Here is a 57671-nt window from a genome sequence, read left to right as displayed (position 1 = left end):
CACGATCGAGATCGCCGTTCGCCACGACACGGCACACGACCCCGCGATCGCCGCTTGCCTCACCGCGCTGCGCACGCTCCTGCGAGGATCAGCGTGAGTGGAGCCAGGGGTCGCGCCAACGCGGGTGGCCGACGAGCAGCTCGTCCGCGCCGGCCGGCCCCCAGGATCCCGGCTCGTACGGCTCCACCGGGGGCGGGGCGTCCAGCAGCGGCTGGACGATGCGCCATGTCTCCTCGACGCTGTCCTCCCGGGTGAAGAGGCTGGAATCCCCTTCCATGGCGTCGCCGAGCAGCCGCTCGTACGGCTCCGGTGCCTCTCCGAGCTCCTCGGAGAAGATCAGCGACAGGTCCACCGTCCGGGTCGCCTGGGCGCCGGGCTGCTTGGCCTGCACGATCAGGTCGATACCCGGGTCGGGATCGATCCGCAGGACGAGCTCGTTCGGGTCGGGCGCGAACGTCGGCGCGAACCCGAGCCCGGGGGGCCGCTTGAAGACGGCCCGTATCTCGGTGACCCGCTCCGGGAGGGCCTTGCCGGCCCGGATGAAGATCGGGACGCCCGACCAGCGCCAGTTGTCGATCTCCAACCGCAGCGCGGCGTAGGTTTCGGTCCGCGAGTCCGGGCTCACCCCCGGCACGTCCAGGTACCCGTCGTACTGGCCGCGGACGTAGTGCCCCGGGTCCGCCGACGGGATGGCCCGGAACACCTCCACGCGCTTGTCGCGCAGTCCGTCGGCGGAGGCGCTCGGCGGCTCGGCGGCGAACAGCCCGATGAGCTGGAGCAGGTGGTTCTGCACGACGTCGCGGAGCGCCCCGACCGGGTCGTAGAAGCTGCCCCGGTCCGCCACGCCGAACTCCTCGGCCATGGTGATCTGCACGCACTGGATCCGGTCGCGGTTCCACAGCGGCTCCCAGATGGAGTTGGCGAACCGGAGGAACAGGATGTCCAGCGACGGCTCCTTGCCGAGGAAGTGGTCGATGCGGAGGATCTGCCGCTCCTCCAGGAGCCTGCGCAGCTGGGCGTTCAGCGCCCGGGCCGACGCCAGGTCGTGGCCGAACGGCTTCTCCACGACGACCCGGGCCCGACCGGTGAGGTGGGCACCGGCCAGGCCCTCGACGACGCGGCCGAACAGCGACGGCGGGATCTCCAGGTAGAAGACCGGAGTCTGCCGGCCCTCGGTCGCCCGGGCGACGCGGTCATAGGTCCCCGGGTCCCCGAAATCGCCGGAGACCATCGACAGGCGCTCCGCGAACCGCTGGAACACGTCCTCGGTGATCGTCTCGCCGGCGTCCTCGATGGCGCGGCGCGCGTGCTCCCGCAGGGTCGCGGCGGACCACTCCTGGCGGGCCACGCCGACGATCGGGCACCGGAGCAGCCGGCGGCGCTCCAGGCGGTACAGGGACCGGAAGGTCATCTTCCTGGCCAGATCTCCGGTGATGCCGAAGATCACCAGGACATCAGCGGCGGTGCTCGCCGGTGCAGTCATGGCACTCCTCGTCGTCGGCCTCGGCAGCGTCGGGGTCACGGCAGGACGAACCGCTCCACCGCGTCAAGCCGTCAGGCCCTCGATCGCCACCGGAAGGTGGCGCGGGCCGCGCAGGACGGCGTTGGTGCGGTAGGGCGGCGGGTCCTCGAGCAGCCGGGAGAACCTGACCCGGCGGAACAGTTCGGGCAGAGCGAGCTGTGCTTCGATGCGGGCGAGCGGCGCACCGAAGCAGTAGTGGATGCCGGTGTAGAAGCCCAGGTGCTCGTTGTCCTTGCGGTCGGGATCGAACCGGTCGGGGTCCTTGAAGCGTCTGGGGTCGCGGTTGGCGGCGGCCAGCATGAGCCAGACCGGCGAGCCCTGGGGGATCGTGGTGCCGGCGATGTCGATGTCGGCCAGGGCGGTGGTCCAGGTGACGAACTGGACCGGGGGCTCGTACCGCAGCACTTCCTCGATGAGCGGGACGACCAGGCCCGGCTCCTTCCGGAACCGCTTGAGGACGTCCGGGTGGCGCAGCAGCGTGAGGGTGGTGTTGGTGATCAGGTTGACGGTGGTCTCGTGGCCGGCGACCAGGAGCAGCACCGCGGTGGCCTCCAGGTCCGCCGGCGTCATGCTGCCTCCGGGACCGGTTTCGGGGGCGAGCGCGCTGAGCATCCCGGGGCCGGGGTGGCGGCGTTTGGTCTCGATCAGGTCGGACAGGTAGGCGCCCAGGTCCACGCGCGCCTGCTCCGCCTTTCCCCGGCCGGCGTCGCCGCCGGGGTGGGGATCGAGTTCGGACGTCAGGGCGTCGGCCCAGCCGTGGAAGCGCCGTTCGTCCTCGCGCGGTACGCCCAGGACCTTGCAGATGGCCGTGACGGGGAGGGGGTAGGAGAAGTCCTCGACGATGTCGGCCTGGTCCTTGCCGTCGAAGGCGTCGAGCAACTCGGTGACGACATTGGCCAGTTCTCCGCGCAGGCCGTCGAGGAACCTGGGGCTGTGCGGGGGGCCGAACGGCCGGTTGATGGTGTCGCGCAGCCGGTCGTGCACGGGCGGGTCCGTGAAGATGAAGCCGGGCGGCAGGCCGGTCTCCTGCGCCGGTTGCCCGATCCGGGCGTAGCCGGCCGGACGGTTGCTCGTGTCGTTGCTCAGCCGCGGGTCGTTGGCCAGGCTCCGCACCTCGTAGTAGGTGCTGACCAGGTAGGTGCCGTCGTCCTCCCGCCTGACCGGTGTCCTGCGCAGTTCCGCGTAGAGCGGGTACGGATCGGCTCGATTGGCGTAGTCGGCGATCTGCGCGGAGATGCTACCGGGCGTCATGGTGTCTCCTGAGGGCTCCGGGCGGCACAGGGCCGTTGATCAGGCATGCGGCGGAACGAACTCGACACGCCGCTCGCTCGGGGAATGGCCCGTCAGCGTGACGGTGGGCCCGTGGGTGGGCAGGTGGGGGTCGGGGAACGCGGGGTCGACCGGCCGGGGTGCAACGGTGCGGCGGTCGACCACGCGGTACTCCGGCGGGAACGGCGCGGCGGCCTCGATCTGCTGCTGGTAGAACCCCAGCCACTTGGCTCCGTCGAAGGACGCCGCGGCGATGACCCGGCCGCGATAGCCGTACACCGCGACGAACCGCTCCTCGGCGAGCGCCCCCTGGGCGACGAGCAGTTGGTCGCCCAGCGAGGGCACACCCACGGACTTGATGTTCACGCCGAACTGGGAGGACCAGAACATCGGCAGCCACAGGTGGGGACGGCGCTCGGGGCCCGCACAGATCATGTTGTGGGCGGCGGTCCCGGCCTGCTCGACCGCGTTGCCCCAGTGCTCCAGCGACAGGAACTGGTAGTCGAACAGCGGGTGCGGGCTGCGCGCGACGTCACCGGCGGCGTAGATGTCGTCGGTGACGATGCCGTTGACGTCGAAGACCCGGCACCCGGCGTCGCACGCGATCCCCCGGGGGCCCGCGGCCACCCCGGAACCGGCGAGCCAATCGGTGTTCCGGATGGCTCCGAGCGAGACGACCGCCACCTCCACCTCGATCGCCGAGCCGTCGGACAGATGGGCGCGCCTGAGCCGTCCGACGTAGTCGCCCTCCAGGGCGGTGACGCTGATGCCACAGCGCAGATCGACTCCCTTCCCGCGCTGCAGCCGGCTCGCGGCCTCGCCGACCACCCCGCCCAGTGCGCCCACCAGCGGTGCGGGGCCGCGTTCGGCGACCGTGACTTCGAGGCCCAACTCCCGGCAGGCGGAGGCGACTTCGGAGCCCGTGAAACCGGCGCCGATCACCAGCACCCGGGACACGCCCCCGGTCAGCCTCCGGTACAGGCGCGCGGAGTCGTCGCGCGTACGCAGCGCGAAGACCCCGTCGAGAGCCGCCTGTTCCGGGTGGAACCAGGGCCGCGCCCTGGTCCCGGTGGTGATCAGCAGACGGTCGTAGGCCACGGTGTCCCCGTTCGCCAGGCGTACCTGCTTGGCGTTCCGGTCCAAGCCCTCGGCGGCGACGCCCAGACGCCATTCGGCATCGATCCGGCGCCGCCGCGGCAGTGCGGTGTCCTCGGCCCGCGCCCGCCCGAGCAGCGCCTGCTTGGACAGCGGCGGCCGGTCGTAGGGCTCGTACGGCTCGTCACCGATCATCGTCAACGATCCGGTGAAACCCTCCTCCCGCAAGGTCTCCGCCGCACGCAGACCGGCCAGCGAGGCACCGACGACGACAATGCGGCCCTCCCGCCGCAGAACCTCGACGTCCGTGTCAGCCGACATGGGGCTCCACACCCTTCGTCGGCTCGTCCGAGTAGTCGGCGAGGATGGCCTGGACCGGGCAGGCGGCAGCGGCCTGCTCCACCCGGTCGCGCCGCGCCTCGTCGAAGCGGGGGGAGAACAGCAGCGCCTCGTCGCCGTGCAGGGCGAAGACGTCCGGGGCGAGGAAGACGCACTGCGCGAATCCCTGGCACCGGTTGAGATCGACGACAAGCCTCATCTGGAACCCGCTCCCTGCACGGGCCGCGGTGGCCGAGCCCCGCAGCCGTCTGCGGTCGGTCCGTGTGGTCGGTGGGCATGCCTCACTTTCAGGATCGAGCCTGCGCGGAGGTCGCGCAAGGTGAGGGCGGTCGGGGGTGGTCCGTCAGCCCACCGCGGCCGGTGCGAGGGAGCGGATGTGCCGGGTGAAGCGGGCTTGGTGGTCGGCGAGATCGAGATCGATCCGGGGCGGCTGCGCCGCCCGGCTCTCCCCGAACAGTGGAGGTGACGGTGGGTCAGTGGACGTCGTGCAGTCGGACGCGATGCTCGGGATCACCGACGTGAAGCCGACCGGGCAGCCGTTCGACCCTCCGGCGTACGGCGTCCTGCCCACCCTCTGGAAGCCCGCCGTCCAGAGAACCGTCTCCCGCCCGTGCGCCGGTGGTCGTACGCGCCGTGCGCATCGGGTTCACGGACGGTGCGGCTCGTGGCCGCTCAGGAGCACTCGGTGCGGGACGTCCCCTCAGCGGTCGGCTCAGCTCTTCTTGACGGTGATCGCGTGAGTGACGGCCGTTCCCACCGCGAGCAGCAGTGCGGCGGCGGCGACCAGGACGCTCGTGGAGCCCAGGACGTCCGCCGAGTTCGACGCGTGCTGGAGGTCGGTCAGCATGACGTTGACCGGGGACACGTCCTTGCCGAGCATGACGGCCAGCAGGAGTACCAGGGCGACGACGAGCGCGTAGCCCTGCCGCCGGAACACCAGCCGGGAGCAGACCAGCCCGACGGCCATGCCGGCGAAGGCGCCGATGAGCTGGGCCTCCGTACCGAGGGCCAGGTCGGCGGGGCCGACGGTGTGCGTCCCGAACAGCAGCGGCAGCCCCAGGCCGGCCACCGTCAGCAGCAGGCACCAGGTGGCGGCGGTCGCGACCGATCCGAGCAGGACCCTCAGGTGGCTGCCCGCGCTGACGACCACGATCGAGCGGTGCGGCGGGTCCTCCAGGCCGATCAGCGCCATGGTGAGCCAGGCGGAGCACAGCAGCATGGAGGCGGCCACCGCGGAGTAGGTGGCGGCGAGCGGACCGGTGTCGCTGCTGGTCAGCACGGCGGCCAAGCCGACGAACAGGAGCAGCGGCGCGAGGTAGCGCTGGGAGAGCAGCAGAACCGTGAACATGTAGCGGACCAGGGAGATCACAGGGCGACACTCCTGGCGTCGGTCCGGGAGCCGTGGTCGTGCGCGGCCCTGGCCACTGCGTGCACCGACCAGAGGTGCTGCAGCGCCGTCATCAGTACGGTGTCCGAGTGCTCCCGGGCCACCCGCAGGACGATGCCCCGGCCCCGGCGGGCGGCGTCCACCACGCCCGGGAGCGAGTACCAGTCCAGCTCGGCCGGAACGGCGCCGGTGGCCGGCGGGGTCAGGACCAGCTCCACCATCGGGGCGGGGTCCCCGGACTGCGTGGCGCCCCGCCAGGTGACCCTGCCGTCGGTGATGGCGTAGGCGCCGTTGGCGTGCGTCCCGGTGATCGCTTCGCGGTGGTCGGTGAAGACCACCGCGCCGCCGTGGTCGGCCACCTCGTCGATGAACTCGCCCAGGACGCCGTGGGCCGAGGCGTCCAGGCCCGACCAGGGCTCGTCGAGGACGAGCAGGTCGGGCGGGACGAGCAGGGCCTGGACCAGTGCGACCTTCTGCGCGTTGCCCTTGGAGAGCGTGCGCAGGGACGCGGTCGGGCCGCCGACGAGGGCCAGCCGCTCCAGCAGGTCGCCTCCCCGGGCGCGGGCGGCGGAGGTCGACATGCCTCGGATGCGCCCCATGTGGGTGAGGTAGGAGATCGCCGAGATGCGTTCGTGCGCCGTGAATCGGTCCGGTACGTACCCGATGGCCGGTGGTCGGGTCGAGACCGTGCCGGACGTGGGTTGCGACAGCCCGGCCAGGATCTTCAACAGGGTCGACTTCCCGGAACCGTTGGCGCCCACCACCGCGACCACGTCGCCGGCGGAGACCTTCATGTCCACATCGCTGAGGATCCACCGGCCTGCGCCGTAACGCTTGCAGAGGGCTTCGCAGCGTAACAATTCAACTCCCGAATGTCATCGTCGCGCGCACGCTACTACAGTCAGGCATCGAGCCGGCGTCCCTGTCAACGGACTCCAGCGGGCGCCGAACTCCCGACCGGAGCGTTCGGGCACTTCGTCGGCGACGGTGAACGGCGCATCGGCGACGGCGGAGGACCCGCCGTGCGGCGCCGGGTCGCGGTTACGCCGCGCGGGCGTGACGGCCGCTGGCAGGATGGTGGCGTGCCGGAGGTGCGGGGTTGCATGAAGCTGCCAGGGATCTGAGGCGGGCCGGGGGCCGCCGCCTAGGGTGGCGAGCGACCTAGCGTGGGGGTGGCTCCGTGACCGATCTGATGGCTGGTGTCTCGGCGGGGGACGCGTCGGTGGCCTTGTACATGGTCCCGGTGGCCGCGGCGATTCTGGGGGTCGTGGTCTTCGGGATCGCGGCGGCCTCGCGGCGGTTGCTGGGGATACGGGTCGGGCCGTCGCGGGCGATGGCGGCCGGGTTGGTGGGGCTCGCGGCGCAGTTCGTGTTCGGGCAGATGGTCCACGGGGCCGAGAACCGTGGGGTGCTGTCCTCGATCCAGTTGCTGCTGTCCCTGCTGGCAGCGATGGCGACCCTGGTGCTGGCAGAGGTCTTCCTGCCGTACGGCAGTTGGGCGCTGCCGCTGCAGATGCTGCGCGGGCTGAGCGGGCGGCTGAACCGGGCCCGCCGGTACTCGCAGATCAGCCGGATCTTCGTCCGGCACGGGCTGGGCCGGCTGGTGAGCGGCCGGATGGCCTGGGAACGGCTGGTGACGCCGGGGGAGGAGGGGGAGCGGGTCGCGCGCTCGCTGCGACTGGTGCTGGAGGAGTGCGGGGGTGCGTGGATCAAGCTCGGCCAGGTGCTGTCCACCCGACGGGACCTGCTGCCGCCGCACTTCATCGAGGAGCTGAGCCGCCTGCAGAGCGAGGTGCCGCCGGCGCCGTGGGACGAGGTGGCGGCGGTGCTGCGGCAGGAGCTGGAGGTGCCGATCGAGGAGGCCTTCGAGTGGTTCGAGCGGGAGCCGCTCGCCGCCGCCTCGATCGCCCAGGTGCACCGGGCCCGGTTGCACGGCGGGCCGACCGTCGCGGTCAAGGTGCAGCGCCCCGGGATCCGCGAGTCGGTCGAGCGCGACCTGGAGATCGTGCTGACGCTCTGCCGCAGTGTGCAGGCCCGGGCGCGGTCCGCGCAGGTGCTCGGGCTGGTGGACCTGGGCGAGGGCTTCGCCGAATCGGTGCGCGAGGAACTGGACTTCAGGATCGAGGCGCGCAACTCGGACGCGGTCGCGCAGGCCGGCGGCCGGGAGCCGGACGCCCGGGTGCGGATCCCGGAGGTCTACTACGAGTACTCCTCGGCGCGGGTGCTGGTGCAGGAGTGGCTGGAGGGGGTCACCTTCGACCGGGCCGGGCCGGTCGCCGACGAGGCCGGCCACGACCGGCAGGAGGTGGCCCGCGAGGTGCTGCGGGCGATGCTCCGCAAGATCCTGCGGGTCGGCGTCTTCCACGCCGACCCGCACCCCGGGAACCTGCTGCTGCTCGCGGACGGGCGGATCGGGCTGCTCGACTTCGGCTCGGTGGGTCGGATCGACCCCTCGGTGCGGCTCGCCGTCCAGGAGCTGCTGGTCGCGGTGGACCGCCACGACCCGGCCGCGATGCACGACGCCCTGATCAGCCTGCTCGGCACCAGGGCGCTGACCGACGACGAGCTGATGCCCGACTCGCTGCTGCTGGAGCGGGAGTTGGGCCGGTTCATGGCCCGGCACCTGGGCGCGGGCGCGCACGCGGACCTGGAGCTGTTCAGCGCGCTGTTCCGGATGATCACCCGGTTCGGGCTGGCCGTCCCGCCCGAGGTCGCGGCGCTCTTCCGCGCGCTCGCGACGGTCGAGGGCACCCTCACCCAGTTCGCGCCCGGCTTCAACCTGCTGGAGGAGGCCCGCACCTTCGCCGTGGAGACGCTCACCGAACGGCTCGGGTTCAAGCACACCAAGGCCGGCGGCGGGATCGGCTCCGCCGCCACCTCGCTGGCGTACGGGGCGGCGCAGGAGTTCCTCTCGGTGCTGCCCATGCTGCGCCGACTGCCCCGGCGGGCCGAGCGGATCAGCACCGCCCTGGAGGAGGGCCGGCTCAGCGTCCGGGTCCGGGTGCTCGCGGACGAGCGGGAGCGGCGCTTCATCTCGGGGCTGATCCACCAGGTGACCATCACCCTGCTCGCCGCCTGCACCGGCCTGATGGGCGTGCTGCTGGTGGTGTTCGGCACCGGGAAGGGGCCCAGGGTCACCGCGGAGCTGGGGCTGTTCCCGCTGCTCGGCTACCACGCGCTGGTGGCCAGCGCGATCCTGATGCTCCGGGCCCTGTTCGCCGCCATGCGGAGGACCTGACGCGGACGGTGACGGTGCGTCAGCCATGCAGTTGGACCGGCAGCTCCTCCAGCGGGCGGACCACCGGGCTGCGCTGGTAGCGGAGTCGGTCCGGGGTCACGGCGAGCGTGAGGTCCGGGAAGCGCTCGAAGAGGCGGCGGGCGCCGATCTCGGTGATCAGCTTGGCCAGGTGCGCGCCCGAGCAGTAGTGGATGCCGAAGCCGAAGCTCAGGTGCGCCGGCTTGTCCCGGTCGAGGTCCAACTCCTCCGGGGCGTCCGGGAACTGGGAGGTGTCCCGGTTGGTGGACATCACGCAGATGATCACCACCTCGCCCGCCGGGATGGTAACGCCGCCGAGCTCCACCGGCTCGGTGGAGACCCGCTGCAGGGCGTTGCTGATCGGGCTGACGTAACGGATCAGCTCGTCCATCGACTTGCCCCAGCGGCCCGGCTCCTCCAACAGCCGGGCGCGCTCCACCGGGTGGGTGAGCAGGGCGGCGATGACCCCGCCGACCAGGCTCGCGGTGGTGTCGTTGCCACCGGTCATCAGGGCGAAGCCGGTGGAGAGGATCTCGGTGGGGGTGAGCCGGCGCTCCGGATCGGCGTGGATCAGGGCGGACAGCAGGTCCTCGCCCGGCTCCCGCTCCTTGCTGGCGATCAACTCGCGCATGAACCCCGAGAGTTCCTGGATGTTGCGGTCCAGCTCGCCGGAACCCTCGGTGGGGGAGTGGGTGCGCAGCGCGGTCGACCAGCGCAGGAAGTCCGGCCAGGCGTCGGAGGGGACGCCCATCAGCTCGGCGATGACGATCACCGGCAGTGGGTCGGCGTACCCGGCGATCAGGTCCGGGACGGGCCGGTCGGCCAGCCGGTCGAGCAGCCCGTCGGCGATCCGCTCGATCCGCGGCCGCAGCGCCTCGGCCCGGCGGGGGGTGAAGGCGAAGCTGATGGCCTTGCGCAGCGGGGTGTGCCGCGGGGGTTCCAGGTTGGCCAGGTGGTTGGCCTCCTCCGGCGGCGGGGTCAGCGCGCGGCCGATCCGCTCGGACATCAGCCGGTACTGCACGTGGATGTCACGGCTGAGCCGGGGGTCGGCGAGCGCGGCCTTGGCGTCGTCGTACCGGGTCACCACCCAGGCACGGCCGCCGTCCGGGAAGGCCAGTTCCCGCACCGGGCTCTCCCGCCGCAGGTGTTCCAGGACCGGGAAGGGGTTCTGGGTGAAGTCGTTGGTCAGCATCCAGAACTTGGAGAGGTTCCGTGTCCCCGCCACCATCTCTGTCCTCCGTACGTCACCCAAGGGGCTTTCCATGTGCCGGGAACGCTAGGCGCTCTCCTCCTTTCGGCATAGGGCGGATTCAAAAGGTCTATCTGTCCTGGGCGCCGGCGGCCGGAAGTGGGGAGGATCTCTCCCGTTCGGCGGATTCGGTTTCCCTCGGTTCGTTTCTAGGCTCTTTCCCGAATCCCGGGTGTGCGGCGTGGACGAAGCGCGCCGCGGTCGGAGCCCGGGCCACGACCGACCGTGGTTCGACCAGGTGGGAAAGGGTGAGTCGGATGGGGACGGCCGTTTCCACGGGACGACAGATCGCGGCCCGTGCCGTCGGCGTGACGAAACTGCACGGCCACGGCGAGACCCGGGTCGCCGCCCTGCGCGGCATCGACCTGGAGATCCCCGCCGGGGAGTTCGTCGCGGTGATGGGCCCCTCCGGCTCCGGGAAGTCGACTCTGCTGCACACCCTGGCCGGGCTGGACACCGTCACCGACGGCGAGGTCTTCCTCGGCGAGGCCCGGCTGCGCGGGATGTCCGACCGGGAGCTGACCCGGCTGCGCCGCCATCGGGTCGGCTTCGTCTTCCAGCAGTTCAGCCTGCTGCCGGCGCTGACGGCGGAGGAGAACATCCTGCTGCCGTTGCGGATCGCCGGCCGCCGGGCCTCCGCGGAGTGGTTCGACCGGGTGGTCGGCATCGCGGGGCTCGCCGGGCGACTGCACCACCGGCCGGCCCAGCTGTCCGGCGGGCAGCAGCAGCGGGTGGCCTGCGCCCGCGCGCTGGTGTCCCGGCCGGAGGTGATCTTCGCGGACGAGCCGACCGGCAACCTGGACTCCGTGGCGGGCGCCGAGGTGCTCGGATTCCTCCGGTACTCGGTTCGCACCCTGGGCCAGACCGTCGTGATGGTCACCCACGACCCTGCCGCCGCCTGCTACGCGGGCCGGGTGGTCTTCCTGGCCGACGGCCGGATCGTCGACGAGCTGCGCAACCCGACCCTGGAGGCCGTCCTGGAGACGATGCACACCCTCGACGCCGAACGGACGGCGGGCCTCGGCCCGCTGGTGCCCGAGCGGACGGCGCCGTGCTGACCGCGGCCCTGCGGAGTCTGCCCGCCACGCTGACGGCAGCCCTCAGGAGCCTGCCCGCCGGGCGGCCGCGGCTGCTGTCGGCCGGTCTGGCCGTGGCGCCGGCGGTGATGTCGGCCTCCGGCGCGCTGATACTGCGGGACATCCTCGACCGTTCGGCCAGGGCCCGCTTCGGCGGCGGGTACGACGACCTGACCCCGGTACGCGGGGTGCTGGAGCTGAGCGACCACGTCCTGCTGGGCTTCACGGCGGTGGCGATGCTGGCCGGAGTCCTGCTGACGGTGCACACCTGCTCCGTCGCGGTCACCCGCCGGATGCGCGACCTGGCCCTGTTGCGGGCGATCGGCGCCGGACGGGCGCAGCTGCTCGGCTCGGTGCTCGCGGAGTCCCTGCTGGCCGGACTGGCCGCCTCCGGCGTCGGGCTGGCGGCCGGCACCGGGGTCGGCGCGCTGGGCGCCCGGCTGCTGACCGGGGCCGGCAGCGGGATGCCGGGGGTGCCGTTCGCGGTGCCCGCGAGCGCGGTGGCCGGCGCCCTCGCGCTCGGGGCGCCGGTGACCGCGGTGGCCGCGCTGGTCCCGGCGCTGCGGGCCGCCGCGGTCCCGGCGCTCGCGGTGGTTCGCCCGGCGGTCGTCCCGTCGGGTACCGGCCGACGGCAGACCTGGACCGGTGTCGCGCTGCTCGGGGTCGGGGCCGACCTGCTGGCACTCGGGCTGCTCGGCTCCGGAGGCCTCGGCGTCGTCCTGGCCGGGGCCCTGCCGGCCCTGCTGGGCCTCGCGCTGCTCACCCCGCTGATCAGCCGGTCCGCCGGGTGGGCGCTGTCCGCGCTGTTCGCCCGGTCGCTGCCCGGGTTGCTGGGCCGGGGCAACCCCGCCCGGGACACCCGCCGGACGGCCGTCACGGTCGCGGCGCTGATGATCGGGGTGGCCCTGGTCACCGCGCTCGGCGCGGTGGCCGCCTCGGTCCGCGACGGTGCCGCCGCGGACCTCGACCGCGACCTCCGGGCGGAGCTGGTGGCCACCGGCGGCGGTTCGGCGGCCCCGGCCGCGATCGACCCGGCGGCGCTCGCCGTGGCCGCGCGGGTGCCGGGGGTGCGCGGCGTCGCCGCCGCGGCCGTCGACACCGCCACCGTCGGCGGGAGCCGGGTGAAGGCGGTCGGCTGGCAGGATTGGGCCACCGCGCGGGCGCTGCTCGGGGTGCGCGGGAGCGCCGGGGCCGTCGACCGGCTGCCCGCCGGGGAGGTGCTGATGGGCGCTGCCACCGCCGAGGAGCAGGGGGTGCGGGTCGGGGACCGGATCGCCGTCCAGTACCGGCGCGGGGCCGCGCACAGCTACCGGGTCGCCGGGATCTTCCGGGACTCCTCCCTGGTCGAGGGCGTGGTCGTGCCCTGGGCCGACGCCCGGGCCGGGTTCCACACCACCCTTGCCTCCCAGGCCTTCTTCGGGCTGGACGCCGGGGCCCGGGCCGAGGAGGTCCGGGCGCGGATCGCGCCGCTGCTCGGGGACGGCCCGCGGGTCTCGCTGCTGACCAGGGAACAGGTGGTCGACGGCGTCCACGACGGGTTCGCGCTGCTGTTCGCGCTCGTCCGGCTGCTGCTCGCGCTGGCGCTGCTGGTCGCGCTGCTCGGCGTGGTCAACACCCTGGCGCTGTCCACCCCGGTACGGCCCCGCGAGCTGGACATGCTGCGCGCGCTCGGGCTCAGCCGGGGGCAGACGATCCGCATGATCACCGTGGAGTCGGTGCTGAACTCCCTGCTCGGGGCGGTGCTGGGGATCGCCGTCGGCGCCGTGCTGGGGCTGGCCGCGGCCCGGGCGCTGCGCGGCGACGCGGGCGGCGGGCTGTCGCTGCCCTGGTCGCAGCCGGCCGGCTGCCTGCTCGCCGCGGTGGTGGTCGGTGTGGCCGCCTCGATCGTCCCCGCCCGGTACGCGGCCCGGCGCACCGGCCGGGCCGCCCTCGGGTAGGGCGCCGGCGGCTCACCGGCCGTGTGCCACCGCCGGACGAACCGGACTCCACGACCGGACGGGGCGGATCCGGTCGGGCAAGGTCCGCCCGGCCGCGCGGCAGCTTCCTGCACGAGCCATTGCTCCCGCCTTCCGACTCGGCTGGTATGGAGGGGCATTCAGTCGAGAACAGGGGGCGACATGCACGAGCGTGAGTTCCGCGCTTTCGTGTCCGTGGCGGAGATCGGGCGCATGGATCAGGCCGCGAAGGCACTCGGATATTCGCAGCCCGCCATCAGTTACCAGATCAAATGTCTTGAACAGATGCTGGGCGCCAAACTCTTCGACCGGGACTCCACCGGGGCGCGACTCACCCGGGAAGGCCGGATGATACTTCCGTCGGCCAAGGCCGTACTGACACTGATCGACAATATGAAGGGCGTCTGTACGGTGTGAGGTCCCGCGCGGCCTGGCGCGGGGCGTGTCTTGCGGGTTTTGTCGCGACCCCGGCAAGGACCTGCAAGACACGCCCCTAGTCCGTCAGGCCGCTGTCCCACACCCAGGCCGCGATGCCGACCCGGTTGCGGACGTCGAGCTTGCGCTGGATCTTGGCGACGTGGGTCTTCACCGTGCCCGCCGAGATGAACAGCTTGGTACCGATCTCCGCGTTGGTCAGCCCCTCCGCGACGAGTCGGGCGATCTCCACCTCGCGCTCCGTCAGATCCGTGGTCTGCTCGGCCGGTTGACGCGGCGGCCGGGCGGCCTGCAGGTGCTGCAGCAGGCGCACCGTGATGGACGGGCTGATCAGGGTGTCGCCCGCCATCGCCGCCCGCACCGCCTCGACCAGCAGGGCCGGGCCGGAGCGCTTGAGCAGGAAGCCGCAGGCGCCGTTGCGCAGCGCGGTGTGCACGTACTCGTCGAGGCCGAAGGTGGTCACCACGACCACGCGCAGCGGGTGTTGGACGTCCGGACCGGCCAGCCGGCGGGTGACCTCCAGGCCGTCCAGGCCGGGCATCCGGATGTCGGCGAGCACCACGTCGGGGTTCAACTCCCGGGCGAGCTCGACGGCTTGCACACCGTCCGAGGCCTCGCCGACCACTTCCATGTCGGGCTGGGAATCCAGAATCAGGCGGAATCCGATCCGGACGGATTCCTGGTCGTCGGCGAGAAGTATGCGGATGGTCACGCAGAGCAGCGTATCCCGGCGTCCGGGCGAACGGCCACCGAATGCGTATTCAAAGATTCTCTGTGGGCTTCGGCCATGATTGCGCCGCTGGCAGCATCTGGGCACACGGAACTCGACTGCCGTGTGCGGTGTCTCCCCCCAGGTTTTGGAGTGATGAGTGGTCATGGCTCACTCTGGCAGGCTCAGAACGACGACGGCGGCCGCGGTGGCGGCGGCGCTGTCCGGCACCTTGTTCGGTGCGATTTCCCCCCTACCGGCCGCCGCCGCCGGCGGCGACCCGTCGAAGGTCGCGCTGCTGCCGGCCGACGCGGGTTCCCCGACCCGGCCGGCCTGGCCGGAGGGGACCTTCGACCAGACCGGTGCCGCCCGGCCCGACGGCGCCCCCGTTCTCGCCGGGCCGGACGACGGCGCGACGCTGGCCGATGCCGCCCCCCAGCTCACGGCCGCCACCCAACCTGGCGCCCAGGCCTACGAGTTCGTGATCGGCACCGGCACCGCCCCGGGGGCCGGACAGGTCACCTCCTCCGGCTGGCTCGGCGCGCCGCGCTGGCAGCCGCCGACGGGCCTGCTGAAGGACGGCGGGCAGTACTGGTGGACCGTCCACACCAAGGACGCCTCCGGCCGACCGGGCGCGGACGCCCCGGCCCGGACCTTCACCGTGAACCAGCGGCTCGGCGCCCAGACCGCGGGCGGCCCGGTGGCCGCCGACACCCTGGGCCCGGTCGGCGTCAGCCTCGCCAACGGCAATGTCGCGCTGTCCGTCAACACCCCGCAGGTGTCCACCGGTTCGGGACCGCTGGGCGCCACCTTCAGCTACAACTCGCAGGCCGTGGCCGGCTCCGCCGGACTGTCCGGCTCCTACTACGCGGGTGACGCGGACACCGGGATCGACGCGGGCGAGAAGCCCGCCGCCGTCCGTACCGACGCCCGGGTCGACTTCCGCTGGTCCGCCCAGCAGGCCGCCTACCCCGGCGCCGCGCCCGACGCCGCGTTCCGGGCGCGCTGGTCCGGGACGCTGCGCGTCCCGTCGAACGGGACGTACAAGCTCGGCGGCGACTACGCGGGCGGGATGCGCATCCTGGTCGACGGCAAGGCCGTACTGGACGACTGGCAGGGCACCGCCGGCAAGGGCGGGACGGCCTACGGCACGGCGCTGCAGCTCGCGGCCGGCCGCGACTACACCATCGTCGTCGAGTACCGGCACCGGCCGGGCGACGCCAAGGCGGCGGTGTGGGTCAGCGGCGACGGGCACAGCGCGCCGCTGCCCGCGTCCTGGCTGCAGCCCTCGGGGGCCGTGCTGCCCGCGGGGTGGAGCGTGACGCCCGCCGCGACCGGCCCGGACACCACGGCCGCCGCCAACGCGCCCGCCGCGCCGTCCGCCCCGGCCGGCTCCGGCGCCTCGACGGCGCCCGCCGACCAGGGCACCGGCGGGGCCGCGCCGAACGCCGCGCCGAACGCCGCGCCCCGGGCCAACGGCCAGAACTCCCAGGGCGGGAACGCCAAGGACGCCAAGGACCCCAAGGCCAAGGCCGCCCACCCCAACGCCCAGGCCGCCGAGACCGTCACCACGCGGATCGCCGCCGCCGAGGACGCCGGGCTCCACTTCCTCTACTCCGGCGCCCCGGAGTGCAAGGACAGCGCCGCCCCGGCCGGCTACGTGTGCGCGGTCAGCGTGCCCGGCGCGGGCCTCACCCGCCTGCTCTACCGCAACGGCAAGCTGGTCCGGCTGGTCAACCCCGGCGGCGAGACCACCGACCTGGGCTTCGCGGCCGACCACCGGCTCACCGCCGTTCGGACCCCGCTCATCGTCGACTGGATCGCCGTCGACCCGGGTCGCCGGGACTCCGCCGAGGCCCGGTTCGCGATCGACTACCAGGGCGACTCCGCCGCCGCCTCCCGCGTCACCGCCCCGGACCCGCAGGGCCAGAGCGGCCGCCAGGACCGCCGGGCGCAGCACGGCTACCGCTTCGCCGCCGGTTCGGCCGAGGTCACCGTGGCGGGCCTGAACGGCTCGCAGGGCTGGAGCCGCAAGGTCGGCACCGACGCCGCCGGCCGGGTGCTCAGCGACACCGACGGCACCGGCCGCACCGTCAGGACCACCTGGACGCCGGCCGACCAGCCGGCCTCCCGGACCGACGCGGCCGGGCGGGTGACCACCACGGTCTACAACGAGATGGGCCTGCCCGCCGGCAGCTACGGCCCGGGCCCGGCCGCCTGCTTCGGCCCGGACCTGCGTCCGGTCAGCCCGGCGTCCGCGGACTGCGCCAAGGTTCCGGCCAGCACCACGAGTTACGGCCCGACCGGTTCGAGCACCGAGCGCGCGGACAGCGACGGCGTGCCCGCGCAGGTCGTGGAGAGCCGGCTCAACGAACTGGGCATCCCGGCCACCACCGTGGTCGACCCCAAGGGCCTCGCCCTGGCCACCGGCTACGAGTTCGACGCCTCCTTCCGCCCGGCCGCCAAGGTGAACCCGGACGGCACCCGGCAGACCTTCGGCTACTACGGCCAGACCGAGACCGCGGCCAACCCGTGCGACCCCGGCAGCGCGCCGGCCCCGCAGCGCGGTCTGCCGAAGTCGATCAGCCTGCCCGCCTCCGCCAACGGCACCGCGCGGGTGGAGAAGTTCGTCTACAACGGCCGGGGCCTGCCGGCCGCGGTCAACTTCGGCGGGGCCGACTGGGCCTGCGTCCAGTACGACGCCCGCGGCCGGATCGCCAAGATGGCCATGCCGGGCAACGCCAACCTGCCCGCCTGGACGGTCGTCTACGACAGCGCCTACCACGGTGACCCGCTGACCGTCCGGGCCTCCCGGGGCGGCGCGTCCATCACCACCGTCACCGACCTGCTCGGCCGCACCGTGAGCTACACCGACGAGCTGGGCACCCGCACCGACACCACCTACGACCGCGCCGGGCGCGCGGTGTTCGAGTGGCTCACCCCGCCGTCCGACGACGACTGGCCGCAGTTCAAGCAGGTCGAGTACGACGCGGCCGGCCGGATCCTCACCGTCACCCTGAACGGCCGGCGACTCGCCGCCGCCCAGTACGACGCGGCCGGGGCCGTCCAGAAGGTCGACTACGGCAACTCCACCTCGCTGGCCGTCCGCCGGGACGGCTCCGGGCGGATCACCGCCAAGACCACGACGCTCGCCGACGGCAGCGCCCTGCCGGCCGAGGTGACCCGCTCGCAGTCCGGCACCATCGTCAACGAGACGGTCGCCGGGGACCCGACCGGGCGCACCGGACCGGACTTCCGCTACGACGCGGCCGGCCGGCTCACCTACGCCCGGATCGGCGGGCGCGAGTACCAGCGTGACTTCACCTCGCCGGCCGCCGCCCAGTGCCCGACCGGCACCCGGGCCAACGCCGGGGCCAACGGCAACGTGGTCCGCGACACCGAGACCACCGCCGCCGGGACGGCCGTCACCGGCTCCTGCTACGACGACGCCGACCGGCTGCTGGCGACCACCGGGGACCACCCCGTCACCGGCACCACCTACGGCCTCAACGGCCACCTCACCGGCTACTCCGTCGACGGCCGCCAGGTCACCCAGCAGCAGGACGCGGCGGAGCGCTACCGGGGCACCGCGATCACCGGCGACAACGCCGCCGCCGTCACGTACGACGAGGACATCGCCGACCACCTGACCACCCGCACCGTCACCACCGCCCAGGGCACCAGCACGCTGTACTACGGCCACACCAGCAACTCCACCGCGGCCGTCGACCTGGTGCTCGACGCGGACAAGCACCTGCTCACCCGGGTGGTCGGCCTGCCCGGCGGGGTGATCGCCTCGGTCTCCGGCCAGCCCTTCCGCGGCGACGGCACCACCTGGAGCTACCCGACCGTGCGCGGCGACATCTACCTGCTCGCCGACGACAACGGCAACCGGAAGGGCGACCTGTACCGCTACGGCCTGTACGGCGAGCCGCTCGCCCCGAACGGCGCCGTCGACCCCCAGCGGGTGCCCGACAACATGCCCGGCGACTTCGACTACGGCTGGCTCGGCCGCTACCGCGTGGGCACCGAGCACCAAGGCGCACTGTACAGCGTGGTGCTCCAGACCCGGGTCTACAACCCGGCCCTCGGACGGTTCTCGGCCCCGGTCTCCGGCGGCCCCTTCCTCAACCCCTACGAGTACGCGGCCGGCGACCCGGTCAACCACACGAGCATCAACGGCTACGACCTGGACGTGGAGCAGGACTGATGACGACTTCCCAACTCGACCTCACCGTGGCGTTCACCGACGCCGACACCGAGATCCTGGAGCGCGCCGGCACCCGGCTCGTCTCCGTCCGCCCCCACCACGGCGGCGACCACCGCGCCTGGTTCACCGCCAACACCGGGGCGCTGCGCTCGGCGATGTACCAGCACGCCGCGGTCATGGTGCGCGGCAGCGGACTGCGCGAGCAGGCCGAACTCGCCGAGCTGGCCGAGGAGATCGGCGGGAAGACGCTCGACTACAACGAGCGCTCCACCCCGCGCAGCAAGGTCGTCGGCAAGGTGTACACCTCCACGGAGTACCCGGCCGACCAGAGCATCCCGCAGCACAACGAGAGCGCCTACTCGGAGAACTGGCCGCACAACCTGTTCTTCTTCTGCGCCCAGGCCTCGCTGACCGGCGGCGAGACGCCGGTCGCCGACAGCGCCGCCGTGCTGGCCGGCCTGCCGGCCGACCTGGTGAGCCGCTTCGAGGACAAGGGCGTGCTCTACACCCGCACCTACCGCACCGGCATGGGCCTGTCCTGGCAGGAGGGCTTCCAGACCGAGGACAAGGCGTACGTGGACGGCTACTGCGCCGACCACGGCATCGAGACCGCCTGGGACGGCGACGTGCTGCGCACCCGGCAGAAGCGGCCCGCCACCATCGTCCACCCGGTCACCGGCCAGAAGACCTGGTACAACCAGGCGCACCTGTTCAACGTCCTCGCGCTGCCGGAGGCCGTCCGCGAGGGGCTGCTGGAGATCTGCGGCGAGGACGGCCTGCCGCGCAACGCCTACTACGGTGACGGCACGCCGATCACCGAGGACGAGATGAGCACCATCCAGGGCGTCTACGCCGAGCGGACGCTCGCCGAGCCCTGGGCCACCGGCGACCTGCTGATGATCGACAACCTGCTCACCTCGCACGGCCGCCGCCCGTTCACCGGGGACCGCAAGGTCCTGGTGTCGATGACCCAGCGCACGGACCGGCCGTGACCGCGACCACCCCGGAGCTGGTCGGCACGGACCTCACCGACCCGTGGACCTTCCTCGGGCCGCGGGAGGACCTGTGGGCGATGTGGCGGCGGCTGCGCACCGACAGCCCCGTGCACTGGCACCCGGTCGAGGGCCGGGCGGTGCCCGGCTTCTGGGTCGTCTCCCGCTACCACGACGTCATGTCCGTCTACCGGGACGCCCGCAACTTCACCTCCGAGCGCGGCAACGTGCTCGCCACCCTCCTGGAGGGCGGGGACTCGGCGGCCGGGAAGATGCTGGCCGTCACCGACGGCGCCCGCCACCGGGAGCTGCGCAACCTGATGCTCAAGGCCTTCGCGCCCAGGGTGCTGGAGCCGGTGGTGGACGGGGTTCGGGCGCGGGCCGACCGGCTGATCCGGGAGGGCGTGGCCCTGGGCGAGGACTGCGACTTCGCGCGGGACGTCGCCGAGCACATCCCGATGGCCACCATCGCCGACCTGCTCGGCGTGCCGGAGTCCGACCAGCCGTACCTGCTGTCGCTGACCAAGCAGGCACTCAGCGCCGAGGAGGCCGGCCAGACCGACGAGGACGCGGTGCTCGCCCGCAACGAGCTGCTGCTGTACTTCTCCGAGCTGGCCGAGGACCGCCGCGAGGACCCGCGCGACGACGTGGTCAGCGTGCTGGCCACCGCCCGGATCGACGGCGAGCCGCTCAGCGAGCAGGAGATCGTGCTCAACTGCTACAGCGTCATCATCGGCGGCGACGAGACCAGTCGGCTGTCGATGATCTGCGCGGTCAAGGAGCTGATCGAGCACCCGGAGCAGTGGCGTCGGCTCAAGGCGGGCGAGGTCGCGGTGGAGAGCGCCGTCGAGGAGGTGCTGCGCTGGGTCACCCCGGGCATGCACTTCGGGCGGCGGGCGCTGGCGGACGTGGAGCTGGCCGGGCGGACCGTCCGGGCCGGTGACGTGGTCACCCTGTGGAACAGCTCCGCCAACTTCGACGAGGAGGTGTTCGAGCGGCCGGAGGTGTTCGACCTCGGCCGGACCCCGAACAAGCACGTCTCCTTCGGCTACGGTCCGCACTTCTGCCTCGGCGCCTACCTGGGCCGGGCGGAGATCCACGCGATGCTGACCGCGCTGCGCACGCACGTCGAGCGGGTGGAGCCGACCGGGCAGGCCCGGCCGATCCACTCCAACTTCCTGCACGGGTACAGCAGTCTGCCCGTCTCCCTGCATCCGGCCCGATAACGGCCCCCGTCCCTTCGAGGCCGGATGAACCGAGTGCCCCGCCCTTCCCCCGGCGGGGCACTCGGCGTTTTTCGGCGGCACCCCGGAACCCCGCCGCTGTCCAGGGCGATGAGAAATCTTCGAACCGTTCCTCGCGGCGCATCGAAGTTTTCCATGAGCTCGTGGCCGTAAGGGAGTTGATTCATAGTCTGGTCCGGTCGCCCCGAGCCCCGGCGGCGTGGGAATTCCCGGGTCCTGATGCGTCTACTCAAGCGGAGTGAATGACAATGGCCGACCGAAACGAACTCCGGCTTTCGCTGACGGCCGCGCAATACGGAATGTGGCTGGCCCAGCAGGTCGATCCCGAGAATCCGATGTACAGCATCGCCGAGTGCGTCGAGATGTCCGGCCGGATCGACCCGGTGCTCTTCGAGGAGGCGCTGCGCCGGGTGGTCCAGGAGGCCGAGGCGCTGCGCATCCGCTTCCTGCCGGGCCCGGACGGGCCGGAGCAGACCGTGGTGGCCGGCCTCGACTGGACCCTGCACACCCCGGACGTCAGCGGCCGGCCGGATCCGCGCGCCGCCGCCGAGGACTGGATGCTGGCCCGGGTGCGCACCCCCGTGGACCTCGCCGAGGGGCCGCTGTTCACCTTCGCCCTGATCAGGGTCGCCGAGGACCGGTACACCTGGTTCAGCAAGGTGCACCACGCGATCGTCGACGGCTACAGCTGGTCGCTGATCGTCTCCCGGGTCGCCGCGCTGTACTCGGCCCTCGCGGCCGGCACCGAGCCCGCCGCGCACCGCTTCGGGACCCTGCGCGAACTGGTCGACCAGGACGCCGAGTACCGGGCCTCCGAGCGCTTCGCCGAGGACGGGCGGTACTGGGCGCAGCGCCTGGCCGGCCTCGGCGAGACCGTCAGCCTGGCCGAGCGGGCCCAGCGGGTGCCCACCGACCACATCCGGCTCACCGGCCACGTGACCGAGCGGGACGCCGAGGCGCTGCACGCCCTGGCCCGGGAACTGCGGGTCAGCTGGCCGGCCCTGGTGATCGCGGGCGTGGCCGGCTACCTCCAGCGGCTGACCGGCGCCGAGGACGTCGTGCTGGGCCTGGCCGCCGCCGCGCGCGAGGGGGCCGTCGCCAAGCGCACCCCGGGCATGGTGTCCAACGCCCTGCCCGTCCGGGTCGGCGGCGGGGCCGGCACCTCGGTCGCGGACCACGTGCGCGCGGTGAGCGACGAGCTGCACCAGGCGCTGCGCCACCAGCGCTACCGCCAGGAGGACATCCACCGCGACCTGGGTCTGATCGGCGGCCGCCGCCGGCTCTGGGGCCCCGAGATCAACCTGATCATGTACGGGGAGCGGCTGGAGTTCGCCGGGAACGGCGCGACCGTGCGCGGCTTCTCCATCGGCCCGGAGGAGGACCTCTCCCTGGTCATCGACAGCCGTGGCCCGGGCGCCGGCTTCCTGATCGACTTCCACGCCAATGCCGACCTCTACGGCGGCGGGCTGCTGGCCGCCCACCAGGCCTCGCTGACCGGCTACCTGGCCGCGCTGGCCGCCGCCGCCCCGGACGCCCCGCTGGAGACCGTCGCGCTCTCCGTGCCCGAGGGCTGGACCCCGCCGACCGTCGGGCAGGACGCCGAGCCCGGCCCCGGCGCGTCCTACCGGGCCCCGGCCACGCCCCGCGAGGAGGCGCTGTGCGCGCTGGTCGGCGAGGTGCTCAAGGTGGGCCGGGTCGGCGTGGACGACAACTTCTTCGCCCTGGGCGGCCAGTCGCTCACCGCCATCCGGCTGCTCGGCCGGGTGCGCGAGGAACTGGGCGCCGAACTCTCCATCCGCGCCGTCTTCGAGAATCCCACCGTGGCCGGCCTGGTCGCGCTGATGGACGGCAGCGCCGGCGAGCGCCGGGCGCTGGCCCCGGTCGCCCGCCCCGCCGAACTCCCGCTCTCCCTCGCCCAGCAGCGGCTCTGGCTGGTCAACCGGCTGCAGGGGCCGAGCGGCGCCTACAACATGGGCCTGGCCCTGCGGCTCACCGGCCGGCTCGACCGGGCGGCGCTGGCCGCGGCCGTCCAGGACGTCCTGGCCCGGCACGAGAGCCTGCGCACCGTCTTCCCCGAGACCGACGGACGCCCCCGGCAGGAGGTCCTCAGCCCGGCCGAGGCCGCCGCCCGGGCCGCGCTCACCGAGCAGGCGGCCGAGCCGGCCGGGCTGGACGCGGCGATCGCCGCGGTGGTCGCCGAGGGCTTCGACCTGACCACCCAACTCGCCGTCCGGCCGCGCCTGCTGGTGCTCGGCCCGGAGGAGCACGTGCTGCTGGTGGTGCTCCACCACATCGTCGCCGACGGGCTCTCGCTGGCGCCGCTGGCCCGCGACCTCGGCCTCGCCTACACCGCCCGGCAGTCCGGTGCCGCACCCGCCTTCGCCGAACTGCCGGTGCAGTACGCCGACTTCACCCTCTGGCAGCAGTCGGTGCTCGGCGACGACGCCGACCCGGACAGCCCGCTCGGCCGGCAACTCGCCTACTGGAAGGACGCGCTGGCCGGCCTGCCGGGCGAGCTGGTGCTGCCGGTGGACCGGCCGCGCCCCAAGGAGCTCAGCCAGCGCGGCGAGATCGTCCGCTTCGAGCTGGGCGCCGGGCTGCACCGGCGGCTGACCGACCTCGGCCGCGCCCACCGGGCCAGCCTGTTCATGGTGCTGGACAGCGCCGTCGCGCTGCTGCTGAGCCGCCTCGGCGCCGGGACGGACATCCCGCTGGGCAGCGCGGTGGCCGGCCGCGCCGAGCCCGGGACGGAGGAGCTGATCGGCTGCTTCGTCAACACCGTGGTGTTCCGCAACGACCTCTCCGGCAACCCCACCGTCGGCGAACTCCTCGACCGGGCCCGGGAGATGTCGCTGTCCGCGCACGCCCACCAGGACATCCCGTTCGAGCGGCTGGTCGAGGCGCTCAACCCGGAGCGCTCACTGGCCCGCAATCCGCTGTTCCAGGTCATGATGGACGTCCAGACCCCGGCCGAGGCCACCCTGGAGCTGCCCGGGCTGACCACCACGCCCCAGCAGGTGGACCCGGGCGTGACCAAGATCGACCTGCTCTTCGGCTTCGACGAGCGCTCCGGCGGCCACGAGGCCGCCGCCGGGATCGGCGGCCGGCTGGAGTTCAGCACCGACCTCTTCGACCGGGCCACCGTCGAGGTGATGAGCGAGCGCCTGGTGCGCATCCTGGAGGCCTTCACCGCCGGACCCGGGCAGCGGATCGACGACATCGAGGTCCTCACCGAGGCCGAACGGCGGCTGGTACTGGCCGAGTTCGGCCGGGGCGAGGAGATCGCGGCCGGGCCGCTGCTGCCCGAGCTGTTCCAGGCCCAGGTGGCCCGCACCCCGGACGCCACCGCCCTGACCGAGGGCGGGCGCAGCCTCACGTACGCGGAGCTCAACGCCCGCGCCAACGAGCTGGCCCACACCCTGCTGGCCCGCGGCGCCGGCCCCGAGCAGCGGATCGCCGTCCTGCTGCCCAGCTCGGCCGAGCTCGTCGTGGCGCTGCTCGCGGTGGTCAAGTCCGGTGCGGCGTACGTCCCGGTGGACCCGAAGTACCCGGTCGAGCGGATCGCCTACATGCTCCAGGACTCGGCCCCCGCGCTGGTCCTGGCCGCCCCCGACACCCTGGCCGCGGTGCCCGCCGGCGTCCCCGTCCTGGACGTCACGGCCGGCCACCGGGCCACTGCCGCCGACCCGGTGGACGCCGACCGCCCGGTGCCCCTCGACCCCGCGCACCCGGTGTACGTCATCTACACCTCCGGCTCGACCGGCCGCCCCAAGGGCGTCGTGGTGACCCACCGCTCGGTGGCCGCCTACCTGGGCTACGCCCGTGAGCGCTACCCCTCGGTGGCCGGCGGCACCCTGCTGCACTCGCCGGTCTCCTTCGACCTGACCGTCACCTCGCTGTACGCCCCGCTGATCACCGGCGGCCGGGTGCGGGTCACCGCGCTGGAGGGCCCGGGCACCGGGGCCGAGCGCCCCGCCTTCCTCAAGACCGCCCCCGCCCACCTGGCGCTGCTCGGCGTGCTGCCCGAGGAGTTCACGCCCACCGGCGAACTGGTCGTCGGCGGCGAGATGCTGCTCGGCGAGGCCGTCGCCGAACTGCGCCGCCAGCGGCCCGGGGTGACCGTGGTCAACGAGTACGGGCCGACCGAGGCGACCGTCGGCTGCGTGGAGTACCGGATCGGCCCCGACCAGGAGGTGCCGGCCGGCCCGGTGCCGATCGGCAGGCCGATGTGGAACTCCGCGATCCGGCTGCTGGACGCCGGGCTGCGCCCGGTGCCGGTCGGCGTCCCCGGCGAGATCTACATCGGCGGCGGCCAGCTCGCCCGCGGCTACCTCGGCCGCCCCGCGCTGACCGCCGAGCGCTTCGTCGCCGACCCGTACGGCCCGGCCGGTGCCCGCATGTACCGCACCGGCGACGTGGGCCGCTGGCGGGCCGACGGCGAGCTGGAGTACCTCGGCCGGGTCGACGACCAGATCAAGCTGAACGGCTTCCGGATCGAACTCGGTGAGATCGAGTCGGTGATCGCCCGCCACCCGCGGATCGCCCGGGGTGCCGCCACCGTCCGCGAGGACCAGCCCGGCCACCGTCGGCTGGTCGGCTACGCGGTGCCGCGCGAGGGCGCGGCGGTGGAGCGGGACGAGGTGCTGGCGCACCTCCAGCGCACGCTGCCCGCCCACATGGTGCCCGCCGCCGTCGTCCTGGTCGACGACCTGCCGCTGACCCCCAACGGCAAGCTCGACCGCGCCGAGCTGCCCGCCCCCGAGTTCACCGCCACCACCGAGGCCGCCGCACCGCGCACCCCGCTGGAGGAGGATCTGGCCGGCCTGTTCGCCGAGGTGCTGGGCCGGGAGACGGTCGGGCTGCACGACAGCTTCTTCGAACTGGGCGGCGACAGCATCGTCTCCATCCAGCTGGTGGCCCGGGCCCGCCGACGGGGCCTGGCCATCTCGCCCAAGGACGTCTTCGAGCTGAAGACGGTGGCGGCCCTGGCCGCCGCCGCCGAAGCCGCCGGGACGGCCGCTCCGCAGGCCGAGGCCGTCCCCGGCACCGGCCCGCTGCCGGCCACCCCGATCCAGCGCTGGCTGGAGGAGCGCGGCGGACCGGTGGACGCCTTCCACCAGAGCGCCCTGGTCCAGGTGCCGGCCGGCCTCGGCGAGGACGAGCTCGGCCGAGCCCTCCAGGCCGTCCTGGACCGGCACGACGCGCTGCGCACCCGGCTCGACCGCGACGGCGCCGACGGCCGCTGGGCGTTCGAGATCACCGCCCCCGGCAGCCGGCCGGCCGCCGAGGCGGTCCGCCGGGTGGACGCCGCCGGGCTGACCGGGCAGGCGCTCACCGAACTGATCGCCGCCCACGCCCGGCAGGCCTGGGACCGGCTCGCCCCCGAAGCCGGTGCCAACGTCCAACTGGTCTGGTTCGACGCCGGACCGGACACTCCCGGCCGACTGCTGGTCGCCGTCCACCACCTGGTCGTCGACGGAGTCTCCTGGCAGATCCTGCTGCCCGACCTGCGCGCCGCCTGGGAGGACGTCAGCTCCGGCAAGCAGCCCGAACTCGCCCCGGTGGGCACCCCGTTGCGCCGCTGGGCCGAACTGCTCACGGAGGAGTCGGGCCGCCGCTCCGGCGAACTGGCGCTGTGGACCGATGCCCTGCGGCTGCCCGCCCCCTCCCTGACCGACCAGCCGCTCGACCCGGTCCGCGACACCGCGGCCCGCGCCGCGAGCCTGACCCACCGCCTCCCGGCCGCCACCACCGAAGCGCTGCACCAGCACGCCGCCGGGGTGCTCAAGGCCGGAGTGCACGAACTGCTGCTCACCGGGCTCGCCCTCGCGGTGGCCGACTGGCGGCGGCGGCACGGCCGCACCGACGCCCCGGGCGCCCTGATCGACGTCGAGGGCCACGGCCGCCAGGACCTCACCGACGGGCTCGACCTGTCCCGTATGGTCGGCTGGTTCACCACCATCCGCCCGGCCCGGCTCGACCCCGGCGTCACCGACTGGGCCGGCCTGTGGGCCGGCGGCCCCGAGGCCGGACAGGCGGTGCGCGCGGTCAAGGAGCAGCTGCGGACCGCCCCCGACGAGGGCATCGGCTACGGGCTGCTGCGCCACCTCGACCCGCAGGCCGGGCCCGCGCTGGCCGCCCTGGCCACCGCCCCGGTCCTGTTCAACTACCTGGGCCGGGCGGACGCCCCCGGCGGCGACTGGCAGGCGGTCCCCGAGACCGAGGCCGTCCTCACCGAGGGTGCCGACCTGCCGCTGTCCCACCTGCTGGAAGTCAACGCGGTGATTCAGGACCACCCCGACGGCCCCCGGCTGCGGGCCACCTGGACCTGGCCCGAGCGGCTGCTGCCCGAGGCCGAGGTCCGCGAACTCGCCGACACCTGGTTCCGCGCCCTGGGCGCGCTGACCGAGCACGCCGACCGCCCCGACGCCGGCGGTCACACCCCATCGGACCTGGCGCTGGTGGAGCTTTCCCAAGACGAGATCGACGGCCTCGAGGCCGAGTGGAGGATGCTGTGATGACGAAGCAGGGCCCCGAGGACATCCTTCCGCTGTCCCCGCTCCAGGAGGGTCTGCTCTTCCACGCCCTGTACGACCAGGGCGGGGACGACGTCTACACCGTGCAGGTGGTGCTCGACCTCGGCGGCGGACTCGACCCGGACACCATGCGCCGTACCGCCGAGGCGCTGCTGCGCCGGCACGCCAACCTGCGCGTCGGCTTCCTGCACCCCAAGCAGAGCCGGCCGGTCCAGGTCGTCGCCCGCGAGGTCGAACTGCCCTGGGCCACCACCGACCTGCGTGACCTCGCCGCAGCCGACCGGGAGCAGGAGCTGGCCCGCGTCCAGGCCGAGGAGAAGGCGCACCCCTTCGACCTCTCCCGCCCCCCGCTGATGCGCTACCACCTGGTGCGCCTCACCGAGGACTCCTACCGGCTGCTCTGCACCTTCCACCACATCCTGCTGGACGGCTGGTCGACCTCGGTGCTGCTGGGCGAGCTGTTCGAGGTGTACGCCAACGGCGGCGACGCCTCCGCCCTGCCGCCGGTCACCCCCTTCCGGGAGCACCTGGCCTTCCTGAACCGCCAGGACCACTCCCGCTCGGAGGCCGCCTGGCGCGAGGCGCTGGAGGGCATCGACGCGCCCACCCGGCTGGTGCCGGCCGACCCGGGCCGCGCCGTCGTCCACCCGCGCCAGCTGCCGCTCGAACTGTCCGTCGAGGCGACCGAGGCGCTCTCGGCCCGGCTGCGCGCCAACGACCTGACCTTCTCCAGCGCCGTGCACGGCTCCTGGGCCCTGCTGCTGGCCGCGCTCACCGGCCTGGACGACGTGGCCTTCGGCACCGTGGTCTCCGGCCGCCCGGCCGAGGCGCCCGGGGTGGAGCGGATGGTCGGCATGCTGATCAACACCCTCCCGGTGCGGGTGCGGCTGCGCACCGACGACTCGCTGAAGTCGGTGCTCTCCCGGTTGCAGAGCCACCACCTGGAGATGTCGGCCCACCAGTACACCGGCATGCGCGACCTGCACCGGCTCTCCGGGCACTCCGAACTCTTCGACACCTACGTGGCGTTCGAGAACTTCCCGTTCGACCTGGAGGCGCTGCGCGAGCTGGCCGGCGGCCTGGTCATCGAGGGCTTCGACGTCCTGGACGCCAACCACTACCCGCTCTGCCTGGTCTCGCACGTGTACGAGGGCCGGCTTCGGCTGGTGCTCAACTACCGCCCGGACCTGTTCGAGAAGGACGAGGTCGAGGTCATCGGCGGGCGCCTGGTGCGCCTGCTGGAGGCCCTCACCGAGGACCTGACCCGCCCGGTCGCCGCCCTCGACCTGCTCACCGCCGAGGAGCGGCAGCGGCTGCTGGCCGGCGCCGACGCGGCCCCCGCGGTGGCGCCGGCCACCTTCCCCGAGCTGTTCGCCGCCCAGGTGGCCGCCACGCCGGAGGCGGTCGCGGTCGAGTCCGCCGACGCCCGGCTGACCTACGCCGAACTCGACCGGGCCACCGACGCGTTGGCGCAGCGGCTGACCGGCCTCGGGGTGGGCCCCGAGCAGGTCGTGGCGCTGGTGCTGGGCCGCTCGGTGGAGTCGGTCGTCGCCCCGCTCGCCGTGATGAAGGCGGGCGCCGCCTACCTGCCGGTCGACCCGGACTACCCGGCCGATCGGATCGCCTTCATGTGCCAGGACGCCCGCCCCGCGGCCGTCCTGACCACCGCCGCCCACCGGGCCGCCGTCCCGGCCGGCGAGTGGCCGACCGTCCTGCTGGACACCCCCGCCGAGGCCGAGGGCGGGGCCCGCCCGTGCGGCCCGGTCTCGGTGCAGTCCCCGGCCTACCTGATCTACACCTCCGGCTCGACCGGCGTGCCCAAGGGCGTCGTGGTCACCCACGCCGGCCTGGCGGCCTTCGCCGCCGCCGAGCGCGAGCGCTTCGCCGTCACCGCCGACAGCCGGGTGCTGCAGTTCGCCTCGCCGAGCTTCGACGCCTCGGTGCTGGAACTGTGCATGACGCTGACCTCCGGGGCCGCCCTGGTCGTCCCGGAGCCGGGCCCGCTGGCCGGGGAGCCGCTCGCCGAGCTGATCGCCGCCCGTACGGTCACCCACGCCCTGATCCCGCCCGCCGCGCTGGCCAGCGTCCCGGCCGTGGACCTGCCCGACTTCCGCTGCCTGGTCGTCGGCGGCGACGCCACCTCCGCCGAGCTGGTCGAGCGCTGGGCGCCGGGCCGCCGGATGGTCAACGCCTACGGCCCGACCGAGTCCACCGTCGCGGTGTCGATGAGCACCCCGCTGGAGCCCACCGGCGACGTGCCGCCGATCGGCGCGCCGGTGCCCGACACCCGCGCCTACGTGCTCGACGCCGGTCTGCGGCTGCTGCCGCCCGGCGTGCCGGGCGAACTGTACGTCGCCGGCGCCGGCCTGGCCCGGGGCTACCACCGGCGGGCCGCGCTGACCGCCGAGCGCTTCGTCGCCTGCCCGTTCGGCGCGCCCGGCGAGCGGATGTACCGCACCGGCGACGTGGTGCGCCGCCGTCCGGACGGCCAGCTGGAGTTCGTCGGCCGCGCCGACGACCAGGTGAAGATCCGCGGCTTCCGGATCGAACTCGGCGAGATCGAGAGCGTCCTGGCCCGCCACCCCGAGGTGGACCGGGCCGCGGTGATCGCCCACGAGACCCAGCCCGGCGTCAAGCAGCTGGTCGGCTACGTCGTCCCGGTCGCCGGCGCCGCCCCCGAGGCCGAGGCGCTGCGCGGCCACGTCGCCACCCTGCTGCCCGAGTACATGGTCCCCGCGGTGGTCATGACGCTGGACGCGCTGCCGCTGATGGTCAACGGCAAGCTGGACCGCAAGGCGCTGCCCGCCCCGGTGCTCACCCCCGCCGCCGGCCGGGCCCCCGAGACCGAGCGGGAGAAGCTGCTCGGCACCCTGTTCGCCGAGGTCCTCGGCGTCGAGCAGGTCTGGGCCGACCAGAGCTTCTTCGAGCTCGGCGGCGACAGCATCGGCTCGATCCAGCTGATCAGCCGCGCCCGCAAGGCCGGCCTGCGCTTCACTCCCCGCGACGTCTTCACCCACCGCACCGTCGAGGCGCTGGCCGCCGTCGCCCAGGAGGCCCCGGCCCGCGGCGCCGCCCGCCCGCAGCCCGCCGGCGACGGTGTCGGCTCCGTCCCGCTCACCCCGATCATCCACTGGTTCAGCGAGCACAGCGGCGCCACCGGCCGGTTCAGCCAGTCCATGCCGGCCCCGGTGCCGGCCGGGCTCGACCGGGCGGCGATCACCGCGGTGCTCCAGACCTTCCTGGACCACCACGACGCGCTGCGGCTCAAGCTGACCCGGATCGAGGACATCGACGAGTGGACGCTGGAGATCACCGCACCCGGTACCGTCCCGGCCGGTGAGTCGCTGCACCGCGTCGACGCCGCCGCCCTGGACGCCGAGGCCCTGCGCGCCGCCGTCGCCCGGGAGGCCGACGCCGCGCTGACCCGGCTCGCCCCCGAGTCCGGCCGGATGGTCCAGGCCGTCTGGTTCGACCACGGCCGCGAACACCCCGGCAGCCTGCTGCTGGTGATCCACCACCTCGCGGTGGACGGCGTCTCCTGGCGGATCCTGCTGCCCGAACTGACCGCCGCCCTCCAGGCCGCCGCCGAGCGGCGCACCTTCACCCCCGAGCCGGTCGGCACCTCCTTCCGCCGCTGGGCGCGCCACCTCACCGCGGCCGCCGTGGAGCCCGAGCGGATCCGCGAGCTGCCGCTCTGGCGCTCCATCCTGGCCACCCCCGACCCGCTGCTGACCGACCGTCCGCTGGACGGGGAGCAGGACACCCTCGGCACCGCCGGCCACCTCACCCTGCGCCTGCCCGTCGAGACCACCGAGCCGCTGCTCGGCGCGGTGCCCGCCGCCTTCAACGCGCAGATCAACGACGTGCTGCTGACCGCCCTGGCGCTCGCCGTCGGCGACTGGCGCCGCCGGCGCGGCCACGGGGACGGCTCCGCCGTGCTGGTCGGCCTGGAGGGCCACGGCCGCGAGGAGATCCTGCCCGACGCCGACCTGTCGCGCACCGTCGGCTGGTTCACCAGCCTCTACCCCGTCCGGCTGGACCCGGGCACGGTGCCCGCCGAGCAGCTCACCGCCGCCGGCCCGGCCCTGGGCACCGCGGTCAAGTCCGTCCGGGAGCAGCTGCGCGCCATCCCCGACAACGGCATCGGCTTCGGCCTGCTGCGCTACCTCAACCCGCGCACCGCCGTCCAACTGGCCAAGTCCGCCGAGCCGCAGATCGGCTTCAACTACCTGGGCCGGATCGACGGCGCCGAGGACACCGGCCTCGGCGGCGGCGCCGACCAGGCCACCCCGCTGCCGTACACCCTCACCGCCAATGCCGTCACCGAGACCCACCCCGACGGCAACCGGCTCACCGCCACCTGGACCTGGCCCGGCGCGCTGCTCACCGAGGCCGACGTGCGCGAGCTCGCCGAGGCCTGGTTCGCCGCCCTGGACGCGCTGGTGCGCTGCGCCCAGCGCCCGGAGGGCATCGGCCGGCTCGTCCCCTCCGACCTGCCGCTGGTCGCCCTCGACCAGGCCGGGATCGACCGCCTGGAGCAGGCGCAGCCGCGGCTGACCGACATCCTGCCGCTGTCCCCGCTCCAGGAGGGCCTGCTCTTCCACACCGAGTACGACCAGGGCGCCGACGACGTCTACATCACCCGGCTCGCCCTGGACGTGCACGGCGAGCTGGACACCGCGGCGCTGCGTGCCGCCGTCACCGCGCTGCTCACCCGGCACGACAGCCTGCGCGCCGCCTTCCACCGCACCGCCGACGGCGCGCCCGTGCAGCTGATCCCCGAGCAGGTCGAACTGCCCTGGCACGAGGTGGACCTGAGCGACCTGGACGAGGCCGCGCGGACCGCCGAGCTGGACCGGCTGCTGGTCGCCGAGCGCACCCGCCGCTTCGACCCGCAGCGGCCCCCGCTGCTGCGCTTCAGCCTGATCCGGCTCGCCCCGGACACCCACCGGCTGCTGTTCGCCGCCCACCACCTGCTGTTGGACGGCTGGTCGGCGCCGGTGCTCGCCGAGGAGCTGTTCGCGCTGTACGGGCAGCGTGGCGAGGCCGACGGCCTGCCGCCGGTCGTCCCGTACAAGGACTACCTGGGCTGGCTGGCCGACCAGGACCGGGCGGAGGCCGAGCGGGCCTGGAGCACCGCGCTGGCCGGGATCGACGAGCCCACCCTGGTCGCCCCCGCCGCGGCCGGCGAGCCGCCGCTGCCCGGCCGGATCGTCGACGAGCTGCCGGCCGACCTGGCCGCCGCGCTCACCGCCGCCGCCCGCGCCCACGGGCTGACCATGAACGCCGTGGTGCAGGGCGCCTGGGGCGTCGTGCTCGCCGCCCTGACCGGCCGCGACGACGTGCTGTTCGGCGAGACGGTCTCCGGCCGCCCGCCGGAGCTGCCCGGCGTCGAGTCGATGGTCGGGCTGTTCAGCAACACCGTGCCGGTCCGGGTGCGGATCGACCGGGCGGCCCCGCTGGTCGACACCCTCGCCGCGGTCCAGGCCCAGCGGGTCGAGCTGCTCGCCCACCACTACCTGGGCCTCGCCGACCTGCAGCGCCTCGCCGGACTGCCGACCCTGTTCGACACCGCGGTGGTCTTCGAGAACTTCCCGCCCGGGCCCGGCGACCGGCAGCGCGTGCACGGCCTGACCGTCTCCGAGGTCGACACCAAGGGCGACAACCACTACCCGCTGGGCATGGTCGTGATGCACGACGACCGGCGGACCGTCCTCAACTGGTACTACCGGCCCGACCTGCTTCCCGAGCCGCTGGTGCGGACCCTGACCGGGCAGCTGCGCCGGGTGCTGGAGACCGTCGTCTCCGCGCCGGGCACCCCGGTGGGCCGGATCGCCCTGCTCGACGGCGCCGCCGCCGAGGAGCTGACCGCCGGCACGGCCGGCCCCGCCCTGGAGGCCTGCGAGGCCCTGGTGCCCGAGCTGATCGAGGCCCAGGCCCGGCGGACCCCGGACGCCGTCGCCCTGATCGACGGCGACCGCGAGCTGTCCTACGCCGAGCTGGAGGCGCGCGCCAACCGGCTCGCCCACGAGCTGACCGCCCACGGCGCCGGCCCCGAGCGGCTGGTGGCCGTCGCGATGGAGCGCTCCGCCGAGCTGGTCGTCACCCTGCTCGCGGTGCTGCGCTCCGGCGCGGCCTACCTGCCCATCGACCCCTCCCACCCGGCCGAGCGCAACGCCTACCTGCTCGGCGACGCCGCGCCCGTCCTGCTGCTGACCACCCGTGAGACGGCGGCCGGCCTGCCGGACAGCGGCGTGACGCGCCTGGTCCTGGACGAGCCGGCGACGGCCGCGGCGATCGCCGCCCGGCCGGACACCGCCCCCGCGCGGACGGCCTGGCCCGGGAACCCGGCGTACGTCATCTACACCTCCGGCTCCACCGGCCGCCCCAAGGGCGTGGTGGTCACCCACCGGTCCGTGGTGGACTACCTGCGCTGGACCGGGCAGGCCTACCCCGGCGCGGCCGGCCTGGCCCTGCTGCACTCCCCGGTCACCTTCGACCTCACCGTCACCGCGCTGTTCACCCCGCTCACGGCCGGTGGCGCGGTGCTGATCGCCAAGCTGGAGGAGCGCCCCGGCGTCACCGCCCGGCTCTCGGCCACCCCGGTGACCTTCATGAAGGCCACCCCCAGCCACCTGCCGCTGCTCGGCGCGCTGCCCGACGCCTACTCCGCCACCGAACTGCTGCTCGGCGGCGAGGCCCTGCTGGGCGAGGCGCTGGCCCCCTGGCGCGAGCGGCACCCGGACGCCACGGTGTGGAACGTCTACGGGCCCACCGAGGCCACCGTCAACGTCACCGAGTACCGGATCGAGCCCGGCGCCCAGGTCCCGCCCGGACCGGTCCCGATGGGACGCCCGCAGGGCAACGTCCGGGCCTACGTCCTGGACTCCGCGCTGCGGCCCGTCCCGGCCGGGGTGGCCGGCGAGCTGTACCTGGCCGGCAGCTGCCTGGCCCGCGGCTACCTCGGCCGGCCCGCCCTGACCGCCGAGCGGTTCCTCGCCGACCCGTACGGCGCGCCCGGCGAGAGGATGTACCGCACCGGCGACGTGGCCCGCCGGCTCGCCGACGGCACCCTGGTGTTCACCGGCCGGGCCGACGACCAGGTCAAGATCCGCGGCCACCGGATCGAGCTGGGCGAGGTCGCGGCCGCCGTCGCCGCCCTGCCCGGGGTCGGCGCCCAGGCGGTGTCCGTCCGGGACGGCGGGGAGCACGGCAAGCGGCTGGTCGCCTACGTGGTGCCCGCCGAGGGGGCCTTCCTGCCCGAGGGCGCCCGGCTGCGCGAGCTGCTCGCCGCCGTCCTGCCCGAGGCCATGGTGCCGGAGGCCGTGGTGGCGCTGGAGCGGCTGCCGCTGACCGTCCACGGCAAGGTCGACCACAAGGCCCTGCCGGAGCCGGAGTTCGCCGCCGCGACCGCCGACCGGGGCCCGCGCTCCCCGCAGGTGGAGATCCTCTGCGGCCTGTTCGCCCAGGTCCTGGACCTGCCCGAGGTCGGCTCGGACACCAACTTCTTCGAGCACGGCGGCAACTCGCTGAGTGCGGTGCGCCTGCTCAGCCGGGTCCGCTCGGCCTTCGGCTCCGAGGTGGACGTTCGCGCGGTCTTCGAGGCGCCCACCCCCGAGCGGCTCGCCGCCCGGCTCGGCGGCGCGGACGACACCGCCCGGCCGCGGCTGGAGGCCCGGCCGCGCCCGGAGGAACTGCCGCTGTCCTTCTCCCAGTTGCGGCTGTGGTTCCTCGGCCGGCTGACCGGCCCGTCCGGCGCGTACAACGTCCCGATCGGCATCCGGCTCACCGGCACCCTCGACCGGGAGGCGCTGCAGGCCGCCCTGGTGGACGTGGTCGCCCGTCACGAGAGCCTGCGCACCGTCTTCCCGGACACCGGCGGCAAGCCGCGCCAGCACGTCCTGGAGCCGGGCGAGGCCCGGGTGCCCGTGGACGTGATGCCCGTCGGCCCGGACGGCCTGGCCGCCTCGCTCGCCGCGGCGGCCGGCCGGGGCTTCGACCTGGCCGCCGAACTCCCCCTGCGGGCCACCCTGTTCGCGGTCTCCGCGACGGAGCACGTGCTGCTGCTGAACCTGCACCACATCGCCTCCGACGGCTGGTCCAACGCCCCGCTCGCCCGCGACCTCACCACCGCCTACGCCGCCCGCCTCGGCGGCCGGGCACCGCGCTTCGCGCCGCTGCCGGTGCAGTACGCCGACTACACCCTGTGGCAGCGCGAACTGCTCGGCGACGAGCGGGAGTCCGGCAGCCTGGCCGCCCGCCAGCTCGCCTTCTGGGAGCAGGCGCTGGCCGGCGCTCCGGCCGCGCTCGACCTGCCCTTCGACCGGCCGCGCCCGGCCGAGTCGACCGACGGCGGCGCCGTCACCGAGTTCCGGATCGACGCCGAAACGCACGCCCGGCTCGCCGAGTTGGCCCGCACCCACCAGGTCACCCTGTTCATGGTGGCCCAGGCGGGGCTGGCCGCGCTGCTGACCCGCCTCGGCTCCGGCACCGACATCCCGATCGGCACCGCCGTCGCGGGCCGCCCGGACGAGGCCCTGGACGACCTGGTCGGGTTCTTCGTCAACACCCTGGTGATGCGCACAGACACCTCCGGCGACCCGGACTTCGCCGAGCTGCTGAGCCGGGTCCGGGCCACCGACCTGGCCGCGTACGCCCACCAGGACCTGCCGTTCGAGCGGCTGGTCGACCACCTCGGCCCGGACGTCCGCTCGCTCGCCCACACCCCGCTGTTCCAGGTGTTCCTGGCCTTCCAGAACAACGCGGCGGCGCGGATCGAGCTGCCCGGCCTGACCGCCGAGCCGGCCGAGGTCGAACTCACCTCGGCCAAGACCGACCTGGGCTTCGAGCTCGCCGAGACCTTCGACGCGGACGGCGCGCCCGACGGACTGCGCGGCATGATCAGCTACCGTACCGACCTGTTCGACCGGGCCACCGTGGAGTCGATCGCGGCCCGGTTCGCGGCCCTGCTCGATGCCGTCGGCGCCGACCCGACGCAGCCGGTCAGCCGGATCGACCTGCTGCCCGGCGCGGAGCTGCACCGGGTGCTCACGGAGTGGAACGACACCGCCCGCGAGGTGCCGGTCGAGACCTTCCCCGCCCTGTTCGAGCGGCAGGCGGCGGCCACCCCCGACGCGACGGCCGTGCTGGCCGGCCCGGAGCGGCTGACCTACGCCCAACTCAACGAGCGGGCCAACCGCTGGGCGCACCACTTCATCGCCCAGGGCGTCGGGCCGGAGGACCGGGTGGCCGTCGCCGTCCCGCGCTCCGCGGACTGGCTGGCCGTCACCCTCGGGGTCCTCAAGGCCGGCGCCGCCCACCTGCCGGTCGACCCCGGCTACCCGGCCGAGCGGATCGCCTACCTGGTCGAGGACGCCCGCCCCGCGCTGGTCGTCGCCACCGAGGAGACCGCCGCCCGCCCGGCGCTGGCCGCGGCCGCTCGGGTGCTCACCGTCGACTCCTCCGAGGTGCGGGCGGCGGTGGCCGCCGCCCCGGCGACCGACCCGTCCGACGCCCAACGGGTCCGCCCGCTGCGCACCGGCCACCCCGCGTACGTCATCTACACCTCCGGCTCGACCGGCCGCCCCAAGGGCGTCCTGGTCACCCACCGGGGCATCGCCGCCATGGCCGGGGCGCACGCCGAGAACTTCGGCGTCGACGCGGACAGCCGGGTCCTGCAGGCCGTCTCGCCCAGCTTCGACGTGTCGATGGCGGACCTGGCGATGACCCTGCTGCACGGCGCCGCGCTGGTGCTGTCGCCCGGCAACTCCGCCCCGGCCGGGGCCGAGCTGGCCGAGCTGGTGGACAGCCGGGAGGTCACCCACCTGCAGATCACCGCCGGGGTGCTGGCCACCCTGCCGGACACCACCCTGCCCACCCTGCGCACCCTGGCGGTCGGCGGCGAGGCCTGCCCGCCCGACCAGGTCGCCCGCTGGTCCGCCGGCCGCCGGCTGCTCAACGTGTACGGGCCCAGCGAGACCACCGTCTGCGCCACCATGAGCCGGCCGCAGTCCGGCGCGGTGCACCCGCCGATCGGCGCGCCGCTGTGGAACACCCGGGCCTACGTCCTGGACGCCTTCCTGCGGCCCGTCCCGGTCGGGGTGACCGGCGAGCTCCACCTGGCTGGCGACGGCCTGGCCCGCGGCTACCTCGACCGGCCCGCCCTGACCGCCGAGCGCTTCGTCGCCAACCCCTTCGGGGCGCCCGGCGAGCGGATGTACCGCACCGGCGACCTGGTGCGCTGGAACGCCGACGGCCAGCTGGAGTTCGCCGGCCGGGCCGACGGCCAGGTGAAGATCCGCGGCTTCCGGATCGAACTGGGCGAGGTCGAGGCGGCCCTGGCCACCCACCCGGACGTCGAGCACGCCGTCGTGACGGTCCACCAGGACCAGGGCGGACGCAGGATGCTGGCCGCCTACACCGTCCCGCGCTCGCCGGAGCCGGTGCCGGCCGCCGACCTGCGCGACCACCTGGCCGAGCGGCTGCCCGAGTACATGGTCCCGGCCGCGTTCACCACGCTGGCCGCGCTGCCGCTGGACGCCAACGGCAAGATCGACCGCCGGGCCCTGCCGGAGCCGGAGCTCGCCGCCGAGGAGGGCGGCCGGGCCCCGCGCGACGCCAAGGAGACCCTGCTCTGCGAGCTGATCGCCGATCTGCTCGCCGCCCCGCGGGTGACCATCGACGACAGTTTCTTCGGCCTCGGCGGGGACAGCATCGTCTCCATCCAGCTGGTCAGCCGGGCCCTGGAGGCGGGGCTGGAGTTCACCGCCCAGGACGTCCTGCGCTGCCGCACCATCGAGGAGCTGGCCGCCACCGCGACCGGCCTCGGCGACGCACCGGCCGACACCGGTCCGCTGGACGACGCCGGCACCGGCGAGGTCCCGCTGACCCCGGCCGGGCACGCGCTGCGCGAACGCGGCGGCGCCGCGGCGGTCACCACCCTCGCGGTGACGCTGCCCGGCGACTGCGACGAGCGGCGCCTGCACACCGTGCTGCAGAGCCTGGTCGACCGGCACGACACGCTGCGGCTCAAGCTGACCGCGCGGGCCGGCAACCTGGTCTGGGCCCTGGAGGCCCGCCCGCGCGGCGAGGTCACGGCCGCCTCGCTGCTCACCCGGGTCGACACCCGGGGCCTGGACGCCGCCGCCCTGGCGGCCGTCCGGACCGAGCGGGCGGCGGCCCTGCGGGCCTCGCTGCGCCCGGAGGAGGGCGCCGTGTTCGGCGCCGTCTGGTTCGACGGCGGCGCGGCGGGGGAGCACCACCTGCTGCTCGCGGTGCACGCGCTGGCGGCCGACCCGGCCTCCGGCCGGATCCTCGCCGCCGACCTGCGCACCGCCTGGGAGGCGGTCGAGGCCGGACGCACCCCCCGGTTCGCCCCGGTCCCGACCCCGTACCGGGCCTGGGCGGAGCACACCGTGGCCGCCGCCGCGGACCCGGCGCTGATCGACGAGCTCCAGCCGTGGACCGACCTGCTCGCCACGCCCGTCGAGCCGCTCGGCGACGGCCGGTTCGACCCGCGCCGGCACACCGTGGCCGGGCTGCGGGAGACCCGGGTGACGCTCACCGCCGAGGAATCGGCGGCCCTGCTCGCCGAGGCCCCCGCGCACTACGCCACCGGGGTCGAGGAACTGCTGCTCGGCGCCTTCGCCGCCGCCCTCGGCCGCTGGCGCGCCGAGCGCGGCCGCCCCGGCGGCAGCGCCGCCCTGGTCGCCCTGGAGGCGGACGGCCGCCGCCGGGCACCCGAGGGTGCGGACCTCACCGCCACCGTGGGCCTGTTCACCGCCGCCCACCCGGTGCTGCTGGGCGCCGACGACCAGGCCCAGCCCGCCGCGGGCGTGCTGGTCAAGCTGGTCAAGGAGCAGCTGGCCGCGGTCGCGGACCGCGCCGCCGGCTACGGGCTGCTGCGCCACCTCAACCCGCAGACCGTCCCGCTGCTGGCCGGCCTGCCCACCCCCGAGGTCCGGATCCGCTACCGGGGCCGCTTCGGCGCCTCGCCCGTCGACGGCTTCGCGCCGCTGACCGGCGCGGGCGACGTCCGCCCGGTGGAGACCGAGGCCCCGGAGGCGAACGCGGCGTACCTGCTGGACGTCGAGCTCTGGGTCCGGGACGAGGCCGACGGGCCGCGTCTGACGGCCCGTTGGGCCTGGGCGGACGGGCTGTTCGCCGACGGCGACGTGCCCGCCCTGGCCGACCACTGGCTGGGCGCGCTGCGCGAGGTGCTGGCCGGCGGCGAGGGCTCCGGCGGGCGGACCCCGTCCGACTTCCCGCTGGTGCCGCTGGAGCAGGGCGACATCGACCGGCTGGAGGAGGGCGGGCGCGCGCTGGCCGACGTGCTGCCGCTCGCCCCGCTCCAGGAGGGCCTGCTCTTCCACACCTTGTACGAGCAGGGCCCGTCCGACGTCTACACCGTCCAGTTCGGCCTGGACCTGGAGGGCGAGCCCGACGCCGCGACCCTGCGCCGCGCCGTGGGCGCGCTGCTGGAGCGGCACCCCAACCTGCGGGCGGGCTTCGCCCACGAGGGCCTCTCCCGCCCGGTCCAGTTCATCCCCGAGGACTGCGAACTGCTCTGGGCGGAGACCGACCTGAGCCACCTGGACGAGGCCGGGCGCACCGACGGCGTCCAGCGGGTGATGCGCGAGGACCGGGAGCGGCGCTTCGACGTCACCTGCCCGCCGCTGCTGCGCTGCACGCTGGTGCGGCTCGGCGGCGGCCGGGCGCGGCTCGTCCTGACCTTCCACCACCTGCTGCTGGACGGCTGGTCCACACCGGTCCTGCTGGACGAGCTGATGCGGCTCTACCGCACCGGCGGCGACCCCTCCGCACTGCCCGAGGCCCGCGCGTACCGCGACTACCTGGCCTGGTTGGCCGGGCAGGACCAGGAGGCCTCCGAGCGGGCCTGGCGCACGGTGCTGGACGCCACGGTGCGGCCCACCCTGGTGGCGCCCGCCGACCCGGACCGGGCGGCGGTGGCCACCGAGAGCGTGTCGGTGACCCTGGGCGGCGAGCTGGTGGCCGGCCTGACCGTGCTGGCCGGGCGGCAGGGCACCACCGTGAACGTGGTGGTCCAGGCCGCCTGGGGGCAGCTGCTGCGCCGGCTGACCGGCGAGGACGATGTGGTGTTCGGTGCCACCGTCTCCGGCCGCCCGCCGCAGGTGCCCGGGATCGAGCGGATGGTGGGCCTGTTCATCAACACCGTCCCGGTGCGGGTGGCCCACCGCCCCGGCGAGCCCGCCGAGCGGGTGCTGCCCCGGCTGTGGGAGCAGCAGGCCGAGCTGGTGACCCACCAGCACCTGCGCCTGGTCGACCTCCAGCGCCTCGCCGGTCGGGGTGAACTGTTCGACACCCTGCTGGTGTTCCAGAACATCCCGACCGACGGCGGCGGCTTCGGCGGCGAGGACACCGTGCGCGCGGTGGACCTGGAGATGAAGGACGCCACCCACTACCCGCTCACCCTGGACGCGGGCCTGGCCGGGGACCAGCTGCAGTGCCGGCTCGGGTACCGCCCGGACCTGCTGGCCAAGGAGGAGGCGGAGACCGTCCTGGAGGCGCTCGCCGAGGTGTTCCGCGGCCTGGCCGCGAACCCGGGGCGCGAGCTCCCGGCCACCGGGGGCGACCCGCTGACCGCCTGGTGGGCGGGCGTGCGGCAGCGCTCGGCGGCCCCGGCCGACGGCGCGGCGCAGGCCGAGCCGACCGTGGGTGAGCCGACCGTGGCCGAGCCGACCGGCGGAGCGCAGGCGGGCCCCTCCCGGGAGGCGGTCCTCGCGGGCCTGTTCGCCGAGCTGCTGGGCGTCCAGGAGGTCGGTCCGGACGACGACTTCTTCGAGCTCGGCGGCGACAGCATCGTCTCCATCCAGCTGGCCGGCCGGGCCCGCCGGGCGGGCCTGCTGATCAGCCTGCGTGACGTCTTCCGGCACAAGACGGTCCGGGCGCTGGCCCGGGTCGCCCGGGAGGACGACGCGCCCGGCGCCGGGGAGTCCGCCGAGGACGCCCTCGGCGACACCGCGCTCACCCCGGTGATGCTCGACCTGTACGAGCGCGGCGGGCCGATCGACGCGGTGCACCAGGCGGCCCTGCTCCAGGTTCCGGCCGACTGCGACGAGCAGCGGCTGGCGGCCACCCTGCAGGCCGTCCTGGACCGGCACGACACCCTGCGCTCGCGGATCACCACCGGTCCCGACGGCCGGCGGCTGGAGATCGCCGCGCCGGGCGCGGTGGCGGCGGCCGGGCTGCTCAGCCGGGTCGACATCGCCGCGGTGGAGCGGGCCGAGCTGATCTCCGTGGTGGCCGCGACCCGGACCCGGGTGCAGGGCGAACTCTCGCCCGCCGACGGTGAGATGGTGCGCGCGGTCTGGCTGGACGCCGGCCGTGACCGGCCGGGCCGGCTGCTGATCCTGGTCCACCAGCTGGCCGTGGACGCCACCTCCTGGCGCGTCCTGAACGAGGACCTGAAGGCGGCCTGGACGGCGGTCGCCGCCGGCCGGAAGCCGGAGCCGAAGCCGGTGGGCACCTCCTTCCGGCGCTGGTCGACGCTGCTGTCCGAGCAGGCCCGCTCCGAGCGCCGGACCGGCGAACTCCCGCTCTGGCGCGAGCTGCTGGCCACCCCCGACCCGGTACTGGCGGACCGTCCGCTGGACCCGGCCCGGGACACCGCCGCCACCGCGCGGCAGGTGACGCTGTCGCTGCCGCACGAGGTGGCCGAGCCGCTGCTCGGCCAGGTGCCGGCGGTGTTCAACGCCACCGTCGAGGAGGTCATGCTCACCGGCCTGGCCCTGGCCGTCGCCCGCTGGCGCGCCCAGCGCGGCCGCGGCGAGGGCGGCGCGGTGCTGGTCGGCCTGGAGGGCCACGGCCGCGAGGAGATCGCGGACGGGGTCGACCTGTCCCGTACGGTCGGCTGGTTCACCAGCGTCCACCCGGTGGCCGTGGACCCGGGGCCGGCCCCCGGTGCCGCGCCCTGGCCCGACACCGACGGGCTCGGCACCGCGCTCAAGCGGGTCAAGGAGCAGCTGCGGGCCATCCCGGACAAGGGCATCGGCTTCGGCCTGCTGCGCCACCTCAATCCGGAGACGGCCGCCGAGCTCGCCCGACTGCCCGAACCGCAGCTCGGCTTCCGCTACCTGGGCCGGTTCGAGGCGGTCCGGACCCCGGAGGACTGGACCCCGGAGGACTGGACCCCCGCGCCGCAGGACGCCGGGACGCGGGCCGGCGGCGTCGGCGCGGACCCGCTGCGCCACGTGCTCGGGCTGACCGCGGCGGCCCGGGACCACCTCGGGGGCGCGCAGCTGGAGGCCGTCTGGACCTGGCCGGGCGACCTGCTCGACCGGGAGGAGGTCCAGCGGCTGGCCGGGCTCTGGTTCGACGCCCTGGTGGCGCTGGCCGAGTGCGCGGCCGGCCCCGGGGCCGGCGGCCTGACCCCCTCGGACGTGTCCCTGCTGGCGCTCTCGCAGGACGAGATCGACGAATTCGAAAGTGAACTGAGCTGATGGAAGGAAACAGGGGAAACGTGAGCAAGCCTGGGTTCGTCGACATCTGGCCGCTGTCCCCGCTGCAGAAGGGCCTGCTGTTCCACGCGCAGTACGACGATGACGGCGCGGACGTCTACGTCATCCAGATGGCCCTGGACCTGCGGCGGGAGCTGGACGCGGACGCCCTGCGCACCGCCGTGGCCGGGGTGCTGGCCCGGCACGACAACCTGCGGGCCTCGTTCCGCAACCGCGCCACCGGGGAGCCGGTCCAGCTGATCCTGCGGGACGCCGAACCGGACTGGTCCGAGACCGACCTCAGCCACCTGCCGGACGGCGAGCGGGAGGCCGAGCTCACCCGGCTGCTGGCCGCCGACCGGTCCCGCCGGTTCGACCTCACCCGGACCGCGCTTCGCTTCTCGCTGATCCGGCTGGCGCGGGCGGAGTACCGGTTCGTCTTCACCGCCCACCACATCGTGCTCGACGGCTGGTCCATGCCGCTGGTGCTGGGCGAGCTGATGGAGCTGTACAACAACGGCGGCGACAGCGCGGCGCTGGAGCCGGTCGTCCCGTACAAGGACTACCTGACCTGGCTGGCCGGGCAGGACCGGGACGAGGCCGAGCAGGCCTGGCGGCGGATGCTGGCCGGGGCCGAGCCCACCCTGGTGGCCGGCCCCACCACCAGTGGTGCCGCACTGCCCGTGCGGCTGGCCGAGGAGATCCGCCCGGAGCTCGCCGTCGCCGTGGCCGACCGGGCGCGCTCCCTGGGGCTGACGCTCAACAGCGTGATCCAGACCGCCTGGGGCATGGTGCTGGGCGGCCTCACCGGCCGCGACGACGTCCTCTTCGGCGAGACCGTCTCGGGCCGCCCACCGGAGCTGTCCGGGGTCGAGAAGATGGTCGGCCTGTTCATCAACACCCTGCCGGTCCGGCTGCGGATCGACGCCGGGCTCTCGCTCGCCGACCAGGCCCGCGCGCTCCAGGACGGGCAGGCGGACCTGATCGCCCACAAGCACCTCGGCCTCGCCGAGATCCAGCAACTACTGGGCAAGGGGCCGCTGTTCGACGCCCTCACCATCTTCGCCAACTACCCGGTCGACACCGACACCCTGTCGGACTCCGCGGAGGGCATGGGCGCGGTGGCGGCCAGCTCGGTGGACGCCACCCACTACGCGCTCAGCTTCGAGGGGACCTTCCGCGGCGACCGGATGGCGGTCCGCCTGGACCACCGGCCGGACGTGTTCGCCGAGGGCGCCGGCCGGGAGATCTTCGAGCGTCTGCTCACCGTGCTGACCGCCTTCGCCGAGGACCCCGGGCAGCCGGTGGGCTCGGTCCCGCTGTTCACCGATGCCGACCGGGCCCGGCTGGTGCGCGCCGCGCAGGCCCCGGCCCCGGTGGAGGAGACCGCGCCGGCCGCGGTGGCCGGAGCCGACGAGCCCCGGGACGAACGCGAGGCGCTGCTGGGCCGGCTGTTCGCCGAGGTGCTGGGGGTGGACTCGGTCGGGATCCACGACAGCTTCTTCGAGCGCGGCGGCGACTCCATCAGCTCCATCCAGCTCGCGCACCGCGCCCGCAAGGAGGGCGTGGCGCTGAGCCTGCGGGAGATCTTCGAGCACCGCACCGTCGCGCGGCTCGCCGCCCACGCCGGCGCGGGCCGCCCGGCGGCCGTGGTGGCCGCGGACGACGGCGTCGGCGAGGTCGGGCTCACCCCGATGATGCACTGGCAGCGCGAGCAGGGCGGCCCGGTGGACGCCTTCAACCAGACGATGACCGTCCCGGTCCCGGCCGGGCTGGACCTCGCGACGGTCCGGGCCGCCGTGCAGGCGCTGCTGGACCACCACGACGCCCTGCGCGCCCGGCTCGGCGGCGAGGGCGCCGACTGGCGGCTGGAGGTCGCCGCACGCGGCGCGGTGCGCGCCGAGGACTGCGTGGAGCGGGCCGAGGGCCACGACGAGCAGGCCGCCGTCGCCAGGACCCGCGCCGCCATGGAGCGGCTCGCCCCCCGCGAGGGCCGGATGCTCCAGGCCGTCTGGTTCGACGGCGGTGCGGCCGCCGAGGGCCGGCTCGCCCTGGTCGTGCACCACCTGGTGGTCGACGGGGTGTCCTGGCGCATCCTGCTGCCGGACCTGCACACCGCCCTGGCCGCGCTGTCGGCCGGCCGGCCGGTCAGGCTGGACCCGGTGCCGACCTCGTTCCGGCGCTGGACGGCCGAGCTGGCCCGCGAGGCGCACGCCGAGCACCGGACGGCCGAACTGGAGCTGTGGCACTCGATCCTGGCCACCGAGGACCCGCTGCTGACGGACCGTCCGCTCGACCCGGCCCGCGACGTGGTCGGCGTAGGACGGCAGCTCAGCATGGTGCTGCCCGCGCCGGTGACCGAGGCGCTGCTGGGCCCGGCGCCCGCGAGGTTCCACGCCGGCCCGGAGGAGGCGATGCTGACCGCCCTCGCCCTGGCGGTGGCCCGCTGGCGTTCCGAGCGCGGCCGCGGCGAGGGCAGCGCCGTGCTGGTCGGCCTGGAGGGGCACGGCCGCGAGGACATCCTGGACGGCGTGGACCTCTCCCGCACCGTCGGCTGGTTCACCACCCGGTACCCCGTCGCCGTCGACCCCGGCCGCGTCCCGCAGAGCGAACTGCGCGCCGGCGGCCCCGCCCTCGGCACCGCGTTCAAGACCGTCAAGGAGCAGTTGCGGGCCGTCCCCGACAAGGGCATCGGCTACGGCCTGCTGCGTCACCTCAATCCGGAGACGGCCGCCGGGCTGACCGGCCGGCCCGAGCCCCAGCTCGGCTTCAACTACCTCGGGCGGATGGGCACCGGCGACGCCGCCGACCTGCGCGAGGCCGGCACCGTCCGGGTGCGCGCGCTCACCGGCACCGGCGACGCGGCCATGCCGCTCGGGCACGTCCTGGAGCTCAACGCCGCCGCCCTGGACTACCCGGACGGCCAGCACCTGATCGCCACCTGGAGCTTCTCCGCCGAGCTGCTGGGCGACGAGGAGGTCGAGCGGATCGCCCGGCTCTGGTTCGAGGCCCTGGAGGCCCTGACCGTCCACGCCGCCGGTCCGGAGGCAGGCGGCCTCACCCCGTCCGACCTGCCGCTGGTCGCGGTCTCCCAGGACGTGATCGACCGCCTGGAGGCCGCCCCCGGCGGGCTCGCCGACGCCCTGCCGCTGTCCCCGCTCCAGCAGGGCCTGTACTTCCACAGCAGCTACGACGACTCGGCGGCGGACGTCTACACCATCCAGACGGTCCTGGAGCTGACCGGGCCCGTCGAGGCGGAGCCGCTGCGCAGGGCCGCTCGGGCCCTGCTGGCGCGGCACGACAACCTGCGGGCCCGCTTCGTCGAGGGCGAGGCCGGTCAGGTCCTCCAGGTGGTGCCGCGCGAGGCGGACGTCCCGTGGAGCGACGTCGACCTCGCCGGGCTGCCCCAGGGCGAGGCAACCCGCCGGGAGCAGGCCGTCCTGGCCGAGGACCGGGCGCTGCGCTTCGACCTCACCAGGGCCCCGCTGCTGCGCTGCACCCTGGTCCGCCTCGCCGAGGACCGCCATCGGTTCGTGCTGACCGTCCACCACCTGCTGCTGGACGGCTGGTCGATGCCGCTGGTGGTGCGCGAGCTGTTCCAGCTGTACACCGACTACCGCGACGGCGGCGACGGCGGCTCACTGCCGCCGGTCGTCCCGTACCGGGACTACCTGGCCTGGCTGGTGGCCCAGGACCGCTCCTCCGCCGAGGAGGCCTGGCGGGAGGCGCTGGCCGGCATCGAGGAGGTGACGCTGATCGCCCCCGGGGCCGCGGCCACCGTCCCGGCCCTGCCCGAGACCTGGGTGACCGACGTTCCGGACGGGCTGGCCGCCGAGCTGGCCGAGACCGCCCGTCGGAACGGACTGACCGTCAACACCCTGGTCCAGGGCGCCTGGGCGCTGGTGCTCTCCGCGCTCACCGGCCGGGACGACGTGGTGTTCGGCGCCACCGTCTCCGGCCGTCCGCCGGAGCTGGCCGGGGTGGAGAACATCGTCGGCCTGTTCATCAACACCCTGCCGGTGCGGCTGCGGATCGATCACGGCCTCTCGCTGGCCGCGCTGCTCCAGCGGCTGCAGACCGAGCAGGCCGCGCTGACGGCGCACCAGTACCTGAGCCTGGCCGACGTCCAGCGGCAGGCCGGCAGCGGCGAACTCTTCGACACCCTGGTGGTCTTCGAGAACTACCCGGTGGAGGAGGAGCCGCTGCAGCGCTCCGCCCGCGAGGTCGGCGTGGTCGACGCCGACGTGCGCGACGCGGTCCACTACCCGCTGGCCCTGCTGGCCGCACAGCGCGCCGACCGGCTCTCGGTGACCTGGGCGTACCGGCCGGACGTGCTGGACGAGGAGCGGGTGCGCGGCTTCGCCGACCGCTTCCTCGCCGTGCTGCGCGCCTTCGTCGCCGACCCCGGCCGACCGGTCGCGGCGCTCGACCTGCTCACCGCCGCCGAGCGGCGGCGGGTGCTCGTCGAGTGGAACGACACCGTGCCCCCGGTCGCCGATCGGTCGGTGACCGAGCGCTTCGAGGCGCAGGCGGCCCGCACCCCGGACGCCGTCGCCCTGATCGCCGGGGACCGGGAGCTGTCGTACGCGGAGCTCAACGCCCGTGCCAACCGGCTGGCCCACTGGCTGCGCGAGCGCGGCGCCGGGCCCGAGCGGTTCGTGGCCGTGCGGATGCCGCGCACCGCCGACCTGATCGTGTCGCTGCTCGCGGTGCTCAAGAGCGGCGCGGCCTACGTCCCGGTCGACCCCGCGTTGCCCCAGGAGCGGATCGCCCAGATCCTGGAGGACACCGAACCGGTCCTGACCCTCACCGGCTCGGAGGCGGCCGACCCCCGGCTGGCCGACTACCCGGCCACCGACCTGGGGGCGACCCGGCTGCCCGGGACCGCCGCGTACGTCATCCACACCTCCGGCTCCACCGGGCGCCCCAAGGGCGTGGTCGTCCCCGCCGGCGCGATGGCCGGCCTGCTGGCCGCGCTGGAGGAGTGGCTGCCGCTGACCGCCGCCGACCGGATGGCCGCGGTCTGCACCGTCGGCTTCGACGTCTCGGTGGCGGAGATCTACCTGCCGCTGGTCAGCGGCGCCGCCGTGGTGCTCGCCGACGCGGAGACCGTCAAGGACCCGGAGGAGCTGGCCGCCCTGCTCACCCGGACCGGAGTGACCGTGCTGGACACCGTGCCCAGCCTCTGGCACACCCTGGAGGCCACCGCCCCGGACGCCCTGCGCGGGCTGCGCAAGGGCGCCGGCGGCGAGGCGCTCCCGGACGGCCTGGCCCGTCGGCTGCTCGACCTCGGCGGCAGCCTGGTCAACCTGTACGGACCCACCGAGACGACCGTCTACGCGGCCGGCGCCCGGATCGACGGCGAGTCGCCGGTCACCATCGGCGGTCCGTTCGCCAACAGCAGGCTCTACGTGCTCGACGCGGCGCTGCGCCCGGTGCTGCCCGGCGTGCCCGGTGAGCTGTACATCGCCGGGGACGGCGTCACCCGTGGCTACCACCGCAGGCCCGGGCTGACCGCGGAGCGGTTCGTCGCCGACCCCTACGGCCCGGCGGGCGCCCGGATGTACCGCACCGGCGACCTGGTGCGCTGGACCGAGGACGGCCGGATCGACTACCTCGGCCGCACCGACTTCCAGGTGAAGCTGCGTGGGTTCCGGATCGAACTCGGCGACATCACCGAGGTGCTGAACCGCCACCCCGCCGTCGGCCAGGCCGTGGTGGGCGTGCGTGAGGACCGCCCGGGGGACCGCCGGCTGGTGGCCCACCTGGTCCCGGCCGGCGACGCCCGGCCGGACCAGGCCGAGCTGCGCGCGCACGTCGCGGCGGCCCTGCCCGAGTACATGGTGCCCTCGGCCTTCGTCGTCCTCGACGAGCTGCCGCTGACCGCCAGCGGCAAGGTCGACCGGGGCGCGCTGCCGGCCCCCGAGTCCGGCTCGGACGCGGACGCCCGCGAGCCCCGCACCGAGGCCGAGCGGATCCTCGCCGGGCTGTTCGCCGAGGTGCTCGGCGCCGAACGGGTCGGCGTGGATGACAGCTTCTTCCTGCTCGGCGGCGACAGCATCCTCACCATCCAGTTGGTCGGCCGCGCCCGTCAGGCCGGTCTCGACCTGTCCCCGCGGGACGTGTTCGCGCACAAGACCGTGGCGGCGCTGGCCGCGGCCGCGCAGCCGGAGCCGACCGCGGAGCCGGCCCCGCGCCCGACCACGCCGGTCGTCGGCGACGGCGTCGGAGACGTGCCGGTGACGCCGATCATCGACTGGCTTCGCGAACTGGGCGGCTCCATCGAGTCGTTCAACCAGACCATGTCGATGGCGGCCCCGGCCGGCCTGACCGCGGAGCTGGTCGAGCGGGCCGTGCAGGCCGTCCTCGACCACCACGACGCGCTGCGGATGACCCTGACCCGGATCGGCGGCGACATCGCCTGGTCGCTGGAGACCTCCGCGCCCGGGACCGTCCGCGCGGCCGACTGCCTGCACCGGGTCGACGTGGCCGCGCTGCTGCGCGGCGGGGCCACCGAGGAGGACCTCGACCGGATCGGCGCCGAGGTGACCACCGAACAGCAGGCCCTGCTCGACCCCGACCGGGGCCGGATGCTGCGCGTCGTCTGGTTCGACATGGGACCGGACAGTCCCGCCCAGCTCACCCTGATCGCGCACCACCTGGTGGTGGACGGCGTCTCCTGGCGCATCCTCATCCCGGACTTCGAGGCCGCCCTGCAGACGCTGCTGGCCGGTCACACGGTCGAGCTCGAACCGGTCGGCACCTCCTTCCGCAGCTGGGCCCAGCAGCTCAACTCGGCGGCGCTGGAACAGAACCGGCTGCAGGAGCTGCCGCTCTGGCGCGACATCCTCACCACCCCCGACCCGCAGCTCGCCGCCCGTCCGCTCGACCCGGAGCGCGACACCGTCGGCACCGCGTCGGTGCTCAGCCTCAGCCTGCCGCCCGCGATCACCGAGCCGCTGCTCGGAAGGGTCCCGGAGGCCTTCCGGACCGGTATCAACGACGTGCTGCTCACCGCGCTCGCTGTCGCCGTCGCCGACTGGCGGCGCGCGGCGGGCACCGGCGACGGCTCCGCCGTCCTGATCGACCTGGAGGGCCACGGCCGCGAGGAGATCCTGGCCGGGGTGGACCTGTCCCGCACCGTCGGCTGGTTCACCAGCAAGTACCCCGTCCGGCTCGACCCGGGCGAGCTGCCCGCCGACGAGCTGTTCGGCGGCGGGCAGGCCGCGGGCACGGCCCTGAAGCGGATCCGCGAGCAACTGCGCGCCATCCCCGACCGCGGCATCGGCTTCGGCCTGCTGCGGCACCTCAACCCGCAGACGGCCCGGGTGCTCGCCCGCTACCCGGAGCCGCAGATCGGCTTCAACTACCTCGGCCGGCTCGGCGCCGCCGACCCGAACCAGGGCGACCGGACCCGTCCCGTGGTCCAGCACCTGGCCGGTGCCCCGGACGCCGCGATGACGCTGCCGCACGTGCTGGACGTCAACGCCCGCACGGTCACCGACGAGGCCGGGCACTGGCTGGCCGCGTCCTGGACCTGGCCGAGCGAGCTGTTCACCGAGGACGCGGTCGCCGAGCTGGCCCGGGGCTGGTTCCGCGCCCTGGAGTCGCTGGTCGCCCATGCCGAGGGCACCCCGGACGCCGCCGGGATCAGCCCGTCCGACCTCACCCTGGTGAAGGTCAGCCAGGACGAGTTGGAGGGCCTGGAGCGCATCCAGCCCGGCCTGGTGGACGTCCTCCCGCTGGCCCCGCTCCAGGAAGGGCTGCTCTTCCACGCCCGCTACGACGAGCGGGGCGAGGACGTCTACAACCTCCAGACCGTGCTGGACCTGCGCGGCGAGCTCGACCCGGAGGCGCTGCGGGCGGCGGCCCGCGCGGTGCTCGGCCGGCACGACGTGCTGCGCGCGGGCTTCCGGTCCGGCGCCGCCGGACAGTCGCTGCAGGTCATTCCGCGCGAGGTCGGACTGCCGTTCACCGAACTGGACGTCTCCGGGCTCGACCCGGAACAGCGGGAGGCCGAAATCGTCCGGCTGACCGGCCGGGACCTGGCCGCCCGGTTCGATCTCGCCGTCCCGCCGCTGCTGCGCTTCACCCTGATCCGGGTGGGGGAGCAGGAGCACCGGCTGCTCTTCACCCACCACCACATCCTGCTGGACGGCTGGTCGGCCCCGATGGTGATGGCCGAGCTCTTCGAGCTGTACGAGCGCCGCGGCGACACCTCGGGCCTGCCCCCGGTGGTGCCCTACCGCGACTACCTCGGCTGGCTGGCCGGCCAGGACCGCGAGGCCGCCGAGAAGGCCTGGCGCACCGCCCTGGACGGACTGGAGGAGCCGACCCTGCTCGCACCGGCCCGCGCCGAGCGCGAGCCGGTGCGGCCCGAAGGCCACGAGGTCCGGCTGTCCGAAGAGGTCACCACCGCCCTGGCCGAGCAGGCCCGCCGACACGGCCTGACCAGGAACACCGTGGTCCAGGGCGCCTGGGCGCTGCTGCTGGCCGGCCTCACCGGCCGCGACGACGTCGTGTTCGGCGAGACGGTGAGCGGCCGGCCGGCCGAACTGCCGGGTGCCGAGACCATGGTGGGCCTGTTCATCAACACCCTGCCGGTGCGGGTCCGGATCGGCCGCGGCGACACCCTGCTGAGCCTGCTGAACCGGCTCCAGGACCAGCAGCTGGAGCTGCTCCCGCACAAGTACCTGGGCCTCGCCGAGATCCAGCAGTACGCCGGGTTCGGTGAACTCTTCGACACCGCCACCGTGTTCGAGAACTTCCCGGTGGACGCCGAGTCGCTCCAGGAGTCCGCCCAGGGCCTGGGGGTGGTCGAGGCGCGGCTGACCGAGGGCACCCATTTCGCCCTCGGGCTCTCGACCTCCGACAGCGCCCGCTCGCTCGGACTGAACGTCACCTACCGGCCCGACCTGTTCGACGCCACCCGGGTACGGAACCTCGCCGACCACCTGGTCCGGGTGCTGACCGCCTTCGCGGCCGACCCGGAGCGCCCGGTGGCCGACATCGACCCGCTCTCCCTGGAGGAGCGCCAGCGGGTGCTGGTGGAGTGGAACACCACCGGGCGCGAGGTCCGCCGCGACACCTTCGCGGAGCTGTTCCAGGCGCAGGTCGAGCGGGACCCGGTGCGCACCGCGGTGGTCCAGGGCGAGGCGGCCCTGACGTACCGGGAGCTCAACGAGCGGGCCAACCGCTGGGCCCGGCTGCTGATCGGCCGCGGCGTCGGCCCGGAGGACCGGGTGGCCGTCGCGCTGCGCCGCTCCACCGAGTGGCTCGCGGCGACCCTCGGCGTCCTCAAGGCCGGCGCGGTCTACGTGCCGGTCGACCCGGGGCACCCGGCCGACCGGATCGGCTACCTGGTCGAGGACGCCCGTCCCGCCGTGGTGCTGACCGCCTCCGACGACGCCGCGGCGCTCGCCGCGGCCGGGGTGACCGAGCCGCTGATCGTCGACGCCCCGGCGACCGTGGCCGAGCTGGCCGCGGCCGGGACCGACGACCCCGCCGACGATGACCGGAGGCGGCCGCTGCGCCCCGCCCACGCCGCGTACGCCATCTACACCTCGGGCACCACCGGCCGGCCCAAGGGCGTGCTGGTCCCGCACAGCGGCTTCGCGAGCATGGCCGGCGCGCACGCCGAGAACCTGGCCGTCGACCAGGACTCCCGGGTGCTCCAGCTGATCGCGCCGAACTTCGACGTCTCGGTCGCGGACCTCGCGATGACCCTGCTGAGCGGCGCCACCCTGGTATTGCCCGAAAGCCACCACCAGCCGGTCGGCGACGAGCTGACCGCCCTCGTCCGCTCCAGCGAGGCCACCCACGTCCAGCTCGCGGCCGGCACCCTGGCCACCCTCGACCCTGACGAACTCCCCACCCTGCGCACCCTGGTGACCGGCGGCGAACCGTGCCCGCCGGACCAGATCGCGATGTGGTCCGAGGGCCGCCGGATGATCAACGCGTACGGCCCGACCGAGACCATGGTCTGCGCCACCATGAGCCGCCCGCTCGCGGGTCGGGTGCAGCCCCCGATCGGTCGGCCGCTGTGGAACCGTCAGGTCTTCGTGCTCGACGGGCAGCTGCGCCCGGTCGCGCCGGGCGTGCCCGGTGAGCTCTACCTGGCCGGCGACGGGCTGGCCCGCGGCTACCTGGAGCGGCCCGCCCTGACCGCCGAGCGGTTCGTCGCGAACCCCTTCGGGATGCCGGGCGAGCGGTTCTACCGCACCGGTGACACCGTGCGCTGGACCGCGGACGGCGAGCTGGAGTACCTCGGCCGCACCGACGGCCAGGTCAAGATCCGCGGCTACCGGGTCGAACTCGGGGAGGTCGAGGCGGCCGTCGCCGCGCTCGACGGCGTCGAGCGGGTCGTGGTGCAGGCGCGCGACAGTGCCGAGGCCGGCCGACGGCTGGTCGCCTACGTGGTGCCCACCGACCCGGCCGCCTTCGACGGCCAGGCGATCCGCGACCGGGTCGCGGCGGAGCTGCCCGGGTACATGGTCCCGTCCGCCGTGGTGCCGCTGGAGCGGATCCCGCTCACCGGGCCGGGCAAGGTCGACTACCGGGCCCTGCCGGAGCCGGAGTTCCCTGCCGCGGACAGCGGCAGGGCCCCGCGCGACGAGCGGGAGCAGCGGCTCGGTGCGCTCTTCGCCGAGGTGCTCGGGCTGTCCGCGGTCGGCATCGACCACAGCTTCTTCGACCTGGGCGGGCACTCGTTGCTCGCCACCCGACTGGTCAACCGCATCCGGACCGCCTTCGGGGTGGAACTCCCGGTGCGGGCCGTCTTCGAGGCGCCGACCGTGGCGGCGCTGGCCGAGCGGCTGGAGGGCGCGGAGACCGCCCGCCCGGCTCTGGTCCAGGCCGACCGGCCGGACACCGTGCCGCTGTCCTACGCCCAGCGCCGGCTCTGGTACATGGACCGGACCAGCGGCGAGGCCCGGTACAACATCCTGCTGCCGCTGCGGCTGCTGGGCGACCTGGACACCGCGGCGCTGCGCTCCGCCCTGGCGGACGTGGTGGCCAGGCACGAGAGCCTGCGCACCGTCTTCCCGGTGTCGGACGGCATCCCGTGGCAGCGGGTGCTCACCCCGGAGGAGGTCGAAGTACCGCTGACGGTGGCCGAGTCGGCGCACAGTGAGCTGGACGGCGTACTCGCCGCCGCCTCCGACCGGGGCTTCGACCTGGCCACCGAGGCTCCGCTGCGCGGCCACCTGTGGCGGCTGGGCGAGCGCGAGCACGTCCTGCTGCTGGTGCTGCACCACATCGCCGGTGACGGCTCCTCGATCGCCCCGCTCGCCCGCGACCTGGCCACCGCCTACCGGGCCCGGATCGCCGGTGGCGCACCGGAGTTCACCCCGCTGCCGGTCCAGTACATCGACTACACGCTCTGGCAGCGGTCGGTGCTCGGCGACGAGGAGGACCCGGACAGCGCCGTGTCCCGGCAGCTGGCCCACTGGCGGACCGCCCTGGCGGACCTGCCGGAGGAGCTCAACCTGCCCTATGACCGCGCGCGTTCGGCCGAAGCGGCCGGCAGCGGCGGCGAGGTCCCGCTGCGGCTGACCGCGGAGCACGTCCGGCTGATCGAGGAGGTCGCCCGGGCCGCCGACGCGAGCACCTTCATGGTGCTCCAGGCGGCGGTGGCGGCCCTGCTCGGTCGGCTCGGCGCGGGGACGGACATCCCGCTCGGGTCGGTGATCGCCGGTCGCACCGACGAGGCCCTGGACGAACTGGTCGGCTTCTTCGTCAACACCCTGGTGCTGCGCACCGACATCTCCGGCCGGCCCGGCCTGCTGGAGCTGGTGCGCCGGGTCCGCACCGCCAACCTGGCGGCGTACGCGAACCAGGACGTCCCGTTCGAGCGGGTGGTCGAGGAGCTCAACCCGGTCCGCGCGGTGAACCGCAATCCGCTGTTCCAGGTCGCGATCAGCTACCAGAACAACGAGGAGGCGACGCTGGACCTGCCCGGGCTCGCCGTCTCGCCCCAGCCGTTCGGTACCAGCCAGGCCAAGTTCGACCTGTCCTTCAACTTCGCGGAGGAGCGCGACGCCGACGGCGCCATCGCGGTGCTCGGCGGGGTCGTCGAGTACAACAGTGCCCTGTTCGACGCGGACACCGTGGGCGCCGTCGCGGACCGGCTGGCCCGACTGCTCACGGCGGCCCTCGAGCGGCCGGAACAGCCTCTGGACGAGCACGAGTTGATGTCGGAACGGGAGAGCGCACTGCTGCTCCGCGAGGTCAACGACACCGGCCACGGGATTCCCGAGGGCACCGTCGCGGACGTCTTCGAGGACCGGGTGCGCCAGACCCCGCAGGCCGTTGCGGTGGTGGGGGAGGGGGCGCGGCTCAGCTACGCCGAACTCGACGCCCGGGCCAACCGGTTGGCCAACCACCTGGCCTCGCTCGGCGTCCGACCCGGCTCCAGGGTCGCCGTCCTGCAGGAGCGCTCGGTCGCGCTGGTGGTCTCCTTCCTGGCCGTCGCCAAGCTCGGGGCGGCCTACGTGCCGCTGGACTCCCGTTACCCGGCGGGCCGGCTGGAGCTGATCGTCGGCGAGGCGCGGTGCGCCGTCCTGCTGACCGACCGGGCCTCCTCGGGGACGGAGTTCCACCACGACGCCCTGGTGGTCGTGGTGGACGACGAGCCGGCGATCGAGGCACAGGACGCCTGCGCGCCCGCGGTGCGTCGGCACGGCGCCGAACTCGCCTTGGTCATCTACACCTCCGGTTCCACCGGGCGTCCCAAGGGCGTCGGGATCACCCACCGGGACGTGGTGGCGATGGCGAGCGACCACCGCTGGCTGACCGACCACGACCGGATCCTGGTCCACTCGCCCCAGGCCTTCGACGCGCTGTCCTACGAGGTGTGGGCGGGCCTGCTGGGCGGACACCAGCTGGTGGTCGCCCCGGCCGGACAGGTGGACCACGAGGCGCTCCGGGGCCTGGTCGCGGAGCACGGGCTGACCGCGGTGTTCGTCACCACCGCGCTGTTCAACCTGATGGCCGAACAGGGCGCGGACTGCTTCGCCGGGGTGCGGACCGTGCTGACCGGCGGCGAGCAGGTCTCGCCGACCGCGATCCAGCGGGTGCTGGACGCCTGCCCCGGCCTGGAGGTGGCGCACATGTACGGGCCCACCGAGGCCACCACCTACGCCACCCGGTTCAGCATCCGGGCGCCGTACCGGGTGGGCCGGACCGTGCCGATCGGCCGCCCGATGGACAACATGCGCGCCTACGTCCTCGACGAGCGGCTGCGCCCGGTGCCCCCGGGCGTCGACGGGGAGCTCTACGTGGCCGGCACCGGTGTCGCCCGCGGCTACCTCGACCGGCCGGGGCTGACCAGCGAGCGGTTCGTCGCCGACCCGTTCGACCCGGCCGGCGGCCGGATGTACCGCACCGGTGACCTGGTCCGCTGGGAGGCGGACGGGTACCTCACCTTCGTCGGCCGGGTCGACCACCAGGTGAAGATCCGCGGACTGCGGATCGAACTCGGTGAGATCGAGGCCGCCATCGACGCCCGGCCGGAGGTCGCCCAGGTCGTCGTGGTGGTGCGGCAGGACGAGTCCGGCAGCAAGCAGCTGGTGGCGTACGTGGTCCCGGCCGCCGGCGCCGAGACCGCTGACGCCGAACTCCGGGCCGCGGTGGCCCGGAACCTGCCCGAGTACATGGTCCCGGCCGCCTTCGTGGTGCTCGACGCGCTGCCGCTGACCGCCAACGGGAAGGTCGACCGGGGCCGGCTGCCGGCCCCCGACTTCGGCGCCCGGGCCGGCGGACGCGGGCCGCGCACCCCGCGCGAGGAACTGCTGTGCCAGATCTTCGCCGAGGTGCTGAAGGTGCCGCGGGTGGGCATCGACGACGGCTTCTTCGAGCTGGGCGGCGACAGCATCGTCTCCATCCAGCTGATGGGCCGGATCCGGTCGGTCTTCGGGGTCGAGCTGTCGAACCAGACCGTCTTCCAGACGCCCACCGTGGCGGGCATCGCGGAGCTGCTCGGCGCCGGCCCCGACGCGCAGGCGAACGGCTTCGACGTGGTGCTGCCGCTGCGCGCGACCGGCTCGCGACCGCCGCTGTTCTGCCTGCACCCGGTCGGTGGGGTCGGCTGGATGTACACCGGGCTGATGCGCCACCTCCACCGCGATCAGCCGCTCTACGCCGTCCAGGCGCGGGGCCTGGCCCAGGAGGAGCCGTTGCCGGCCGCGCTGCCGGAGATGGCGGCGGACTACCTGGAGCGGATCCGGGAGATCCAGCCGTCCGGCCCGTACCACCTGCTGGGCTGGTCGATGGGCGCGCTGCTGGCCCAGGAGATCGCCGTCCGGCTCCAGGAGCAGGGGGAGAAGGTCGCCCTGCTGGTCAACCTGGACCAGCCGCCGATGACCGAGGACCTGATGGGCGGCACGTTCGTGGCCGCCGACGACCAGAAGGTGCTCGCCGCGCTGCTGGACTTCGTCGGGCGCGACCCGGGCATGTTCGGCGACGGGCCGCTCGACCACGAGGAGGTCATGAAGGTCCTGCGGGAGGAGGGCAGTGCGCTGGCCACCTTCGACGAGGAGCAGATCATGCGGATCGGCCGGGTGACCAACAACAACTGGCACCTGACGGTCGGTCATCTGCCGCCGGTGTTCGACGGCGACCTGCTGCTGATCGCCGCGACCACGTCGGACGAACCCGCCGAGGACCGGGTCGCGGACACCGTCCGGCGGCTGTCGCCGTACGTGGCCGGCCGTGTCGAGGTGGCCGAAATCGACTGTGAGCACCGTCAGTTGCTCCATCCCGGCCCGCTGGCCGAGATCGGCCGGGTGCTGCGCGAGCGGCTGCGGGGCGACCTCGACTGACCGCCCCGGGCCGGGGTGGTGACCGCCGCCCCGGCCCGCCCGACCACCGGTGCCGCCCGTGCCCGTCACGGGCGGCACCGGGCCGTCGTTCCGGGCCCCGGC

19 protein-coding genes (1 of these 19 running past the window's edge) are annotated in these 57671 nt (G+C 74.4%); 11 read left to right on the top strand and 8 right to left on the bottom strand.

Annotated features, from left to right (window positions below):
- Positions 1-97: the 3' end of a LysR family transcriptional regulator gene (locus ACFVWU_RS20110; RefSeq protein ID WP_387622560.1), read on the top strand. Its footprint begins 815 nt before the window's first position; only the last 97 of its 912 coding nucleotides appear in the window; its start codon lies off the left edge, out of view; its stop codon occupies positions 95-97.
- On the opposite strand, the gene zwf is transcribed toward ACFVWU_RS20110, so the two are convergent.
- The 6 genes from zwf to ACFVWU_RS20080 all read right to left on the bottom strand — a co-directional run bounded on the left by zwf (position 89) and on the right by ACFVWU_RS20080 (position 6412).
- A complete protein-coding gene (gene zwf, locus ACFVWU_RS20105; protein ID WP_387622557.1) occupies positions 89-1483 on the bottom strand; it encodes a glucose-6-phosphate dehydrogenase in 1395 nt (464 codons plus the stop codon). The two genes, ACFVWU_RS20110 and zwf, sit on opposite strands and share 9 nt — an antisense overlap.
- Positions 1484-1546: 63 nt before the next feature.
- Positions 1547-2773, bottom strand: a complete 1227-nt coding sequence (locus tag ACFVWU_RS20100; protein ID WP_387622554.1) for a cytochrome P450 — start codon at positions 2771-2773, stop codon at positions 1547-1549.
- A gap of 39 nt (positions 2774-2812) precedes the next feature.
- Positions 2813-4207, bottom strand: a complete 1395-nt coding sequence (locus ACFVWU_RS20095; RefSeq protein WP_387622551.1) for an NAD(P)/FAD-dependent oxidoreductase — start codon at positions 4205-4207, stop codon at positions 2813-2815.
- Positions 4197-4424 (bottom strand): ferredoxin, encoded by a 228-nt coding sequence (locus tag ACFVWU_RS20090; RefSeq protein ID WP_387622548.1) that lies wholly within the window; start codon positions 4422-4424, stop codon positions 4197-4199. Before ACFVWU_RS20090 ends, ACFVWU_RS20095 begins: the two co-directional genes overlap by 11 nt.
- A 513-nt stretch (positions 4425-4937) precedes the next feature.
- On the bottom strand, positions 4938-5594 hold the full coding sequence (locus tag ACFVWU_RS20085; protein ID WP_387622545.1) for a hypothetical protein: 657 nt from the start codon (positions 5592-5594) through the stop codon (positions 4938-4940).
- Positions 5591-6412: an ATP-binding cassette domain-containing protein gene (locus ACFVWU_RS20080; RefSeq protein WP_387622542.1), complete on the bottom strand. Its 822-nt coding sequence runs from the start codon at positions 6410-6412 to the stop codon at positions 5591-5593. Before ACFVWU_RS20080 ends, ACFVWU_RS20085 begins: the two co-directional genes overlap by 4 nt.
- Before the next feature lie 380 nt (positions 6413-6792).
- Between ACFVWU_RS20080 and ACFVWU_RS20075 the strand changes: the two genes are divergently transcribed.
- Positions 6793-8850, top strand: a complete 2058-nt coding sequence (locus ACFVWU_RS20075) for an ABC1 kinase family protein (RefSeq protein WP_387622538.1) — start codon at positions 6793-6795, stop codon at positions 8848-8850.
- A gap of 19 nt (positions 8851-8869) precedes the next feature.
- Here the strand turns inward: ACFVWU_RS20075 and ACFVWU_RS20070 are convergent, their stop codons facing one another.
- Positions 8870-10096 carry a cytochrome P450 gene (locus tag ACFVWU_RS20070; RefSeq protein ID WP_387622536.1) on the bottom strand — a complete coding sequence of 409 codons (1227 nt, stop codon included), beginning with the start codon at positions 10094-10096 and terminating at the stop codon, positions 8870-8872.
- Positions 10097-10374: 278 nt separating this feature from the next.
- Here ACFVWU_RS20070 and ACFVWU_RS20065 point away from each other — a divergent pair, with 278 nt between their 5' ends.
- The 3 genes from ACFVWU_RS20065 (at position 10375) to ACFVWU_RS20055 (ending at position 13565) form a co-directional block, all read left to right on the top strand.
- Complete coding sequence (locus tag ACFVWU_RS20065; RefSeq protein ID WP_387622533.1) at positions 10375-11175, top strand: ABC transporter ATP-binding protein; 801 nt, start codon at positions 10375-10377, stop codon at positions 11173-11175.
- Positions 11169-13130, top strand: coding sequence for an FtsX-like permease family protein (locus ACFVWU_RS20060; RefSeq protein WP_387622530.1), 1962 nt, complete (start codon positions 11169-11171; stop codon positions 13128-13130). Before ACFVWU_RS20065 ends, ACFVWU_RS20060 begins: the two co-directional genes overlap by 7 nt.
- A gap of 180 nt (positions 13131-13310) precedes the next feature.
- Positions 13311-13565, top strand: coding sequence for a LysR family transcriptional regulator (locus ACFVWU_RS20055; RefSeq protein WP_387622527.1), 255 nt, complete (start codon positions 13311-13313; stop codon positions 13563-13565).
- A gap of 76 nt (positions 13566-13641) precedes the next feature.
- Here ACFVWU_RS20055 and ACFVWU_RS20050 read toward each other — a convergent pair whose 3' ends face one another.
- On the bottom strand, positions 13642-14295 hold the full coding sequence (locus tag ACFVWU_RS20050) for a response regulator (protein ID WP_387622523.1): 654 nt from the start codon (positions 14293-14295) through the stop codon (positions 13642-13644).
- Between the two features lie 163 nt (positions 14296-14458).
- Between ACFVWU_RS20050 and ACFVWU_RS20045 the strand changes: the two genes are divergently transcribed.
- The 6 genes from ACFVWU_RS20045 (at position 14459) to ACFVWU_RS20020 (ending at position 57569) form a co-directional block, all read left to right on the top strand.
- Positions 14459-18502 carry a PA14 domain-containing protein gene (locus ACFVWU_RS20045; protein ID WP_387622520.1) on the top strand — a complete coding sequence of 1348 codons (4044 nt, stop codon included), beginning with the start codon at positions 14459-14461 and terminating at the stop codon, positions 18500-18502.
- Entirely contained in the window at positions 18502-19494 is a 993-nt protein-coding gene (locus ACFVWU_RS20040) for a TauD/TfdA family dioxygenase (RefSeq protein WP_387622517.1), read from the top strand. The genes ACFVWU_RS20045 and ACFVWU_RS20040 overlap by 1 nt, the downstream gene beginning before the upstream one ends.
- Positions 19491-20720: a cytochrome P450 gene (locus ACFVWU_RS20035; RefSeq protein WP_387622514.1), complete on the top strand. Its 1230-nt coding sequence runs from the start codon at positions 19491-19493 to the stop codon at positions 20718-20720. Before ACFVWU_RS20040 ends, ACFVWU_RS20035 begins: the two co-directional genes overlap by 4 nt.
- Positions 20721-20986: 266 nt before the next feature.
- The gene (locus ACFVWU_RS20030; RefSeq protein ID WP_387622510.1) at positions 20987-27256 is read left to right on the top strand and encodes an amino acid adenylation domain-containing protein; all 6270 of its coding nucleotides are present in this window, start codon (positions 20987-20989) and stop codon (positions 27254-27256) included.
- Positions 27256-42753, top strand: coding sequence for an amino acid adenylation domain-containing protein (locus tag ACFVWU_RS20025; protein ID WP_387622507.1), 15498 nt, complete (start codon positions 27256-27258; stop codon positions 42751-42753). Before ACFVWU_RS20030 ends, ACFVWU_RS20025 begins: the two co-directional genes overlap by 1 nt.
- A 20-nt stretch (positions 42754-42773) precedes the next feature.
- The gene (locus tag ACFVWU_RS20020; RefSeq protein ID WP_387622504.1) at positions 42774-57569 is read left to right on the top strand and encodes an amino acid adenylation domain-containing protein; all 14796 of its coding nucleotides are present in this window, start codon (positions 42774-42776) and stop codon (positions 57567-57569) included.
- Positions 57570-57671: the final 102 nt, after the last annotated feature.

Origin of the sequence: Kitasatospora sp. NPDC058190 (genome assembly GCF_042883685.1) — a bacterium.
Classification (GTDB): domain Bacteria; phylum Actinomycetota; class Actinomycetes; order Streptomycetales; family Streptomycetaceae; genus Kitasatospora.
Note: the sequence above shows the minus strand (reverse complement) of the source record. Positions and strands in the feature narration are given on the sequence as shown.

Excerpts from the sequence above, each read along its gene's own strand:
- zwf (WP_387622557.1), bottom strand. The coding sequence starts at position 1,483 with ATGACTGCACCGGCGAGCACCGCCGCTGATGTCCTGGTGATCTTCGGC.
- ACFVWU_RS20025 (WP_387622507.1), top strand. The coding sequence starts at position 27,256 with ATGACGAAGCAGGGCCCCGAGGACATCCTTCCGCTGTCCCCGCTCCAG.
- ACFVWU_RS20100 (WP_387622554.1), bottom strand. The coding sequence starts at position 2,773 with ATGACGCCCGGTAGCATCTCCGCGCAGATCGCCGACTACGCCAATCGA.
- ACFVWU_RS20095 (WP_387622551.1), bottom strand. The coding sequence starts at position 4,207 with ATGTCGGCTGACACGGACGTCGAGGTTCTGCGGCGGGAGGGCCGCATT.
- ACFVWU_RS20045 (WP_387622520.1), top strand. The coding sequence starts at position 14,459 with ATGGCTCACTCTGGCAGGCTCAGAACGACGACGGCGGCCGCGGTGGCG.
- ACFVWU_RS20030 (WP_387622510.1), top strand. The coding sequence starts at position 20,987 with ATGGCCGACCGAAACGAACTCCGGCTTTCGCTGACGGCCGCGCAATAC.
- ACFVWU_RS20055 (WP_387622527.1), top strand. The coding sequence starts at position 13,311 with ATGCACGAGCGTGAGTTCCGCGCTTTCGTGTCCGTGGCGGAGATCGGG.
- ACFVWU_RS20040 (WP_387622517.1), top strand. The coding sequence starts at position 18,502 with ATGACGACTTCCCAACTCGACCTCACCGTGGCGTTCACCGACGCCGAC.
- ACFVWU_RS20070 (WP_387622536.1), bottom strand. The coding sequence starts at position 10,096 with ATGGTGGCGGGGACACGGAACCTCTCCAAGTTCTGGATGCTGACCAAC.
- ACFVWU_RS20090 (WP_387622548.1), bottom strand. The coding sequence starts at position 4,424 with ATGAGGCTTGTCGTCGATCTCAACCGGTGCCAGGGATTCGCGCAGTGC.
- ACFVWU_RS20065 (WP_387622533.1), top strand. The coding sequence starts at position 10,375 with ATGGGGACGGCCGTTTCCACGGGACGACAGATCGCGGCCCGTGCCGTC.